This is a genomic window from Caloramator sp. CAR-1 (assembly GCF_030546345.1).
In the GTDB taxonomy this organism is placed as follows: Bacteria; Bacillota; Clostridia; order Clostridiales; family Caloramatoraceae; genus Caloramator; species Caloramator australicus.
The window spans coordinates 1-57,671 of the sequence record NZ_JAUONW010000010.1 but is presented as its reverse complement, the minus strand read 5'-3'; the positions used below and the strand labels follow the sequence as shown (position 1 = coordinate 57,671).

59 protein-coding genes (1 of these 59 running past the window's edge) are annotated in these 57,671 nt (G+C 31.6%); 57 read left to right on the top strand and 2 right to left on the bottom strand.

Annotation, left to right across the window (positions count from 1 at the left end):
- From Q3V94_RS03410 to coaD, 6 genes are all read left to right on the top strand, one after another.
- On the top strand, positions 1-1,581 hold the 3' portion of the coding sequence (locus Q3V94_RS03410; RefSeq protein WP_303525175.1) for a DAK2 domain-containing protein. The gene continues 12 nt to the left of window position 1, outside the view; 1,581 of the gene's 1,593 nt are visible here — the last part of the coding sequence; its start codon lies beyond the left edge, outside the window; the stop codon is at positions 1,579-1,581.
- 56 nt (positions 1,582-1,637) lie between these two features.
- Positions 1,638-3,674: an ATP-dependent DNA helicase RecG gene (gene recG, locus Q3V94_RS03405; RefSeq protein WP_303525143.1), complete on the top strand. Its 2,037-nt coding sequence runs from the start codon at positions 1,638-1,640 to the stop codon at positions 3,672-3,674.
- 80 nt (positions 3,675-3,754) lie between these two features.
- Positions 3,755-3,970, top strand: a complete 216-nt coding sequence (locus Q3V94_RS03400; RefSeq protein ID WP_008909793.1) for an alpha/beta-type small acid-soluble spore protein — start codon at positions 3,755-3,757, stop codon at positions 3,968-3,970.
- 160 nt (positions 3,971-4,130) lie between these two features.
- Entirely contained in the window at positions 4,131-4,352 is a 222-nt protein-coding gene (locus tag Q3V94_RS03395) for an alpha/beta-type small acid-soluble spore protein (protein WP_008909794.1), read from the top strand.
- Between the two features lie 67 nt (positions 4,353-4,419).
- Complete coding sequence (gene rsmD, locus Q3V94_RS03390; RefSeq protein WP_303525141.1) at positions 4,420-4,983, top strand: 16S rRNA (guanine(966)-N(2))-methyltransferase RsmD; 564 nt, start codon at positions 4,420-4,422, stop codon at positions 4,981-4,983.
- Entirely contained in the window at positions 4,976-5,458 is a 483-nt protein-coding gene (coaD, locus tag Q3V94_RS03385; RefSeq protein ID WP_303525139.1) for a pantetheine-phosphate adenylyltransferase, read from the top strand. The genes rsmD and coaD overlap by 8 nt, the downstream gene beginning before the upstream one ends.
- On the opposite strand, the gene Q3V94_RS03380 is transcribed toward coaD, so the two are convergent.
- A complete protein-coding gene (locus Q3V94_RS03380) occupies positions 5,459-6,631 on the bottom strand; it encodes a hypothetical protein (RefSeq protein ID WP_303525137.1) in 1,173 nt (390 codons plus the stop codon). It lies immediately after the preceding gene.
- A 61-nt stretch (positions 6,632-6,692) separates the two neighbouring features.
- The gene (locus Q3V94_RS03375; RefSeq protein WP_303525135.1) at positions 6,693-7,892 is read right to left on the bottom strand and encodes a nucleotidyltransferase; all 1,200 of its coding nucleotides are present in this window, start codon (positions 7,890-7,892) and stop codon (positions 6,693-6,695) included.
- 129 nt (positions 7,893-8,021) lie between these two features.
- On the opposite strand from Q3V94_RS03375, the gene pta reads away from it, so the two are divergent.
- The 51 genes from pta to Q3V94_RS03120 all read left to right on the top strand — a co-directional run bounded on the left by pta (position 8,022) and on the right by Q3V94_RS03120 (position 57,362).
- Complete coding sequence (gene pta, locus Q3V94_RS03370; protein WP_303525133.1) at positions 8,022-9,014, top strand: phosphate acetyltransferase; 993 nt, start codon at positions 8,022-8,024, stop codon at positions 9,012-9,014.
- A 23-nt stretch (positions 9,015-9,037) separates the two neighbouring features.
- Positions 9,038-10,240: an acetate/propionate family kinase gene (locus tag Q3V94_RS03365; protein ID WP_303525131.1), complete on the top strand. Its 1,203-nt coding sequence runs from the start codon at positions 9,038-9,040 to the stop codon at positions 10,238-10,240.
- 71 nt (positions 10,241-10,311) lie between these two features.
- A complete protein-coding gene (locus tag Q3V94_RS03360) occupies positions 10,312-10,803 on the top strand; it encodes a DUF177 domain-containing protein (protein WP_008908185.1) in 492 nt (163 codons plus the stop codon).
- A 12-nt stretch (positions 10,804-10,815) separates the two neighbouring features.
- Positions 10,816-10,992, top strand: coding sequence for a 50S ribosomal protein L32 (gene rpmF, locus Q3V94_RS03355; protein WP_008908186.1), 177 nt, complete (start codon positions 10,816-10,818; stop codon positions 10,990-10,992).
- A gap of 62 nt (positions 10,993-11,054) precedes the next feature.
- The gene (gene plsX, locus Q3V94_RS03350) at positions 11,055-12,062 is read left to right on the top strand and encodes a phosphate acyltransferase PlsX (RefSeq protein WP_303525130.1); all 1,008 of its coding nucleotides are present in this window, start codon (positions 11,055-11,057) and stop codon (positions 12,060-12,062) included.
- A gap of 123 nt (positions 12,063-12,185) precedes the next feature.
- A complete protein-coding gene (acpP, locus tag Q3V94_RS03345; protein WP_008908188.1) occupies positions 12,186-12,419 on the top strand; it encodes an acyl carrier protein in 234 nt (77 codons plus the stop codon).
- Positions 12,420-12,461: 42 nt separating this feature from the next.
- Positions 12,462-13,178: a ribonuclease III gene (gene rnc / locus Q3V94_RS03340; protein ID WP_274767741.1), complete on the top strand. Its 717-nt coding sequence runs from the start codon at positions 12,462-12,464 to the stop codon at positions 13,176-13,178.
- Positions 13,171-14,253, top strand: coding sequence for an elongator complex protein 3 (locus tag Q3V94_RS03335; protein ID WP_008908190.1), 1,083 nt, complete (start codon positions 13,171-13,173; stop codon positions 14,251-14,253). Before rnc ends, Q3V94_RS03335 begins: the two co-directional genes overlap by 8 nt.
- Positions 14,254-14,304: 51 nt before the next feature.
- Positions 14,305-14,565, top strand: coding sequence for a stage V sporulation protein S (locus Q3V94_RS03330; protein ID WP_008908191.1), 261 nt, complete (start codon positions 14,305-14,307; stop codon positions 14,563-14,565).
- Between the two features lie 174 nt (positions 14,566-14,739).
- Positions 14,740-18,282 carry a chromosome segregation protein SMC gene (gene smc / locus Q3V94_RS03325; RefSeq protein ID WP_303525124.1) on the top strand — a complete coding sequence of 1,181 codons (3,543 nt, stop codon included), beginning with the start codon at positions 14,740-14,742 and terminating at the stop codon, positions 18,280-18,282.
- On the top strand, positions 18,279-19,205 hold the full coding sequence (ftsY, locus tag Q3V94_RS03320) for a signal recognition particle-docking protein FtsY (protein WP_303525173.1): 927 nt from the start codon (positions 18,279-18,281) through the stop codon (positions 19,203-19,205). The genes smc and ftsY overlap by 4 nt, the downstream gene beginning before the upstream one ends.
- Positions 19,206-19,257: 52 nt before the next feature.
- Positions 19,258-19,587: a putative DNA-binding protein gene (locus Q3V94_RS03315; RefSeq protein WP_008908194.1), complete on the top strand. Its 330-nt coding sequence runs from the start codon at positions 19,258-19,260 to the stop codon at positions 19,585-19,587.
- Between the two features lie 15 nt (positions 19,588-19,602).
- A complete protein-coding gene (gene ffh / locus Q3V94_RS03310; RefSeq protein ID WP_303525122.1) occupies positions 19,603-20,949 on the top strand; it encodes a signal recognition particle protein in 1,347 nt (448 codons plus the stop codon).
- A 29-nt stretch (positions 20,950-20,978) separates the two neighbouring features.
- Entirely contained in the window at positions 20,979-21,221 is a 243-nt protein-coding gene (gene rpsP, locus Q3V94_RS03305) for a 30S ribosomal protein S16 (protein WP_008907558.1), read from the top strand.
- Between the two features lie 16 nt (positions 21,222-21,237).
- A complete protein-coding gene (locus tag Q3V94_RS03300; protein WP_008907559.1) occupies positions 21,238-21,465 on the top strand; it encodes a KH domain-containing protein in 228 nt (75 codons plus the stop codon).
- Positions 21,466-21,516: 51 nt separating this feature from the next.
- Entirely contained in the window at positions 21,517-22,026 is a 510-nt protein-coding gene (gene rimM, locus Q3V94_RS03295; protein WP_274767735.1) for a ribosome maturation factor RimM, read from the top strand.
- A complete protein-coding gene (trmD, locus tag Q3V94_RS03290) occupies positions 22,023-22,769 on the top strand; it encodes a tRNA (guanosine(37)-N1)-methyltransferase TrmD (protein WP_303525119.1) in 747 nt (248 codons plus the stop codon). Before rimM ends, trmD begins: the two co-directional genes overlap by 4 nt.
- Positions 22,770-22,876: 107 nt before the next feature.
- Positions 22,877-23,224, top strand: coding sequence for a 50S ribosomal protein L19 (gene rplS / locus Q3V94_RS03285; RefSeq protein ID WP_008909018.1), 348 nt, complete (start codon positions 22,877-22,879; stop codon positions 23,222-23,224).
- Between the two features lie 85 nt (positions 23,225-23,309).
- Positions 23,310-24,182: a ribosome biogenesis GTPase YlqF gene (gene ylqF, locus Q3V94_RS03280; protein ID WP_303525118.1), complete on the top strand. Its 873-nt coding sequence runs from the start codon at positions 23,310-23,312 to the stop codon at positions 24,180-24,182.
- On the top strand, positions 24,175-24,939 hold the full coding sequence (locus tag Q3V94_RS03275; RefSeq protein WP_303525117.1) for a ribonuclease HII: 765 nt from the start codon (positions 24,175-24,177) through the stop codon (positions 24,937-24,939). Before ylqF ends, Q3V94_RS03275 begins: the two co-directional genes overlap by 8 nt.
- A gap of 4 nt (positions 24,940-24,943) precedes the next feature.
- Positions 24,944-25,306, top strand: a complete 363-nt coding sequence (locus Q3V94_RS03270; RefSeq protein ID WP_303525115.1) for a YraN family protein — start codon at positions 24,944-24,946, stop codon at positions 25,304-25,306.
- A 64-nt stretch (positions 25,307-25,370) separates the two neighbouring features.
- Entirely contained in the window at positions 25,371-26,927 is a 1,557-nt protein-coding gene (locus Q3V94_RS03265; protein WP_303525113.1) for a YifB family Mg chelatase-like AAA ATPase, read from the top strand.
- Between the two features lie 10 nt (positions 26,928-26,937).
- Positions 26,938-28,005, top strand: a complete 1,068-nt coding sequence (gene dprA / locus Q3V94_RS03260; RefSeq protein WP_303525111.1) for a DNA-processing protein DprA — start codon at positions 26,938-26,940, stop codon at positions 28,003-28,005.
- A 68-nt stretch (positions 28,006-28,073) separates the two neighbouring features.
- Positions 28,074-30,140: a type I DNA topoisomerase gene (gene topA / locus Q3V94_RS03255; protein WP_303525109.1), complete on the top strand. Its 2,067-nt coding sequence runs from the start codon at positions 28,074-28,076 to the stop codon at positions 30,138-30,140.
- A 150-nt stretch (positions 30,141-30,290) separates the two neighbouring features.
- Positions 30,291-30,821 (top strand): ATP-dependent protease subunit HslV, encoded by a 531-nt coding sequence (gene hslV, locus Q3V94_RS03250; RefSeq protein WP_303525108.1) that lies wholly within the window; start codon positions 30,291-30,293, stop codon positions 30,819-30,821.
- A gap of 24 nt (positions 30,822-30,845) precedes the next feature.
- Positions 30,846-32,237, top strand: coding sequence for an ATP-dependent protease ATPase subunit HslU (hslU, locus tag Q3V94_RS03245; protein ID WP_303525107.1), 1,392 nt, complete (start codon positions 30,846-30,848; stop codon positions 32,235-32,237).
- Positions 32,238-32,258: 21 nt separating this feature from the next.
- Positions 32,259-33,041 (top strand): GTP-sensing pleiotropic transcriptional regulator CodY, encoded by a 783-nt coding sequence (gene codY, locus Q3V94_RS03240; RefSeq protein ID WP_303525105.1) that lies wholly within the window; start codon positions 32,259-32,261, stop codon positions 33,039-33,041.
- A 202-nt stretch (positions 33,042-33,243) separates the two neighbouring features.
- Positions 33,244-33,942, top strand: coding sequence for a 30S ribosomal protein S2 (gene rpsB, locus Q3V94_RS03235; protein ID WP_274767728.1), 699 nt, complete (start codon positions 33,244-33,246; stop codon positions 33,940-33,942).
- A 68-nt stretch (positions 33,943-34,010) separates the two neighbouring features.
- A complete protein-coding gene (gene tsf / locus Q3V94_RS03230) occupies positions 34,011-34,928 on the top strand; it encodes a translation elongation factor Ts (protein ID WP_303525104.1) in 918 nt (305 codons plus the stop codon).
- Positions 34,929-35,010: 82 nt separating this feature from the next.
- Entirely contained in the window at positions 35,011-35,724 is a 714-nt protein-coding gene (pyrH, locus tag Q3V94_RS03225; protein ID WP_008908762.1) for a UMP kinase, read from the top strand.
- Between the two features lie 13 nt (positions 35,725-35,737).
- Positions 35,738-36,292: a ribosome recycling factor gene (gene frr / locus Q3V94_RS03220; protein WP_008908761.1), complete on the top strand. Its 555-nt coding sequence runs from the start codon at positions 35,738-35,740 to the stop codon at positions 36,290-36,292.
- Positions 36,292-36,474, top strand: a complete 183-nt coding sequence (locus Q3V94_RS03215; RefSeq protein WP_274767727.1) for a hypothetical protein — start codon at positions 36,292-36,294, stop codon at positions 36,472-36,474. Before frr ends, Q3V94_RS03215 begins: the two co-directional genes overlap by 1 nt.
- A 41-nt stretch (positions 36,475-36,515) precedes the next feature.
- Positions 36,516-37,277, top strand: coding sequence for an isoprenyl transferase (locus tag Q3V94_RS03210; RefSeq protein WP_303525100.1), 762 nt, complete (start codon positions 36,516-36,518; stop codon positions 37,275-37,277).
- Positions 37,278-37,291: 14 nt separating this feature from the next.
- On the top strand, positions 37,292-38,083 hold the full coding sequence (locus Q3V94_RS03205) for a phosphatidate cytidylyltransferase (RefSeq protein WP_303525098.1): 792 nt from the start codon (positions 37,292-37,294) through the stop codon (positions 38,081-38,083).
- Positions 38,084-38,089: 6 nt separating this feature from the next.
- Positions 38,090-39,082: an AI-2E family transporter gene (locus tag Q3V94_RS03200; RefSeq protein ID WP_303525096.1), complete on the top strand. Its 993-nt coding sequence runs from the start codon at positions 38,090-38,092 to the stop codon at positions 39,080-39,082.
- The gene (locus Q3V94_RS03195) at positions 39,079-40,227 is read left to right on the top strand and encodes a 1-deoxy-D-xylulose-5-phosphate reductoisomerase (RefSeq protein ID WP_303525094.1); all 1,149 of its coding nucleotides are present in this window, start codon (positions 39,079-39,081) and stop codon (positions 40,225-40,227) included. Before Q3V94_RS03200 ends, Q3V94_RS03195 begins: the two co-directional genes overlap by 4 nt.
- A gap of 13 nt (positions 40,228-40,240) precedes the next feature.
- Positions 40,241-41,248: an RIP metalloprotease RseP gene (gene rseP / locus Q3V94_RS03190; protein ID WP_274767726.1), complete on the top strand. Its 1,008-nt coding sequence runs from the start codon at positions 40,241-40,243 to the stop codon at positions 41,246-41,248.
- A 12-nt stretch (positions 41,249-41,260) separates the two neighbouring features.
- Positions 41,261-42,307: a flavodoxin-dependent (E)-4-hydroxy-3-methylbut-2-enyl-diphosphate synthase gene (gene ispG / locus Q3V94_RS03185; protein ID WP_303525091.1), complete on the top strand. Its 1,047-nt coding sequence runs from the start codon at positions 41,261-41,263 to the stop codon at positions 42,305-42,307.
- Between the two features lie 27 nt (positions 42,308-42,334).
- On the top strand, positions 42,335-42,961 hold the full coding sequence (locus tag Q3V94_RS03180) for a glycosyltransferase family 2 protein (RefSeq protein WP_303525089.1): 627 nt from the start codon (positions 42,335-42,337) through the stop codon (positions 42,959-42,961).
- Positions 42,962-42,965: 4 nt separating this feature from the next.
- Positions 42,966-47,255 (top strand): PolC-type DNA polymerase III, encoded by a 4,290-nt coding sequence (locus Q3V94_RS03175; RefSeq protein WP_303525087.1) that lies wholly within the window; start codon positions 42,966-42,968, stop codon positions 47,253-47,255.
- 144 nt (positions 47,256-47,399) lie between these two features.
- Positions 47,400-47,855: a ribosome maturation factor RimP gene (gene rimP / locus Q3V94_RS03170; RefSeq protein ID WP_303525085.1), complete on the top strand. Its 456-nt coding sequence runs from the start codon at positions 47,400-47,402 to the stop codon at positions 47,853-47,855.
- Positions 47,856-47,867: 12 nt separating this feature from the next.
- Positions 47,868-48,929, top strand: a complete 1,062-nt coding sequence (gene nusA / locus Q3V94_RS03165; protein WP_008908796.1) for a transcription termination factor NusA — start codon at positions 47,868-47,870, stop codon at positions 48,927-48,929.
- Positions 48,930-48,945: 16 nt separating this feature from the next.
- Positions 48,946-49,215 (top strand): RNase P modulator RnpM, encoded by a 270-nt coding sequence (gene rnpM, locus Q3V94_RS03160; RefSeq protein WP_303525083.1) that lies wholly within the window; start codon positions 48,946-48,948, stop codon positions 49,213-49,215.
- Positions 49,205-49,540 carry a ribosomal L7Ae/L30e/S12e/Gadd45 family protein gene (locus Q3V94_RS03155; RefSeq protein ID WP_303525082.1) on the top strand — a complete coding sequence of 112 codons (336 nt, stop codon included), beginning with the start codon at positions 49,205-49,207 and terminating at the stop codon, positions 49,538-49,540. Before rnpM ends, Q3V94_RS03155 begins: the two co-directional genes overlap by 11 nt.
- Positions 49,527-51,653, top strand: a complete 2,127-nt coding sequence (gene infB / locus Q3V94_RS03150) for a translation initiation factor IF-2 (RefSeq protein ID WP_303525081.1) — start codon at positions 49,527-49,529, stop codon at positions 51,651-51,653. Before Q3V94_RS03155 ends, infB begins: the two co-directional genes overlap by 14 nt.
- A gap of 12 nt (positions 51,654-51,665) precedes the next feature.
- Entirely contained in the window at positions 51,666-52,022 is a 357-nt protein-coding gene (gene rbfA, locus Q3V94_RS03145; protein ID WP_008908800.1) for a 30S ribosome-binding factor RbfA, read from the top strand.
- Positions 52,009-52,965 carry a bifunctional oligoribonuclease/PAP phosphatase NrnA gene (locus Q3V94_RS03140; protein ID WP_303525080.1) on the top strand — a complete coding sequence of 319 codons (957 nt, stop codon included), beginning with the start codon at positions 52,009-52,011 and terminating at the stop codon, positions 52,963-52,965. The genes rbfA and Q3V94_RS03140 overlap by 14 nt, the downstream gene beginning before the upstream one ends.
- Positions 52,966-52,969: 4 nt before the next feature.
- The gene (gene truB, locus Q3V94_RS03135; RefSeq protein WP_274767720.1) at positions 52,970-53,827 is read left to right on the top strand and encodes a tRNA pseudouridine(55) synthase TruB; all 858 of its coding nucleotides are present in this window, start codon (positions 52,970-52,972) and stop codon (positions 53,825-53,827) included.
- An 11-nt stretch (positions 53,828-53,838) separates the two neighbouring features.
- Positions 53,839-54,759, top strand: coding sequence for a bifunctional riboflavin kinase/FAD synthetase (locus Q3V94_RS03130; protein WP_303525077.1), 921 nt, complete (start codon positions 53,839-53,841; stop codon positions 54,757-54,759).
- Positions 54,760-54,874: 115 nt separating this feature from the next.
- Positions 54,875-55,138, top strand: coding sequence for a 30S ribosomal protein S15 (gene rpsO, locus Q3V94_RS03125; protein WP_008908804.1), 264 nt, complete (start codon positions 54,875-54,877; stop codon positions 55,136-55,138).
- A gap of 112 nt (positions 55,139-55,250) precedes the next feature.
- A complete protein-coding gene (locus tag Q3V94_RS03120) occupies positions 55,251-57,362 on the top strand; it encodes a polyribonucleotide nucleotidyltransferase (protein ID WP_008908805.1) in 2,112 nt (703 codons plus the stop codon).
- The last annotated feature ends 309 nt before the right edge of the window (positions 57,363-57,671 follow it).

Below are 57,671 nucleotides of genomic sequence, written 5' to 3'. Positions count from 1 at the left end.
GGTGCATATGAGCTTGAAAACAACAAAGAAGATGTTAATGCATTAAATGTTTTCCCAGTTCCAGATGGAGATACAGGAACAAATATGGCAGCTACAATAATGGCTGCTGTAAGTGAATTGGAGAAAATCAAGGATGTTAATGTTACAAATGTTTGTGATGCAATTTCAATGGGATCTTTAATGGGTGCCAGAGGCAATTCTGGAGTTATATTATCTCAGCTTATAAGAGGTTTTGCAAAATTTTTAAAAACAAAAGAAACTATAAATACAAAGGACTTTGCTCAAGCTTTAAAGGAAGGAGTAAATACTGCTTATAAGGCAGTCATGAAACCAACGGAAGGAACTATTTTAACTGTAGCAAGAGAGACTGCAGATAAGGCGATAGAAATAGCAAAAAAAGAAAGTAATTTTGAAGTTTTTTTAAAGCTTATGTATGAATATTCAAACGTATCTTTAAATAAAACGCCAGAAATACTTCCTGTTTTAAAGCAAGCAGGAGTTGTTGACGCAGGAGGTAAAGGATTAACGCTTATATATTTAGGCTTTTTGAAGGTTCTGCTAGGGGAGATAAACGAAGCAAAAGTAAAACAGCAAGAAAAGAAGGAAGAAGTAAAATATAGTAACATAGATACATCAGATATAAAATTTTCTTACTGCACAGAGTTTTTTATTAAGACTAAAAATGCAAAACCTGAAGAATTTAAAGAAAAAATCACAAAATATGGTGATTCGATAGTTGTTGTTGGAACAGAAGAGTTAATCAAGGTTCATATTCATACTAATAATCCAGGAATAGTATTAGAAGAGGCGTTAAAATTAGGAGAGTTGATAAAGATTAAAATTGACAACATGAAGGAACAACACAGAAGTTTAACAGATGATACATATTCCGATGAGAAGACTGAATATACAAGTCAAGATGAAAAGGAATATGGATTTATTACAATTTCTTTTGGCGAAGGATTTAAACAGATATTTGAAGAGTTAGGGGTTGACAAAATTATAGAAGGCGGCCAGACGATGAATCCAAGCACACAAGATATTTTAGATGCAATAAATAATATAAATGCTAAAAACATATTTATATTGCCTAATAATAAGAATATTATTCTTGCAGCTGAACAGGCAAGGGATCTTTCAAATAAGAATGTTGTAGTTATTCCAACAAGAAGCATACCTCAAGGTATAACTGCAATGTTAAATTTTAATCCGGATAGTAATGCTAATGAAAATAAAGAAATAATGATGGAAGCTATATCGAAGGTTAAGACAGGGCAAGTTACATTTGCAGTAAGAAACACCAATCTTGACGGTATAGATGTAAACGAAGGCGATGTAATAGGAATATTAAATGGGAAACTTGTAAATGCTGGAGCTAATTTGAATGAAGTAGTTACTAAATTAATTGATAATATGATTGATGAAGACAGCGAATTCATTTCAATATTTTACGGAAATGAAGTCAGTGAAGAAGATGCTGCTAAAGTTCAAGAATATATCAAAGAAAAGTATTCAAACCTTGATGTAAACGTTTATTTTGGAGGGCAACCTATTTATTATTATATAATTTCTGTGGAATGATTATGGCATGCCAAAGTGCATGCCTTTATAAATTTAACCACATAAGAGGTGGATATATGGAGATTCAATATTTGAAGGGAGTTGGACCTAAAATTGCAAAGTATTTATCAAGTTTAGGAATTAATACAGTTAAGGATGCACTATTTTATTTTCCAAGGGACTATGAGGATAGAACTAACATAAAACCTATAAGCAAACTAGAAAATGATGAAATGGCAAGTGTAATAGTTGAAGTTGCACAAATTTTTCCGAGTAAGAAAACTAAAACAGGTAAAACATTAAATAAAATATTATTTAAAAATGAAACTGGTTTTATATCGGGGATATGGTTTAATCAGCCGTATATAAAAAATAACTTTAAAATTGGCGAAAAAGTGTTGCTCTACGGTAAAGTATCAAAACAATTTGGAGAAATTACTTTAGTTGATCCCCAGTATGAAAAGGATTATGAAGAAACACAAGGAATTAATCCGATTTATTCCATTAATAAAAATCTTACTCAAAAAATTATGAGAAAAATTATAAAACAGGCCCTTAATTTTATAGATCAAGAGGTTGAAGAATTATTACCAGAAAGTTTAAGAAAGATATATGATCTATTGGACATAAAAAATGCAATTATAAATATTCACTTCCCCAAAGATAAAAATATGCTTAAACTGGCTAAAAGGCGATTAAAATTTGAGGAATTGCTAATAATACAACTAGGCTTATTTGAACTAAAGAAAAAATACTCTTCAAGCACAACAAGCTATTCGATGGCTGTTAGTAAGGAGCTAAAGGCTTTAAAGGAAAAATTACCCTTTGAACTTACAGAGGCCCAAAGGAAGGTTATAAGAGAAATTTTGATTGATATGAAAAAAAACACACCTATGAATAGATTGCTTCAAGGTGATGTAGGTTCCGGAAAAACAATCATTTCAGTTATTGCTCTATTTAATTGTGCAATGAACGGATATCAAGGAGTATTAATGGCTCCTACTGAAATTTTAGCAGAACAACATTATAATACTATTTTAGAATTATTAAAGGATTGGAATATAAATATTGCATTATTGGTTGGAAGCACTTCTAAAAAGCAAAAGGAAGAGATAATAAGAAAGATATCTCAAGGAGAAATAAGTATTGTTATTGGAACTCATGCACTATTACAGGAAAATGTGGAATTTAAAAATTTAGCCCTTGTAATTACTGATGAACAGCATAGATTTGGAGTAAGACAAAGAGCAACTCTAATTAATAAGGGCTATAATCCTCATGTATTAGTTATGACTGCAACACCGATTCCAAGAACTCTTGCTTTATTTATGTATGGCGATATGGATATTTCAGTTATAGATCAGTTACCACCTGGGCGACAAAAAGTGGAAACCTATTTTGTAAGGCCTAATATGCGGGAGAAGGTTTATGATTTTGTAAAAAAGGAGGTAGAGAAGGGAAGACAGGCATATGTAATATGTCCGCTAGTGGAGGAATCGGAAAAGTTAGAAGCAGAATCGGTATTAGAAATGGCTGAAAATTTAAAAAATAATTTTCTAAAATATAACAAAATTGGAATATTACATGGAAAAATGTCTGCAAGCGAAAAGGATGAAATTATGAAAAAATTTAAAAATAATGAGATTCAGGTGCTGGTTTCTACAACAGTAGTTGAAGTAGGGGTAAATGTGCCTAATGCTACTATAATAGTAATTGAGAATGCTGATAGGTTTGGTTTGGCACAGTTACATCAATTAAGAGGTAGAGTTGGAAGAGGAAATTATAAATCCTATTGTATATTAGTTGCCGATGCAAAAACTGATGATGCTATTGAAAGAATGAAAATTATGACTAAAACTAACAGTGGATTTGAGATAGCTGAAAAGGATTTAGAATTAAGAGGAACGGGCGAGTTTTTTGGCACAAGACAACATGGACTTCCGGAGCTTAAAGTTGCGAATTTATTTAAAGATATAGATATTCTTATGCAAACAAAAGAAGTGGCAAGGGAGTTAATTCAGTCAAGACGACTATTAGATAAGGATTATTATAAGTTAAAATTAAGGATAGAAGAATTAATACAAAATATTGGTGATAATATATCTATAAACTAATTGAGAAAAAAACTTCCTGTTATAATTTCAGTTTAAGTGGTTAAATTAATAATAGAAACAGAAACAGGAGGTGAAACAATATGATAAACATTCAACCAAGAAACAGGGCATTAGTTCCAGAAGCTGAGGCAGCACTTGAACAATTCAAATATGAAGTAGCAAATGAAATAGGAGTTCAGGTTCCACCAACAGGATATTGGGGAAACATGACATCAAGGGAATGCGGTTCAGTAGGTGGATATATGGTTAAGAAGATGGTAGAGGCTTATGAAAGAGGCCTTGCAGGAAAAAGATAATTAGGCGGTAGCACAAAGATATAAAAGGGGAATAGAGCTCTCTCTATTCCCCTTTTAAAGTTGATTATATGTTATGTTTTCAATTACCAATATTTACATGAATATATTGTCGAATAATGGAGAAATTAATAATAAGCAACTGAAACAGGAGGTGAAAATAATGAACGAAAACTTAGTAGGAAGAACAAATCAAACTGTTATTCCAGAAGCTAAGAAGGGCCTCGAACAATTCAAATATGAAGTAGCAAATGAAATAGGAGTTCAGGTTCCACCAACAGGATACTGGGGAAACATGACATCAAAGGAATGTGGTTCAGTAGGTGGATATATGGTTAAGAAGATGGTAGAGGCTTATGAAAGAGGCCTTGCAGGAAGACAATAATTGATATAAAATAAAGAAAAGGGAAGGCAATCTTCCCTTTTCTTTATTTTAATAAAGGAGGCTTGGCATGAGAATAATAACTGGTGAAGCAAAGGGAAGAATTATAAAGGCACCTGAAGGTATGAACACAAGACCCACTTTAGATAGGGTAAAGGAGTCTGTGTTTAATATAATATCAAATAAGATTTATGATGCTATTGTATTAGATATGTTTGCAGGTAGTGGTAACTTAGGTCTTGAAGCAATAAGCCGAGGGGCAAAATTTTGTACCTTTATAGAAAATGACAAATCTGCATATAAGGTTTTAAAAGAAAATATAAAAAATTTAAACTTCGAAGATAGAAGTAAAGCTTATTTTGGAGATTCCTTTAAAATTATAAAAAATTTATCAAAGGAGAATTTTAAATATGATTTGATTTTTTTGGATCCCCCTTATGGAAGGGGAATGGTTCAAAGAGCCGTTGAAGCAATAAGCGAAAATAGAATTTATAATGATAATACTTTAATTATTTCGGAACTAGATGAAAAGGATGATATCCCAAAAGTCGTCGGGATTTTTAAAAACTTTAGAACAGAAAAATATGGAAGATGCAAAATTATATTTTGGGTTAAGGAGGACAAATATGAATAATATAGCAATATATCCTGGTAGTTTTGATCCTATAACTAATGGTCATCTTGACATAATAGTTAGGGCGTCAAAAATATTTGATAAGGTAATTGTTGCAGTTTTAGAGAATCCAGAAAAAAAGAATCCCTTATTTACAATTGAAGAACGTGTTGAGTTAATCAAAAGAGTAACAAAGGATATTGATAATGTTGAAGTTGAAAGTTTTAAGGGACTTCTTGTAAATTATGCAAAGGAAAAGTCAGCTAAGGTAATAATTAAAGGACTTAGGGCAGTCTCTGATTTTGAGTATGAACTTCAAATGGCAATGATGAATAATAAATTGAATAACCAATTAGAAACTCTTTTTATGATGACGAATAATAAATATTCCTTTTTAAGCTCTAGTTTGGTAAAACAGGTTGCAATGTATGGAGGCTGCATCAAGGATTTAGTTCCTGAGGAAATAATAGACGATATAAGGAATAAATTTAAATAATTAATATTTTTCTCCCAAAATATTAATTTTTATAAAGTAGATAACATTTAAAATTAGTATTGTTATTAATAAAATCTCTAATAGAGGAAATAAACTTATAAAATAAGGGATATTAGGTTCAACCATAAAGGTTTCGCTATCAATAGAAATAAAATTTAACATAAGTAATGCAACTAACACAGAAAATATAGAATGCGATATTTTGGATATTACATAGGCTTTTATAGATATTTTTTCTTCATAAGTTATTGAAAAAACTTGCATTATAATAGAAATCCCGCTAAAGGATATAATAAAGGTTGAAATCAGGATTTTTAAAAAAAATGGAATATTTGATTTACTTATTAAATTACATCCATTAGTAATTTCTATTGCTCCTTGAAGTGCTAATATTATAGATTTAGATAATGATTTATTTAAAAATAAATCAAGGAGCCATTCAATTTTATTGAAAATATTTAGCTTATAAATCAGTTCTATAAGGACAGAAAAGAAAATAATATATCCTCCAATTATTCCAGTAGTTGTAAGGGAATTGAGGATGGACTTCGTTAAAAAATTCCTATTTGTATTTTTATCTTTATATAACCAACATGACTCAGCAACATTTGATTTTGGATATAAGATGTTATTTAAAACCAAACCATTAATAATTGCACCTAATATATGAGAAATAAACAAAATATATCCAACTTTTATGTTATTAAACATTCCAATACCAACTGCTCCAATTACAAACAAGGGACCTGAAGTGCTTGCAAAATTTAATATTTTTTGACCTTCATAACTTGATATTTTTTTTTCGCTAATAAGCTGAGCAACTATTTTTGCCCCAGTTGGGTATCCTGTGAATATACTCATAATAAAGACATACGCACCATATCCAGATGTATTAAGAAGTTTTTTAAAATAATTTTTGAATAATTTCGATATACTATCTGGAATTTCTAAGGAAATTACTATGTCATTTAATATAAAAAAAGGGAATAAGGAAGGCGTTACTACATATATCCATAGGTTAAAACCGTTTTTTGCTGCTTCAATGGAGTTTTTGGGGAATAGAAACATGGTAATCAGCATTGATATTACGAAAATTTTTGCTGCCCTTTTATTTTGACCCATTAAAAATAAAATAATTGAAAATAATATCATCAATTGAATAAATATAACCATAATATAAAACACCGTCAAATTTCTTTAATTAATATTTATGCAATAGGATTTAATACTATGTTTAAAGTAATATTGGTTTATTTTTTAGGTCTTGGACTGCTATTTTATACTTAGGATTATTATATCCTAAAACATATATATCAGTTGCCTTAATATCTAATGACAAGAGCTCTTTATCATATTTAGATGGATTTATTATAATAGGAATATCAACTAATTCTTTATCTTTTACATACTTAAGAAGTTTTCTGCCCTTTGAATTAGCAGCTAATATTCTAATATAGTTTATTTCTTTTATAGTCTGCAAATAAACTTCTTTTGTAATATCTAATAATATGTATAAAAGAATTCTCTGAAGCCTTGTTTTTGTATATCTTTTGCTCAAAGCTAAATTCAATAGTTCTTCAATCGTAGAAGATTCTTCAGCAGCATATTTTATTTTGTTTTCAAGGCCCTCTGATATATCGTGGATTTTACTTAGTTCATTTGCTGTTAAACTTCGTATTTTATAGAAAATTAAGTCTGCTAAATTATTAAGATTTACAGGCCCCTTTCCTAGTTGTTTTTCCCTTTGAATAATTTCAAAGGAAAATTCAGGCATGGTAGTTTTTATAAGATCATAATTATCGAAATTATGGCGTATAGAAGTTGCGCTAGCGATGTTTGAGGTGATGTTTATATCATTATAATTATTTTTTATTCTCTTTATTGTATAAGGTTTAATATTGCTATTAAGTTTTATTAAAGCCTTAAGATATTCAACACCTAAAATGTTATTTGAAGTTTGAAGAAGATTATTCGTATCTTTAAAATAATTATTTAAAGCAAATTCACGTGCTTTTGGATATGGAAGCCCCTGCTTTAAAAATTTTTTTAATAAGTTTTTATATTCCTTTGGTTCTTCAGCTAAAATTTGTGCAATTTTAAAAAGAGGTTCTATATCACCAGATTCACTGCCAAAACATATGGAATCTATAATGTTAAGCTTATTTAAAATTGATATAGCTCCATAAGCAAAATTTTCTGCGCTGCTAATGCTATAAATTACAGGCAGCTCAATAACAAGATCAACACCAGCATTTAAAGCTGCTTCAGCTCGAGCCCATTTGTTTACTATTGCTGGTTCACCTCTTTGGACAAAGTTACCACTCATAACGGCAACAACATAGTCACAATTTGTAACTTGTTTAGTTTGTTGTAGGTGATATAAATGGCCATTATGTAAAGGATTATATTCGACAATAATTCCTGTTACTTTCATTTTGCATCTCCTTTTTATACAAAATTATATTTTTTTACATATTATTGTTTGTTTATTGACATAAATATTATATAATATAAAATGTAGAATGCAACATAATACATACTAACAAAAGAAAGGGGTTTTATCATGGCTTTAATGGAGGAAATTAAAGCAAAGGCAAGGGCTAATAAAAAGACCATAGTTTTGCCTGAAGGAGAAGAAATAAGAACGATTAAAGCTGCAGAAATTATAGTTAAAGAAGGTTTAGCTAATTTAATTATGCTTGGTGATGAAGAAAAAATAATGAGCATTGCTAAAGAAAATGGGGTTTCACTTGAAGGGGTAAAGATAATTAATCCTAAAAAGAGCGAAAAATTAGAATTTTATGCTAATCAGTTGTATGAAATTAGAAAGAATAAAGGAATGACTCTAGAAAAGGCTCTTGAAACAGTTAAAGATGAAATGTATTTTGGGACTATGATGGTTAAAATGAAGGATGCCGACGGAATGGTATCTGGTGCTATACATTCAACAGGAGACCTTTTAAGACCAGCAATGCAAATAATTAAAACAGCACCAGGAGTTTCAATTGCATCAAGCATTTTTATAATGGAAGTTCCAAACCCAAATTTTGGGGATAATGGTTTGTTTATATTTGCAGATTGTGCTGTTAATCCTAATCCAACTGCAGAGGAACTTGCTTCAATAGCCGTTGCAAGTGCGATGAATGCCAAGAATTTATGTGGTATGGAACCGAGAGTTGCAATGCTTTCTTTCTCAACAAAGGGAAGTGCAAAACATGAGCTTGTTGATAAGGTAATAGAAGCTACAAAAATTGCAAAGGAAATGGCTCCAGATTTAATGATAGATGGTGAATTACAGCTTGATGCTGCAATAGTTCCAAAGGTTGCAGAACTTAAGTCACCAGGAAGTCAAGTGGCAGGAAAGGCTAATGTTTTAATTTTCCCAGATTTGCAATCAGGAAATATAGGATACAAGTTGGTTCAAAGATTAGCTAATGCTGAAGCCATAGGACCAATTTGTCAAGGATTTGCTGCTCCTGTAAACGATTTGTCAAGGGGTTGCAGCGTTGAAGACATAGTTAATGTTGTTGCTATAACAGCTGTTCAAGCGCAATAAATTAAAGGAAAGGGGTAATACACATGAATATTTTGGTAATTAATTGCGGGAGCTCATCATTAAAGTATCAATTAATCAACATGGAGAATGAAACAGTTTTAGCTAAGGGATTAGCTGAAAGAATAGGACTTGAAGGTTCAGTATTAGGGCACAGACCAGAGGGTAAAGATAAAGTTGTAATTGAACATCCAATGCCTGATCACAAAACAGCAATTAAATTGGTTTTAGAAGCACTAACACACCCAGAATATGGCGTAATTAAAGACATGAATGAAATATCAGCAGTAGGCCATAGAGTAGTTCATGGTGGAGAAAAGTATGCAAGCTCTGTTTTAATAGACGAGGAAGTTTTAAAAACATTAGAAGAGGTTTCACATTTAGCTCCACTACATAATCCTCCGAATTTAACAGGTATTTATGCTTGCAAAGAGCTTATGCCACATACACCAATGGTGGCTGTATTTGATACAGCATTCCATCAAACCATGCCAAAGCATGCTTATATGTATGCTCTTCCATATGAACTATATGAAAAGCACGGCATCAGAAGATATGGCTTCCATGGAACATCCCATAGATATGTAAGTAAAATAGCTGCAGATCTTTTAGGAAAGGATATAAAGGATTGCAAGATCATTACTTGCCATTTAGGAAATGGAGCATCTGTTGCAGCTATAAATGGTGGTAAATCTGTTGATACTTCTATGGGCTTTACTCCACTTGAAGGACTTATAATGGGAACAAGATGTGGAGATATCGATCCTGCTATAGTTACTTTCTTAGAAGAAACTGAAAATATGACCTCAAAGGATGTTAATAACCTTATGAACAAAAAATCGGGTGTTTTAGGAGTTTCAGGAGTAAGCAGCGATTTTAGAGATATAGAGGATGCTGCTGCAAAAGGAAACGAAAGAGCACAATTAGCCCTTGATATGTTCTACTACAGAGTGAAGAAATACATAGGAGCTTATGCAGCTGCAATGGGTGGTGTAGATGCTATAGTATTTACTGCAGGTCTTGGAGAAAATTCACCAGAGTGTAGATATTTTGTATGCCAAGGTTTAGAATTCTTAGGAGTTAAGATAGATGAAGAGAAGAATAAAGTAAAAGGCAAATTAACTGAGGTTTCTACACCAGATTCAAAGGTTAAGGTGTTCTTAATCCCAACAAATGAAGAGCTTATGATAGCAAGGGATACAAAGGAAATAGTAGTAAAGCTAAAATAATTAAACTTCATGCCTTGACATATTTTATATAAGCCTATATAATGAATTGTAGCGCTGTTTGAGGTGAGCGTATGATTTTAAATGTTACGGATTTAATTAAAAAAAAGACAAATGAAATGAGCTTTGACTTAGAGCTTGATATTAGCAAGTTACAACGTGATGATTTTGTTGTAGAATTGGCAGACAAATTAAAAATTAAAGGGACAGCCATTTTAGATGGGGAAGATATTTTATTAAAGGGAACTATTAAAACAAAAATAAAATCTTTTTGTTCAAGATGCTTAGCACCTGTTGACTACCCTCTGACGATAGATTTTGAAGAAAAGTATTCAAAAAAGCAGGGGGAAGATATATATATGATTACAGAGGACAGAATAAATCTAGAAGATATGATAATTGATAATATTATTCTGTCCTATCCAGCAAAGATTTTATGTAGTGATGATTGTAAAGGCCTTTGCCCGGTTTGTGGTAAAAATTTAAATGAAGGCCAGTGTGAATGTTTAAAGGATGTTATCGATCCTAGACTTGAGGCATTAAAACAGTTCTTTAAAGGTGATTGAGGAGGTGCAAATATGGGTAATCCAGCCAGAAGACATTCAAAATCAAGAAGAGACAAAAGAAGAGCACAAACTTGGAAATTAGCTATGCCAGGTATGGTAGAATGCCCACAATGCCATGAAATGAAATTGGCTCATAGGGTTTGTCCAAGCTGTGGTTATTACAAGGATAAAGTTGTAGTAGAAAAGTAATTGAGTTTTAGCACACCGTAAGGTGTGCTTTTGTCTTTTAAAATAAAATAGGAGGTTTGTTTATGAGGGTTGTTATAGATTGTATGGGTGGAGATAATGCACCTTCAGAGATTGTCAAGGGTGCTTTAATGGCAGCGAAGGAATATGATGTAGAGATAATTTTAGTAGGGGATGAAGAAGGAATAAAAAAAGAGATTAGTGAGGAATTTAAAAATATAATGAATCGATTGCAAATAATTCATACCACAGAAATCATAACTAACGATGAATCTCCAACATTAGCTATAAGAAGAAAAAAGGATTCTTCTATGGTTGTAGGATTAAAATATTTAAAGGAGGGTAAGGCTGATGCTTTTATATCAGCCGGCAGCACAGGAGCTCTTCTTGCTGGAGGTTTGTTTATAGTAGGAAGGATAGATGGCATAGATAGACCCTGTTTAGCTCCAGTAATCCCTGGGGAGAAGGGACATTTTATGCTCTTGGATTCAGGTGCAAATGCTGAATGTAAACCTAAAAACATATTGCAGTTTGGTATTATGGGAAGTATTTATTCAAAGAAGGTTTTAGGAAAGGAAAATCCAAAGGTTGGTCTTGTAAATATAGGAGCAGAAGAGGAAAAGGGAACAGAATTTATTAAGCAAAGTTTTAATCTGCTAAAGACTAGCAATTTAAACTTTATTGGCAATATTGAACCAAGGGAAATTCCAAAAGGCGAATGTGATGTTGTTTTATCAGATGGTTTTGTGGGCAATGTTATATTGAAACTTTACGAAGGAGTAGCCCAGACAATTTTTGATATTTTAAAAAGGGAAATATATTCTTCGTTAATCTATAAAATTGGTGGAGCAATTTTAAAACCTGTATTTAAAAAGTTTAAAAAAGATTTTGATTATACTGAATATGGAGGAGCAATTTTTCTTGGGGTAAATAAAGTTGTAATAAAGGCTCATGGTAGTTCAAATGCAAAGGCAATAAAAAATGCTGTAAGGCAATCTATAAATTGTGTAAAGGGTAATGTCATTGAACTTATTAGAGAAGAAATTGAAAAAAATAAAGAAGTTGATAGCTAATGTGAATATTTTTTTGAAATTGGTAATAAATAAATAAGTAAGAAAAAAATTAATAAATTTATTGACGCTTTTATGCTTTATATAATATTATATAGATGAATCCTTTGAAGGGAGGTGAATATAATGATATTCGAAAAAATAAAAGAAAGAATTTCAGACATATTAGGAGTAGATCCAGACGATATAACTATGGATTCACATTTTATTGATGATTTAGGTGCTGATTCATTAGACATAGTAGAGCTTATTATGGCTCTTGAGGAAGATTTTGATTTAGAAATTCCAGATGAGGATGCTGAAAAGTTGCAAACAGTAGGTGATGTTGTAGATTACATAAAGGAACATACCGACATATAATAGTCCCGATTATTCGGGGCTTTAAATTTTATGGAGGTTCTTATGGATAGTATAAGACGAAAACATCTTGAGGAATTTGAAAAAATAATTGAAGTAAATTTTCATGACAAAGATTTATTGAATAAGGCACTTACTCATAGTTCCTATGCTAATGAAAATGGATTAAAATATAACGACCATAATGAACGATTAGAATTTTTAGGAGACTCTGTATTGAGCTTAATAGTTAGCGAGTATATATTTAAAAAGTATAAAGATAGGCAAGAGGGTAAGTTAAGCAGAATAAGGGCAAGCGTAGTTTGTGAGTCCTCACTAGCGGAACTAGCAAGGGCAATAAAGCTTGAAAAGTATTTACGAATAGGTAAAGGTGAAGAATTAACTGGTGGTCGAAATAAAGACTCTTTGTTGGCGGATGCCACTGAAGCAGTTATTGCGGCTATATATCTAGATCAAGGATATAATAAAGCTAAAGATTTTGTTTTAAATAAATTAAAGCATAAAATACAAAACGTTGCGAGAGGAAGGGAATATATAGATTTTAAGTCTAGGCTTCAGGAATATGTGCAAAGAAATTTATTATCCACTATAAAATATGAAGTTGCAAATCAATGGGGTCCTGATCACGATAAGACGTTTGAAATAGAAGTCTACTTAGATAATATAAAATACGGTTTAGGGGTTGGCAAAAGCAAGAAGGAGGCTGAACAGATGGCAGCTAAAAATGCCCTCATTAAGTTGGGAGTAGATGTTAATGAGTAATAAGCATTATATTGTCCCAATTTTTGTTCCCCATATTGGATGTCCACATGATTGTGTGTTTTGTAATCAAAAAAAAATAACGGGAAGAGACGATCATGTCGATTATGATTATGTGATTAATAGGGCAGAGGAAGTTTTGAGCACCATCGATAAGAAAAATTCCTTTGTTGAAATATCTTTTTTCGGTGGAAGTTTTACTGGTATTCCCTTTGATTATCAGAAGGAGTTATTAAGTGCAGCCAAAAAACTTGTCGATGATGGGAAAATAGATTCAATAAGATTATCAACAAGGCCCGACTATATAAACGATACTATATTAAATAATTTAAAAGCATTTGGAGTTAAAACAATTGAATTAGGAATTCAATCTATGGATGATGAGGTTCTTAGGGCGGCAGAGAGAGGACATACTGTAGAAGATGTTTATAGAGCAGTTGAATTAATAAAGGAATTTGACTTTGAACTTGGTTTACAGATGATGATAGGACTTCCTAAGGACAATGAAGAAAAAGATATTAAAACGGCTAATGAAATAGTAAATTTAAAACCAAATTTTGTTAGAATTTATCCGGCGTTGGTAATCAAGGATACTGAGATGGAAAAGATGTTTAAAGAAGGATTATATATTCCTCTTTCATTGCAGGATGCCGTGAATATTACAAAAAAAGTGTATCTTATATTTATTAAGAACGACATAAACATTATTCGGGTTGGACTGCAGGCAAGCGAAGGAATAGCGTTAGGAAGAGATGTGGTAGCAGGGCCCTTTCATCCCGCATTTAGAGAATTGGTTGAAGGCTCTATTATATGCGATATGATACGATATATTTTTAATGAATACTTTAAGGAGTATAAGGAAATTAGAATATTTATAAATAACAAAACTATTTCTAAATTATATACAAATAGAAAATATTATTTTAATCTTTTGGTAAATGAATATAAGGACAAATCAATAAGGGTGTTTATTGATGATAATTTAAGCAGTCTTGAGGTTGTTATTGAGGCTGATACTTTAAGTAGAAAAATGTCAATAAAAGATTTTGCAAAATTTGCTAATTTAAGAAGGATTTGATGTATTTTTATAGAATATATAACAATAATTAAGAAAAAAGGGGGAATCATCATGGAAATTTTAAAAGTATCAGCTCAATCACAACCTAAAGCTGTTGCTGGAGCACTTGCTGCTGTATTGAGGGAAAGATCTACAGCAGAAATTCAAGCTGTAGGTGCCGGAGCTGTTAATCAAGCTGTAAAGGCTATAGCCATTACAAGGGGATATGTAGCACCAAATGGAATAGATCTCGTTGTAATTCCAGCCTTTTCAGAAATAGAGATTGAAGGAGAAGAAAGAACAGCAATAAAATTTATCGTTCAACCAAGATAAGACCTGCGTTGCAGGTCTATTTATTTTCCTTTATTAAAAGATTGATTTGTTTTATGAAGAATGTTATACTATACTAATGTGAGCTAATGCTGATATTTAAAATTAGCTATATGGCATTTATGGGATTTATCCTTTCGGATAAATCCCTTTAAAATATACATGAGGTGATGGGCTTTGTATTTAAAGAGCGTAGAAATAAAGGGTTTTAAATCCTTTGCAGATAAAGTTGAAGTTGAATTTACAAAAGGCATAACAGCCATCGTTGGCCCCAACGGAAGCGGAAAGAGCAATATTTGTGATGCGATAAGATGGGTGTTAGGTGAACAAAGTGCCAAGACCCTAAGAGGATCAAAGATGGAAGATGTAATTTTTGCAGGAACTGAAAATAGGAAACCCTTAAGCTTTGCGGAGGTATCTTTAATTCTTGATAACTCAGATAATATATTACCCATTGAATACAATGAAGTTAAGATAACAAGAAGGTTATATAGATCTGGTGAAAGCGAATATCTTTTAAATAACACAGTATGTAGGCTTAAAGATATTTATGAACTTCTTATGGATACTGGGATAGGGGTTGATGGCTATTCTATTATTGGACAAGGAAAAGTAGAAGAGATTTTAAGCTCAAAACCAGACGAGAGAAGATTGGTTTTTGAGGAAGCAACTGGTATAACTAAATTCAAAACAAGGAAGGCAGAAGCTGAAAGAAAATTAGAAAATACAAGGCAAAATCTTGTAAGAATTAATGATATTTTAACAGAATTAGAATCACAAATTGGTCCTTTAGAGATTCAAGCTCAAAAAGCGGAAAGGTTTTTAAGGCTAAAGGATGAATTAAAAATGATCGAAATAAATTCTATTTTGCATAATTATAATCTTATAAAACAAAAGCTTGATATTACTTTAAAGGATATAGAAGAAAATATCAACAAACTAAATTTATTAGAAAATAAAAAAGAAGAACTTGAAACAATAATTGCTGAAAAAAAACACCAATTAACAATAATCCAGGATGATTATGATAAGTCTAGTAATATTAGTTATGAATTAGAAATGTCAGTTCAAAGGACAAAATCAGAGATAGAAATTTTAAAAGAAAGAAAAGAAAATCAAAATAATGAAAAGCAAAGATTGTTAATTGAAAAAGAAAATAATAATCGGATTTTATCTGAGAAATATGATAAATTACAGAAATTAATTGCAGAAAAACAAAGGATGGATGAAAAATTAAAACTTCAAAAGAAATTAATCGAAGATATTGAAAATCAGTTAAATGAACATATTAAAGAAAATAAAGCAAATGAAAGGGTAATTGAAAACAAAAGAAATGAACTTATAGAAGTTTTAAATAGAATTTCTGAGCTCAATAATAAAATGAATTCTCTAAGTTTTATAAAGGATAATTTTAATAAGCAATATGCCAATTTAATTCAAGCAAAAAGCGGAAAAGAAGAAAAGATAAATGAATTAGAGGAAGAACTTAAGATTAAGCAAAACGAATATGAAGACATTAAGCTAAAGATAGAAGAAAACCATAAGGAACTAAATGATTTAGAATCACATCTAATTAAAATTGAAAGTGAAATTAAGCAAATAAATATGCAGATTAATTCGGCTCATCAGAACATTAAATCATGTGAAACTAAATTGAATATGCTGATAGAAATGGAAAAGGATCTTGAAGGGTATAATAAAGCTGTAAAGTCCCTCGTATATAAATATAAAAACAACGAAGGATTTTATGGAACGGTTTCAGATATAATAGAGGTTCCTAATGGCTTTGAAATATCACTGGAAGCAGCATTAGGTTCTTCCTTTCAGAATATTGTAGTTAAAGATGAAACACTGGCAAAAGAAATGATAGAATACCTTAAGAGGGAAAGATTAGGAAGGGCGACATTTTTGCCAATTACTACGGTAAAAGGTAGAGATGAGGCTGACGAGGGTAATTTTAAAGGGACAAAAGGATTTATTGGAATAGCATCTAAAATTATTAAATTTGATGCTATTTATAAAAATATCATAACAAGTCTATTAGGAAGGACATTGATTTGTGATAATATAGATAACGCCATCATCCTTGCCAAGAAAACTGATTTTAATTATAAGATAGTAACATTAGATGGCGAAATAATAAATCCTGGTGGTTCTTTAACCGGTGGAACAACTAATAAAAACCTTGGAATTTTTAAGAGAAAGAATGAAATTCATGATTTAAAGAATAAAATTGAAGACCTTAATCAAGAATTAAACAATTTAATGAAGCTGATAAAAGCAAAAGAAAGTAGTAGAGATAACTTAAATAAAAATATAGAAAATAAATCTTCAAACTTAAATATTTTAAAAATTAACGCGTCAACACAAGAAATCGATATTAAAAATTTAAAGGAGAAAATATTAGAGTTAAATAAAGACATTGAAGATATAAATGTTGAGTTAGAACAAATCAATAATCAACTAGCTAAAATAAAGCAGAACGAAAATGAATATTCGGAGGGAATAAATAAAAACAATGAAATAAAAATAAGTTTGGAAAAGGAATTGGAAGAATTAAATAAAAATTTTGTTGAGTTTGAGAAATCAAAAGAAGCTATTAATACTAAATTAACATCTGAAAAGGTAATATTTGCAGAGCTCAAAAAAGAGATGGATTCGTTAACAACAAAAATTGAAGAACTTAATATGGATTTAAAGGAATTTAAAGATAATGAGGAAAAAATAGATAGAAAAATTATAGAAATTGAAGACAAGATAAATAATTTAAATAGTCAAATATTAAATCAAAGCCAAAAGCTAAATAAGCTAAATAATGATTTAGAAGAAAACAAAAAGAAAGAAGATGAGCTTTTTAATTGCAAAAATTTAATGGCTCAAGAAATAAATAGCTTAGAGGAAGAATTTACAAAAAATAATAGGGAAATTGCAGAGCTTACAAGCATAGTTCATAAGCTTGAAATGACCCAATCAAAGCAGGAATCAGAAATAGAGTTATTAAATCAAAGGATATGGGATGAATATGAATTGACGATTCCACAGGCACAAAAGTATAAAAATGAAAACTTTAATAATTCAGATGCAAATAAAAAGATAAACTCGTTAAAGGCTCAAATAAAGGAATTAGGTGAAGTCAATATTGGTGCAATTGAGGAATTAAATAAAATAAAAGAAAGATATAATTTCTTATCAGAACAAAAAAAGGATTTAATAGAAGCAGAGGAGTCGCTGTTAGAAGTAATTAAAGACATGACTGAAAAAATGCAAAGGCAGTTTCAAACTAATTTTTCTATAATAAGGAAATATTTTAATGAAACCTTCAAGGAATTATTTGGTGGTGGATATGCTGATTTGAGAATAGATAATGGTGATGTATTAGAATCAGGAATTGAAATAATAGTTCAACCTCCTGGAAAAAAATTACAAAATATAACTTTACTCTCAGGAGGAGAAAAGGGATTATCTGCTATAGCATTAATTTTTTCGTTATTAAAATTCAAGCCTACACCATTTTGCATATTGGATGAAATTGAAGCTGCCCTTGATGATGCAAATGTATTAAGATTTGCTAACTATCTAAAAAAGTATGCAAATAACACCCAGTTTATACTGATAACTCATAGAAAGGGATCTATGAGTGCAGCTGATGCATTATATGGAGTTACTATGGAGGAAAAGGGAGTATCAAAGTTGCTTTCATTAAAATTAAAGGAGGCATAGCTATGGGCTGGTTTGAAAAACTTAAAGAAGGTTTAGTAAAGACAAGGGATAATTTAGTTCAAAAGGTAGATGCTATATTTTCATTAAATTCTAATTTAGATGAAGAATTTTATGAGGAACTTGAAGAGGCTTTAATCATGTCTGATGTTGGAGTAAAAACTACACAAGATATTATAGAGATGCTAAGAAAAAATATAAAGGATAAACGAATTTCTGATCCAGAGGATGCAAAGGAAGAACTTAAAAATATATTGATGGATATAATGCAAAGGGATAAAAATTTAAAAATTATTCCTCCCCAATTCCCTGCTGTCTTTATGGTCGTTGGTGTTAATGGTGTTGGGAAAACTACAAGTATAGGCAAATTAGCTCATTTTTTCAAAAGCAAAGGCTATAAAGTTTTATTGGCTGCAGCTGATACCTTTAGGGCAGCTGCCATTGATCAGCTAGAAGTTTGGGGACAAAGGGTTGGAGTTGATGCAATCAAGCATCAAGAAGGTTCGGATCCAGCAGCAGTAGTTTTTGATGCTCTTCAAGCAGCAAAGGCAAGGAAAGCTGATATTTTAATATGTGATACTGCTGGAAGACTTCATAATAAAAAGAATTTGATGGAGGAACTGAGAAAGATAAATAAAGTTATAGAAAGGGAAGGTGAAAACTTCTATAAAGAAACTTTTCTTGTTCTTGATGCTACCACAGGACAAAATGCTCTTTTGCAGGCAAAGGAATTTATGGATGTAAGCAATGTGAATGGTATAATATTGACAAAACTTGATGGAACAGCTAAAGGAGGAATAGTTATTGGAATAAGCAATGAATTAAATGTCCCAGTTAAAATGATAGGGGTTGGAGAAGGAATAGAAGACTTACAAGAATTTAATCCTGAAATGTTTGTAAAGGCACTATTTGATAGTGTTAAGTAAAAATACTTGACACCTTTAAAAGTTTCTGTTAGTATAATAGAGGATGATATTTATGGATAAATTAAGCTATATAACTATGCTTATGGATTTTTATGGAAATTTATTAACAGAAAAGCAAAGAATGATAATGTCCTATCATTACGAAGAGGATATGTCATTAAGTGAGATATCAGAAGTAATGAATATTTCAAGACAAGCAGTCCACGACATAATAAAAAGAAGCGAAAAGACTCTTTTGGACTATGAAAAAGAATTAGGATTAGTAGATAAATTTTTAAGACAAAAGCAAAGGCTTGTAGTTATCAAAAATTTATTATTAGAAAAGAAGGATAAAGATTTACAACCTATAATTGAACTAATAGAAGAGTTGATTGATTCCTAATTAGGAGGGCTTTTTATGGCATTTGAGGGTTTAACCCATAAATTACAGGAAACATTTAAAAAATTAAGAGGTAAGGGTAAACTTAGTGAAAAAGATGTTAAGGATGCAATGCGTGAGGTTAAGCTAGCCCTTCTTGAAGCTGATGTGAATTATAAAGTTGTTAAGGATTTTATAAATGTTGTAACAGAAAGAGCAATTGGCCAAGAGGTAATGGAAAGCCTAACCCCTGCCCAGCAGGTTATAAAGATTGTTCATGAAGAAATGATTAAACTGATGGGAGGCACTGAAAGTAAAATCAATATATCACCTAAGCCTCCTACAGTAATAATGCTTGTTGGTCTACAGGGGGCTGGAAAAACTACTATGGCAGCTAAGCTTGCTCTTCATCTTAGAAAGAACAACAAACATCCCCTATTGGTTGCTGCTGATATATACAGACCAGCTGCTATTAAGCAGCTTCAAATTCTCGGCGGACAGATTGACATTCCTGTGTTTACTTTAGGCGATAAGGTTAACCCCGTTGATATAGCAAAGGCATCTTTAGAATATGCAAAAAAGAATGCGAAGGATATAGTTATAATAGATACAGCAGGTAGACTTCATATTGATGAAGAGTTAATGCTTGAACTTGAAGGCATTAAAAAAGAGGTTAATCCAGATGAGATTCTCTTGGTTGTTGATGCTATGACAGGTCAAGATGCAGTTAATGTGGCTCAAAGTTTTAATGATAAATTAGATATAACAGGAGTTATATTAACTAAGCTAGATGGAGATACCAGAGGGGGAGCAGCGTTATCAGTTAAAGCTGTGACAGGTAAGCCCATCAAGTATGCTGGTGTTGGTGAAAAGCTGTCGGATTTAGAAATTTTTTATCCTGATAGAATGGCATCAAGAATATTAGGAATGGGCGATATATTAAGTCTAATAGAAAAAGCACAGCAGGCTATCGATGAGAAGAAAGCGCTAGAAATGCAGCAAAAATTAGAAAGACAAGAATTTACTTTGGAAGATTTTTTAGATCAGATGCAGCAAATGAAGAAATTAGGACCTTTAAAGGATTTAATTAAAATGATTCCTGGATTGGATACTAGTAAACTTGATGATATTGATTTTGAAGAAAATGAAAAGGAAATGGCAAAAATTGAGGCGATAATAAAATCTATGACTAAGGAAGAAAGAAGAAATCCTTCAATAATAAACTCTAGTCGCAAAAAAAGAATAGCAAAAGGTTCTGGAACTACTATTCAGGATGTAAATAAGTTGTTAAATAATTTTGAACAGGCGAGAAAGATGATGAAGCAGTTTTCTGATATGCAAAAACACGTGAAAAAAGGAAAATTTAAATTTCCTTTCTTTAAATAAATAATGCAACATTTTAAGGAGGTGAAATTATGGCAGTTAAGATGAGACTTAGAAGGATGGGTGCAAAGAAAGCTCCATTCTACAGAATTGTAGTAGCAGATTCAAGATCACCAAGAGATGGTAGATTTATAGAAGAAATAGGATATTATAATCCTACAACAGAACCTGCAGATATTAAAATCGATGCAGAAAAGGCTAAAAAGTGGCTTTCAAATGGTGCACAGCCAACAGATACAGTAAGAAGCCTTTTAAAGAAGGCAGGCATCATATAATAAAGGGGTGCTTGACATGAAGGAGCTTGTTGAAGTTATAGCTAAAGCTCTTGTAGACAATCCTGATGCCGTTGTTGTAAATGAAATCTCAGGTGAGCAATCAGTAATAATTGAGCTTAAGGTTGCACCTGAAGACATGGGAAAAGTTATAGGAAAACAAGGCAGAATAGCAAGGGCTATTAGAACTGTTGTAAAAGCTGCAGCAACAAAGGTAAATAAAAGAGTAGTTGTGGAAATAATATAAAGAGTTAGGGTTATCCTAACTCTTTTTAACTATTAATAAAAGGGTGATGTTATGATTAAATATTTAAAGATTGGAAAGATTATAAATACCCACGGAATTAAAGGCGAAGTTAAAATTTATCCCTTGACGGATGATGTTAAAAGGTTTGATAAACTTAAATTTGTTTTTTTCAAAAGAGGGGATTTATATGAAAAAGTTAATGTTCAAGGGTTAAAATATTTTAAAAATCTTGTTATTTTAAAACTGGAAGGCATAGACGATATGAATGCGGCTGAAAAAATCAAAAATGATTATATTTACATCGATAGAGAAAATGCTGTAGAATTACCTGAGGATACATATTTTATTGCAGACTTAATTGGTATGGATGTTGTGAACATAGAAACTGATGAAAAAATAGGCAGGATTATATCAGTGTTTTCTACAGGAAGCAACGATGTATATGAGATTAAAATGGATAATGGTAAAATTATTTTAATCCCTGCTATTAAAGATGTAGTAAAGCATGTAGATGTCGAAAATTCTTTAATGAAAATAAAACTTATTGAGGGATTAATATGATATTTGATGTGTTAACTTTATTTCCTGAAATGTTTGATGCTCTAAACTATAGCATAATAGGTAGAGCACAAGAGAAAAAACTTATAACAATTAATCTTTACAATATTCGAAATTATACCACTAACAAACATAAAAAAGTAGATGATTACCCTTATGGTGGCGGTGCAGGGATGGTAATGCAGGCAGAGCCGATATATAATTGTGTAGACGATATTAAAGAGACTTATGGCTATAAACCATACACGGTTTTCCTTACTCCCCGTGGTAAGCGGTATAATCAAGAGCTTGCTAAGGAGCTTTCTAACAGAAAACATATTATGTTAATTTGCGGGCATTATGAAGGAATAGATGAGAGAATAATGCCCCTTGTAGATCTTGAGATATCAATAGGTGATTTTGTTTTAACGGGTGGAGAACTGGCAAGTATGATTATTATTGATTCTGTCTCAAGGCTGGTTCCGGGAGTTCTATCGACTAATGTTAGTTTTGAAAATGAATCCTTCTATAATGGTCTTTTAGAATATCCCCAATATACAAGACCAAGGGAGTTTAGAGGCATGAAAGTTCCAGAGGTTCTATTGTCTGGAAATCATAAGGATATTGATGAATGGAGAAGATACCAATCTTTAAAGCTAACGTATATAAAAAGACCGGATTTGCTGAAAAATGCAGAATTGACAAAGGAAGATTTAAGAATGCTTAATATGATTAAAAAAGAAATAGAAATGGAAAAAGAAATGTAAAATATTATTGCCAAAACAAGCAATGTATGTTATAATAAACCCTGTGTGAAAACGGGCGTTCCTCTAGGTATGTCTATGAACGTCTAGGAAGGAAGGAGGGAAATGCTGTGGATATAATTAGAGCAATTGAGCAAGAACAAATAAGAAAGGACCTTCCAAAATTCAATGTTGGTGATACGGTAAGGGTTCACGTAAAGGTAAAAGAAGGTAACAGAGAAAGAATCCAAGTTTTTGAAGGAATCGTTTTAAAGAGACAAAATGGAAGCATAAGAGAAACATTTACTGTAAGAAGAATTTCTTACGGTGTAGGTGTTGAAAGAACTTTCCCAGTTCATTCACCAATTATTGACAAGATAGAAGTTATAAGAAGAGGTAAAGTTAGAAGAGCTAAGCTTTATTACCTCAGAAAGAAAGTTGGTAAAGCAGCAACTAAAGTTAAAGAAATTATCGAATAAAGAGACTGTTCAGCAGTCTCTTTTTTAATTATATATTTTATTTAAGGGAATAATTATTAATAAATAAGCCTAAGGAGGCATAAAAATGAATATACAATGGTATCCTGGACATATGGTAAAAACTAAAAGGCTAATCGCAGATTCATTGAAGCTTATCGATGTTGTTTTAGAACTTTTAGATGCGAGGATTCCTATAAGTAGCAAAAATCCCGATGTTGATTCGATAATAAAAAATAAACCTAGGATTATATTACTAAATAAGTCAGAGCTTGCAGATCCTTTGATTACGAAGGAATGGATTACATACTACAAGAATAACGGAATTTCGGCACTTGACATAGATTGTATTTCAGGTAAAAATATTAATAAAATATATCCATTAATGAAAGAAATATTAAAGGATAAAATAGAAAGAACACAGCAAAAGGGAATAATCGGTAGGCCAATAAGGGCCCTAGTTCTTGGCATACCTAATGTTGGAAAATCTACATTTATAAATAAAATTGCAAAGAAATCCTCAGCTCAAACTGGTGATAGACCGGGTGTAACAAAAAATAAACAATGGATTAAAGTTAATAAAGAATTTGAACTTTTGGATACTCCAGGAATATTATGGCCTAAATTTGATGATGAAAAAGTTGCCTTACATTTAGCATATGTGAAATCCATTAAAGAAGAGATACTTGATGTCGTTGAATTGAGTATTAAATTTTTAAATGAAATAAAACAAATTTCCCCAAAGGTATTAGAGGAAAGATATAAGGTGAATGTCATAGATGATGTCTATGCCCTGCTAACTGAAATAGGTAAAAAAAGAGGATGCGTTGTTTCGGGGGGCGAGGTTGACCTTTATAGGACTGCTAATATAATTTTAGAAGATTTTAGAGCTGCGAAACTAGGAAGAATTTCTCTTGAATTACCAATGGATATGATGGATGGAGTTGAAGCGAATGAATAATATAAAGGACATAGAGGACATGCTTAAAGAATGCAAAAATTTGGATGAGTTTTACCGCATAAAAAATAAAATTATGGAAAATGAAAGGAAAAAGAGTATATACAAAATTTTAGACAAATATGAAAGGGATTTAAATAATAAGGTATTATTAGAAAAAGAGTATCAAAAGCGTTGTAAGTATGAAAATGAATTAATTAAAAATTATAAATTTATAGCAGGTATTGATGAGGTAGGAAGGGGACCACTAGCAGGGCCCGTTTATGCTGCTGCAGTTATTTTAGACTTTGAAAATCCAATACTAGGAATAAAGGATTCAAAGAAATTAACTGAAAAACAAAGATTAGAGCTCTATGAAAAAATAAAAACAGAAGCACTTGCCTATTCCTTAGGATATGCAACAGTTGAAGAAATAGATGAACTTAATATACTTGAAGCGACAAAATTAGCCATGTTAAGAGCTATAGAAGGGCTCAAAATAAAACCAGATATTATTATGATAGATGCATTAAAACTCGATATAGATGTTCCACAAATATCGATTATAAAGGGAGATGATTTATCAGTTTCAATTGGGGCAGCATCGATTATAGCTAAAGTAGAAAGGGATTTTTATATGCAAAAAGCCTCAATTCAGTATCCCTTATATAATTTTGCTCAAAATAAAGGATATGGCACAAAAGAACATATTGAAGCAATAAAAAAATATGGTCCTTGTGAGATACATAGAAGGACTTTTATAAGAAATATTATCGGGTGATCTTATGTTTAATAAAAAAAAGCTTGGAAATTTAGGTGAGGAAATTGCTTCAAGGTATTTAATTAATAAAGGGTATCTAATTATACAAAAAAATTTTAGAACAAAGTTTGGTGAAATAGATATAATTGCAAGGGATGGAAGGTATCTTGTATTTATTGAAGTAAAATTGCGTAAAAGCTTAAACCTTGGATATCCTAGGGAAGCAGTAGATTATTATAAACAACAAAGAATTAGAAATTTAGCAAATCTATATTTAGCTAAAAAAAGAATAAAGGATGCCTTCATTAGATTTGATGTAGTTGAAATAATGCTGGATGAAAATGAAAATGTAAAATCTATATATTTAATTCAAAACGCCTTTGAATGAAAATGATCCTAATTTTTACTAGGATCATTTTTTTTATGTTTAAAAATAATAATATAGGAAATAATTGTTTTTAGAAAAAAATGTAGCTAGAGGTGAAAAAATGATTAGCAAGGTGTTTTCTTTGTCATTAATGGGAATAGATGGATTTGTTGTTGAGGTTGAGGTGGATTTGAATGGAGGATTACCTTCAATTAATATGGTGGGGCTACCTGATACGGTGGTTAAAGAATCAAAAGAAAGGGTAAAGTCTGCTATAAAAAATTCAGGCTTTAAAATGGAACCTGCAAGGATAACAATTAATTTTGCACCTGCAGATTTAAAGAAGGAAGGAACACATCTTGATCTTGCAATAGCTGTTGGGATTTTGAGCTGTATGAATGAAATAAATTATAAAAATACTTTAGGATGTGCTTTTATTGGAGAATTGTCATTAAACGGTGAAATAAGAGGGGTAAGGGGAGTCTTGCCTATGGTATTAGAGGCAAGAAAAACCTTCAAAAAAATTTTTATACCACAAGAAAATTTGGGGGAAGTTGATTTTATCGAGGACATCAAAATATATCCTGTTAGCAATTTAAATGAGGTTGTAGATATATTAAACAATAATATAGATTACAACTACATGCCAATGAAAAATAATTATTGTGAAGTAAAATATGACTTGGATTTTAGCGAGGTTAGAGGACAAAAATATGTTAAAAGGGCTGTAGAAATTGCAGCCAGCGGAGGACATAATGTCCTCATGATTGGTCCTCCAGGAAGTGGTAAAACTATGATAGCTCAAAGAATTCCAACTATTCTGCCTGAACTTACTATAGATGAAGCAATAGAAGTTACAAAAATTTATAGTATTGCAGGACTTTTGAAGGAAAAGGGAAAGCTAATATTAACACCACCTTTTAGAAGTCCACATCATACAGTCTCCTTTGCGTCCTTTATAGGTGGAGGAGGTAATCCAACACCAGGTGAAGTTTCGCTAGCCCATAATGGGGTATTGTTTTTAGATGAGTTTCCCGAATTTAGAAGGGATGTAATAGAGTCATTAAGACAGCCCCTAGAGGACGGTTCGGTTTTGATTTCAAGAGTTAAAGGAAAGATAAATTATCCAGCAAGAATAATGCTTGTGGCAAGCATGAATCCCTGTCCATGTGGTTACTATGGATATCCGTATAGACAGTGCCATTGTTCAGAAAACCAAATTAGAAATTATTTTAATCGCATATCTGGTCCTATTCTTGATAGAATAGATATACAAATTTCTGTAGAACAGATAAATTATGAGGATTTAAGTGGCAAAAAAGCTGAAGAATCATCATTAGAAATAAGAAAAAGAGTTATCAAAGCAAGAAAAATTCAGATAGAAAGATTTAAAGAAGATGGAATTTATACAAATGCACAAATGAAGAATAAACATATAAATAAATATTGTGCTTTTAGCAAAGCAGCAAGTAAAGTTCTTGAGAAGGCTTATAAAAACTTAAAACTAAGTTCAAGGGGTTATACAAAAATAATAAAGATTTCAAGAACTATTGCAGATATGGATGGAAGTGAAATAATAAATGAAGATCATGTATCAGAAGCAGTTCAGTATCGAATTTTAGATAATAAGATATACAAATAAGGTGAGAAGAATGGATAAAGAAAAGTTTCTAAAATTATGGTTTATGAATTTACCTATAAAGGATGAACTGAAGATAAAATTGCTGACCATAGGAATAGGTTTAGATGAAATATATGAAATGAATAGAAAGGATTGGATGGATTTAGGTTTAAATATTTATGAAGCTGATGAAGCTTTAAATGTAAAAAAGAGAGAAAAAGAAATATATGATCAAGTTAAATTTTTATTAGACAATAAATTAACTTTAGCTCTATTTAATGATGATGGATACCCAATGAAACTTAAAAACATATATGACCCTCCAGCAGGATTATTTATTAAAGGTAACATAATAGACTATGCTAATACTTTGGCGATAGTGGGTTCAAGGAAGGCTACTAATTATGGTTTAACAGTAGCCTATAAATTTTCTAGGGATATCAGTAGATACGGAATAAAAATTATCAGCGGATTAGCGAAAGGAATAGATACGGCGGCTCACTTAGGATGCTTAGATGCTGATGGAGTAACTATAGGAGTTTTAGGCAATGGGTTTAAATTTATTTATCCTATTTCAAATAAAGAAGTTATTAACAGAATTGCTATTAAAGGTGCAGTATTGACTGAATTTTTACCAGATGAAAAACCTTTTCCTCAAAACTTCCCAAGGAGAAACAGAATAATAAGTGGTCTTGCAGATTTTGTATTAGTAGTTGAAGCAACAGATAGAAGTGGATCTCTTATAACAGCTAGGTTGGCATTAGAGCAGGGTAAAGATGTGTTTGCAGTTCCAGGGAATATATTTAGCATAAATAGTGTTGGAACTAACAATTTGATAAAAGATGGGGCAAAATTAGTATCTAATATTGAAGACATACTTTCAGAATATGGAATAAGCTTGAAAAATAACTTATATTTTGGGTATAATGAATTGGAATTAACAATAATAAATATATTAAAAATAGGAGCAATTACTATAGAAGAGCTATTGGAAAGAATCGATATGGAGGCAAATGAGGTTCTGAAAACCATAGGTAAACTCGAATGCAATGGAATAATTAGAAGAACATTTGGAAATTATATTACTTTAAATGATTAATTAAGTATAGAATTTTTTAGAAGATTTTGTTATAATACTAATACTTATGTAAAGCTGGAGGGGATAAAATGTCGCAGTCTTTGGTTATTGTTGAATCACCAGCTAAAGCAAAGACGATTAGTAAATTTTTGGGTAAAAATTTTAAAGTAAAAGCATCGATGGGACATATTAGAGATTTACCTAAAAGCCAACTTGGTGTTGATATAGAAAATAATTATGAACCTAAGTATATAACTATAAGGGGTAAAGGAGATCTAATTGATGAATTAAAGAAAGAAGCAAAAAAAGCCTCGAAGGTATACATAGCTACGGACCCGGATAGAGAAGGGGAAGCTATTTCATGGCATCTTGCATATATATTAGGTTTAGATATTTCTGAAAAATGTAGAGTTGAATTTCATGAAATAACAAAAAAGGCAGTGGTGAATGCGATAAAAAATCCAAGGGATATAAATATGAATTTAGTAAATGCACAACAAGCAAGAAGAATTTTGGATAGGCTTGTTGGTTATGAAATTAGTCCGGTATTATGGAAAAAAATTAAATGGGGACTTAGTGCAGGTAGAGTTCAATCTGTTGCTGTTAGATTAATTTGTGATAGAGAAAAGGAAATAAGGGAATTTGTTCAAGAAGAATATTGGACAATAACTGCTACTTTAAAAAATGGAGATAGGGTTTTAGATGCTAAATTGATATCCTTTGGAGATGAAAAACTAAAAATCACTAATAAAGAGCAGGCAGACGAGATAATAAAAAGGTTGACTGGCAAGATTTTTTATGTAAATGAGGTTAAAAAACAAGAGAGAAGAAAAAACCCATTTCCACCCTTTACAACGTCGACATTGCAACAGGAGGCATACAAAAAGTTAAATTTTTCAACTAAAAAAACGATGCAAATTGTCCAACAACTTTATGAAGGAATCGAGATAAAGGGGGAAGGATCGGTTGGTCTTATTACTTATATGAGAACTGACTCAGTAAGAATCTCAGATGAAGCAAAAAAGATAACCCGAGATTTTATAAAGGATAATTATGGAACTGAATTTGTGCCTTCTACTGAGAGGACATATAAATCAAAAGGTGGAGCCCAAGATGCTCATGAGGCGATAAGACCTACATCTGTTGAAAGAACTCCAGATAGAATAAAAAATTCCTTAACGAATGATCAATATAAATTATACAAATTAATATGGGAGAGATTTGTAGCAAGCCAAATGGCAGATGCTATTTATGATACTATGAGCATTGAGTTTGAATCTGAAAATTATATATTTAAGTCGAGTGGTAGTATATTAAAATTTTCAGGCTTTTTAAGTGTATATAGAACTGATGAAGAGGAAGAAGATAAATTATTACCTGATGTGAAAGAAAAAGAGGAGTTTCAACCTGTAGCAATTGAACCTAAACAACATTTTACTCAACCACCGTCAAGATATACCGAAGCTACATTAGTAAAGGCATTAGAGGAAAATGGCATTGGAAGGCCAAGCACCTATGCACCTATTATAACAACGATACTAGAAAGAAAATATGTTGAAAGGGATAAAAAGTTCTTAAAGCCTACCGAATTAGGGGAAATCGTAACAGAGCTTCTTAAAGAATATTTTTCAGATATAGTTGATATAGATTTTACAGCTGAAATGGAGAACAAATTAGATGAAGTAGAACAGGGTAAGGAAAATTGGATTGACATAGTCGATGGGTTTTATAAACCGTTAAAGGAAAAAATTAAAATTGCAGAGGAGAAAATCGGAAAAATAAAAATAGAAGAGAAGGTCGAGGAAACTGATATAAAATGTGAAAAATGTGGAAGAAATATGGTTATAAAATCAGGAAAGTTTGGAAGGTTTTTGGCGTGTCCTGGTTATCCCGAATGTAAGAATGCCAAACCATTGGTTGAAGAAATCGATGTTTTATGTCCTTTATGTGGTAACAAAATTATCGTAAAAAAATCTAAATCGGGAAAGATGTTTTACGGTTGTAGCAATTATCCAGAATGTAAGTTTGCAAGTTGGTATAAGCCTGTTAATATGAGATGTCCTAAATGCGGAAAAGTATTATATGAAAGAAAGCAAAAGGATAAGACTATTTATTTTTGTGATGATAAAGAATGTGGTTATGTAGAAGAAAAGTGATTTTTTATTGATATTTTAAAAATTTTGTGATATATTATACTTAATTGTTGAAACAATTTAGACAATTCATAAAATTACAAAAAATGATTTTTTAAAAATTTATATTTTTTTAACAAAAAATTAATGAAATGACTAGGGGAAGGTGCTAAAATGTTTAAGGCGACTACAATAGTTGCAGTTAAGGATCAAGATAGGGTTGCCATAGCTGGGGATGGACAGGTAACTTTTGGGGAAAATACGATAATTAAGAGCACTGCTAAAAAAATAAGGAAGATTTATAAAGATTCAGTTTTAATTGGTTTTGCTGGTTCAGTAGCTGATGCTTTTACGCTTTCTGAAAAATTTGAAGAAAAGTTGGAACAAACAAATGGCAATCTAAAAAAGGCTGCAGTTGAATTAGCCAGTTTGTGGAGAAGTGATAAAATCTTAAGAAGGCTAGAGGCACTGATGATAGCTGCCAATAAAGATACTATTCTAATTATTTCTGGAAATGGTGAAGTTATAGAGCCAGATGATGGTATAGCCGCTGTAGGATCTGGGGCAATGTATGCCTTAGCTGCAGCAAGGGCTCTAAAGAGAAATACAAAACTTTCGCCTGAGGAAATAGTAAGAGAATCGTTAATCATTGCCTCTGAGATTTGTGTTTATACAAATAATAATATCGTTGTCGAATCTATATAACTTCCCTAAAAAGGGGGGACAAAGATGAACAATATGACTCCAAAGGAAATAGTAAAGGAGCTTGACAAATATATTATTGGACAAGATGAAGCTAAGAAAAAGGTGGCAATTGCCTTAAGAAATAGATACCGAAGAAGGATGCTAACTTCGGATATTAAAGATGATATTATGCCTAAAAATATATTAATGATAGGTCCTACAGGTGTAGGAAAGACTGAGATTGCAAGGAGGCTTGCAAAATTAGTTAAAGCTCCTTTTATTAAAGTAGAAGCAACAAAGTTTACTGAAGTTGGCTATGTTGGCCGTGATGTTGATTCAATGATAAGAGACTTGATGGAGGAATCAATTAGAATAGTTAAAGAAGAAAAAATGAATGAAGTAAATGAAAAGGCGTTAGCCTTAGCAAAAGAAAGAGTGTTAAATATACTAGCTCCTCTTCCAAATAAAAAGTCAAATGTAAAAAATCCCTTTGAGTTTATTTTTGGTTTTCAACAGGAGACTAAACCAGTTGAGATAGAAGAAATAGATGAAAATGATTTACAATTAAAAAGAGATCAGATTTTAAAGCAATTGGAAGCTGGTTTGTTAGATGATGTGATAATAGAAATTGAAATCGAAGATAACAATTTAATGCCGGTTGAGATTATTGCAGGATCAAATTTAGAAGGCATGAATATCAATTTCAATGAAATTTTTGGAGACCTTTTTCCTAAAAAGAAAAAAAAGAAAAAAGTCAAAATAAGGGAAGCTATAAGGATATTTTCACAAGAAGAGGCTTCTAAATTAATCGATATGGATTTAGTTATTGAAGAGGCTAAAAGAAGAGCAGAAGAAGATGGGATAGTTTTTATAGATGAGATTGATAAAATAGCAAGTAGGAGTAAAGGCAGCGGACCTGATGTTTCTAGGGAAGGGGTTCAAAGGGACATTTTACCAATAGTTGAGGGAAGCACTGTTAATACAAAGTATGGCCCAATAAAAACTGACTATATATTATTTATAGCAGCTGGAGCCTTCCATGTCTCTAAAGTAACTGATTTGATACCAGAACTTCAGGGAAGATTTCCTGTTAGAGTTGAATTGAAAGACCTAACTAAACAAGATTTCAAAGAAATACTTGTTAAACCTAAAAACGCTATAATAAAGCAATATATTGAATTGTTAAAGGTAGATGGTGTAGAGTTAGAATTTGTGGATGATGGTATTGATGAGATTGCACAGGCAGCCTTTATAATGAATCAGCAACAGGAAAATATAGGTGCTCGAAGGCTTCATACTGTTATTGAAGAAATTTTAGAGGATATATCATTTGAGGCTCCGGATCTTCCAAAAAAAATAATTATAGATAGAGATTATGTAAAAAATAAACTTAAGGATCTATACAAACAACATGATACATCAAAATTTATTATATAAAGAAAGGATGGTAATGAAGATATGGCAACTTTATTAGAGAAGACTAGGGTTTTGAATAAAATATTGCAAAAATCTGCAACAGAACCAGTTGTATTTTCAGACATATGTAAAATTTTAAGCGACGTTATGAATTGCAATGTTTACATTGTAAGTAGAAAGGGCAAAGTTCTTGGATATAGCTTAGTAGATTCCTTTGAATGTGAAATTTTAAAGGAAATTGTAATCAATGAACAAAAATTTCCTGAAGATTACAACAATCAGATTTTAACCATCAATGAAACAAGACCAAATTTAAGAAACGAGGGGATCTGTGTTTTTGATAGATCAAAGGAATGCATCCATGTAAATAAATACACAACTATTGTTCCAATTATAGGTAACAGAGAAAGATTGGGAACTTTATTAATAGCTAGATATGGCTCTGAATTTACCGATGAAGATCTTGTGTTAGCTGAATATAGTGCAGCAATCGTTGGAATGGAAATCATAAGATCAAAACAAGAGGAAATAGAAGAGGAAGCAAGGAAAAAGGCTGTAGTTCAATTGGCTATTGGCACCTTGTCATACTCAGAATTGGAGGCAGTAGAACATATCTTTAATGAATTAGAAGGAAATGAAGGATTATTAGTTGCAAGTAAAATAGCAGATAAGGTAGGTATTACACGTTCTGTTATAGTTAATGCACTAAGAAAATTTGAAAGTGCAGGTGTAATAGAATCACGTTCTTTAGGAATGAAGGGAACGCATATTAAGATATTAAATGACAAGTTATTAGATGAACTTAAAAAATTGAAGAATAGCTAAAAACATATCCCTTGGTGATCAAGGGATATGTTTTTGAGAAAAAATATGTAAAATTAAATATATTTGTGTTGTCAATTTTTTAATTATATGTTATACTACTTAAGGTAATAAATACTCACGCTACTCGATTTTTAAAAGGGTGCCTTAGGGCCTTTTAAAAAAATGAGAGTAGCGGCGGAAAAACCAAATGGAGGTGTATTAAATGTCAGTTATTTCAATGAAACAACTTTTAGAAGCAGGAGTTCACTTTGGTCATCAAACAAGAAGATGGAATCCAAAGATGGCTCAGTATATTTTTACTGAAAGAAATGGAATCTATATTATCGATTTACAAAAAACAGTAAAGAAAATGGAAGAGGCTTATGAGTTTGTAAAGCAGGCTGCTGCTGAAGGTAAGGAAATCCTTTTTGTTGGAACTAAAAAACAAGCTCAGGATTCAATAAAGGAAGAAGCAATAAGATGTGGAATGCACTATGTTAACGAAAGATGGCTTGGCGGTATGCTTACAAACTTCAAGACAATTAAGACAAGAATTGAAAGACTTGAAGAATTAGAAAGAATGGAACAGGACGGAACCTTCGATCTTTTACCAAAGAAGGAAGTAATGAAGCTAAGACATGAAAAGGAAAAATTAGAAAAGAACCTTGGCGGAATTAAGAACATGAAAAGAATTCCTGATGTTCTTTTTGTTGTTGACCCAAGAAAGGAAAAGAACGCAGTTGCAGAAGCAAGAATTTTAGGTATACCAGTTGTAGGAATTGTAGATACTAATTGTGATCCAGATGATGTAGATTATGTAATTCCAGGTAACGATGATGCAATAAGAGCAGTTAAACTTATTGCATCAAAGATTGCAGATGCAGTTATTGAAGGAAGACAAGGAGAACAAATGGCTGAATAATTAAGGTAAGGGATTATTCCCTTACCTTTGACATAATATTAGAATTATTTACATAAGGAGGAATAAATATGCAAATAACCGCTAAAATGGTTAGTGAGCTAAGGGAAAGAACAGGCGCTGGTATGATGGACTGTAAAAAGGCTCTAAATGAAGCAAATGGGGACATGGATAAGGCTATAGAAATATTAAGAGAAAAAGGATTGGCTGCTGCTGCAAAAAAGGCAGGAAGAGTTGCAGCTGAAGGACTAGTTGAAACTTATATTTCTGAGGATGGTAAGAGGGGAGCTATAATAGAATTAAATTGCGAAACTGACTTCGTTGCTAAAAATGTTGACTTTGCTGAGTTAGCTAAGAACATAGCAAAACATGCTGCATATTCTAATGCTAATTCAGTTGAGGAATTACTTGAAGAAAAATTTATTGTTGACAACAATGTAAGCGTTAAAGATGCAATAACTGCACTTATAGCAAAGCTAGGAGAAAATATGACATTTAGAAGATTTGAAAGATTTATTGCTGAGGAAGGAGTTATTTCTGACTATATCCATGGTGGCGGTAGAATAGCTGTTATGGTTCAATTAAAGGGAGGAAACGAAGCAGTTCTTAAGGAAGTAGCGAAGGAACTTGCACTTCAAATAGCTGCAGCAAACCCATTATATCTAAACAAAGAAGATGTTCCAGCAGATGTTATTGAAAAGGAAAAGGAAATTTATAGACAACAGGCATTAAACGAAGGAAAACCAGAAAAAGTTGTTGAAAAGATGGTGGAAGGAAGATTACAAAAATACTATAAAGAAGTTTGCCTTATTGAGCAACTTTGGATAAGGGATCAAGATTTAACAATAAGAAAATATCTTGAAAATAAATCAAAAGAAGCTGGAAATGAAATTACTGTAGTTAAGTTTGCTAGATTTGAAAAGGGCGAAGGTATAGAAAAGAAGGAAGAAAATTTTGCTGAAGAGGTAATGAAGCAAGTTAAAATGTAAAGAGAACACAGCTGTGTTCTCTTTTTTTGAAAAAAGAAGGATTTTTCTAACTTTTGGAGAATTATTATTTTGGAGGTTTGTTATGACAACACCAAAGTATAAAAGGGTAATGTTAAAGTTAAGCGGAGAAGCCTTAGCAGGTAAAAATGGTTATGGATTTGATTTTGAAGTAGTTCAAAGAATTGCACAGGAGATTAAGGAACTTGTTGAAATGGGGGTTCAGGTCGGTGCAGTTGTAGGTGGAGGAAACATTTGGAGGGGTAGATATGGTGCAGGAATGGATAGAACAACTGCAGACTACATGGGAATGCTGGCAACATGTATAAATGCAATGGCCCTTCAAAACATTTTAGAAAACATGGGAGTAGTAACTAGGGTTCAAACAGCAATTGAAATGAGGGAAATAGCAGAGCCCTTTATTAGAAGAAAAGCTGTAAGACATTTAGAGAAGGGAAGAGTGGTAATATTTGCAGCTGGAACAGGTAATCCATATTTTTCAACTGACACTGCAGCAGCATTAAGAGCAGCAGAAATTTGTGCTGAAGTTATATTGTTAGCTAAAAATGTTGATGGAGTATATGATTCTGATCCCAACCTTAATCCAAATGCTCAAAAATTTGACAAATTAACCTTTCAGGAAGTCCTTGAAAGGGATCTAAAAGTAATGGATTCAACAGCAACATCTTTGTGTAAAGATAATAATATACCAATAATTGTTTTTGGCCTTAATACTCCTGGAAATATTAAAAGGGCAGTTTGTGGAGATATGGTAGGAACTTTAGTTTCAAATTCGTAGGGAGGGAAAAGTTATGATTAAGGAAGTTATCAAATCTCATGAAGAAAAAATGAAAAAATCTCTTGAACTTTTAAAACATGAATTGCAAAGCTTAAAGGCAGGAAGAGCAAATCCAGCAATGCTTGATAAAATTACTGTAGATTATTACGGAACACCGACTCACATTTCATCTTTAGCAACTATTACTGTTCCTGAGCCAAGAGTTTTGCTTATACAACCCTGGGATAAGAGTGTTGTAAAAAGTATTGAAAAGGCTATACAAAAATCAGATTTAGGAATAAATCCAGTTGCAGACGGAAATGTTGTAAGATTAGTGATTCCTGAACTTACTGAGGAAACAAGAAAAAATCTTGTTAAAGTTGTTAAAAAACATGGAGAAGATGCTAAAGTAGCAATTAGATCAATTCGTAGAGATGCTAATGAAAAAATAAAAGCCCTCAAAAAAGAAGGAGTTTCAGAGGATGAAATTAAAAGAGCAGAAGATGAAATTCAAAAAATGACAGATAATTTTATAAAAGAAATAGATAAGCTTGTAGAAGCTAAAGAGAAGGAGATTATGACTGTATAATGGAAATGCAAAGATTTTTAGGATATTCATTAAAATATCTTGAAGAACTTTTAAACAGTCAAAATGTCCCTTTTACGGTTAAATACGTATTAGCACCAAACGGAAAGAAATTAGGAGATGAAGTAAGGATTATTAAAATAGATGAAGCTGATACCATTACTATTTATGTATCTTATTTTTAACCCCTCGCTTGAGGGGCATTTTTGCATTAGGAGGTTAAATTATGGAATGGTTGTTTAAAAGAAAAAAAGAAGACAGCTTAATAGATGAAGAAATAGATATGTCAAACCTTCCACAGCATATAGCAATTATAATGGATGGTAATGGTCGTTGGGCAAAGAAAAGGAATCTACCTAGAACGATGGGGCATAAAGCGGGAGTTGAAACGATACGTGAAATCGTTAAAACATGTTCAAAAATAGGAATAAAATATTTAACTTTATATGCCTTTTCAACAGAAAATTGGAAAAGGCCTCAGGATGAGGTAAATACTTTGATGAATTTGCTTGTTGAATATTTAAGAAAAGAAGTGGAAGAGTTAGATAAGAATAATGTTATTATTAATTGGATAGGTGATATATCAAAATTACCACTAATATGTCAGGAGGAATTAAAAAGGGCTAAAGAAAAAACAAAGGACAATGATGGGTTGACTTTAACTTTAGCTTTAAACTATGGAGGAAGGGATGAAATAAAAAGAGCAATTATAAATATAGCAAAGGATGTTAATGCTGGGAAACTTGATGTAGATAGTATCGATGAGAATACAATTTCAGGTTATTTGGATACTGCAAACATTCCTGATCCGGACTTATTAATAAGACCTAGCGGTGAACTTAGGATAAGCAATTTTCTTCTATGGCAAATAGCTTATTCGGAATTATGGTTTTCAGATATATACTGGCCTGACTTTAGTAGCAAACATCTTCTTGAGGCAATAAAAGATTATCAAAAAAGAGAAAGACGTTTTGGATCAATAAAATAAAGAGGGTGAACGAATTGAATACAAGGGTTATTAGTGCAATAGTGGCAATTCCAATATTGATCTTGTTTACAATTGCAGGAGGATATATATTTAAAGCTGGAGTTATGGCTTTGACTGCAATTGCCCTTTACGAATACATATCAGCATATAAAAATACAAATAGCAAGGTCATTACACCAGTTATAATTTTAATTTATTTTCTAAATTTCATATTAGTCTTTTTAAATTATGATTTTGAGCTAAACCTTTTATTGATTATTTTTACAACGCTTTTGAGTATGTCAGTTCCAATTTTCAACAAAAAGTATAACGTTATATCATCATCACTTACTGTTATAGGTGTTTTGTATATTATAGTATTTTTTAATACACTTATACAAATTAGAATTAATAACTATGGTAATCGGCTTATATGGCTAACTTATATTGTCCCATGGGCATGTGATACTTTTGCTTATTATACAGGAAAATTTTTTGGTAAAAGAAAACTTTGCCCAGATGTAAGTCCCAAAAAAACAGTAGAGGGTTCCATAGGGGGCATTTTAGGAAGCATAGTTGGAAGCATGATCTGGTTAAGCTTCAACAGAGAAATTAACATAAGCGTAGCATCAATTATGCTCCTTGCCATCATGGGAGGAATTATATCACAAATAGGGGATCTTTCAGCATCGTTGATTAAAAGACATGTTGGAATAAAGGATTATGGCAACATAATGCCTGGACATGGTGGCGTTTTAGATAGATTTGATAGCATACTATTTGTTGCTCCTTTAGTATATTATTATATAGAAATAATGAAATTTTAGGTTGATATGAAGGTAAATAAAAATATTTATTTTAAATGGATATTCTTGATTGTTATAATTGCTACCATTAAAATTATAGCAACTTATTTTAATCAGCTTTTTATTGCTTTTTTAATAGCTATTATATTACAACCTATGGTATGCAATTCTAAAAAAATCTTAAAAAGTAGAATAGCAGCTGTTATAATTTCATATTTATTTATTATTTTTGTTGCTTTATCGACCACAAAAATAATGTTAAATTTTTCTTATAATGTCATTCTGAATACGTTAAATAATTTACCATCTTATTTTGAAAATATCGATAAAACGATTAGACAATATAACAATAGCTATACGGGCATAAATTTACAAAAAGTGTTAGATTATTTTGATGCATTTATTAATTCATTTAAGCACCAATCAATAAATCTTGTTTACAACACAATAAATGGCTTGACAAGCATTTTATTAATTGTGTTTTTGTCTGCAGTTATTAGTTATGATTTTGATTTGATTTTGAAGTTTTTAAAAAAGTATCTCCCTTTGGAAATTCGATTGGCTGCAAAAAACGTATATAACTTTGTTCAAATGATTATAATTGTTCAACTACAACTTGTTGCTATTTCCTTCATTTTTATGACATTTAGTTTTCTACTGTTAGGTTACAAAAATGCTTTAATTTTGGGGATAGTATGCAGTATTTTGGATATATTACCTATAGTGGGACCAGCTCTATTATTTATTCCAATGATTATAGTAGAATTTTTAGAGCATCACACCATTTCAGCGATAGGATTAATAATAACATATATTCTTAACATTTTTATAAGACAGATTATGGAGGTAAAATTATTAAAAACAAAGTTAAAATTAAGTCCTATAGTGATAATTTTTAATCTTTATCTTGGCTATGTTCTATTTGGATGGTTTGGGGTTATTATAGCTCCAGTGATATATTTATTTGCTTTAGAGTTGTTAACAAATGATAATAAATTTGTGAAAGGAGCAGTAGGATGAGGAGATTATGCATTCTTGGCTCTACAGGTTCGATAGGAACACAGGCACTAGAAATTGTTAGGACAAAAAAAGAAGAATTTAAAATAATTGCTTTGACAGCAAACAGCAATGTAGAATTATTAATCGAACAGGCAAAAGAATTTAAGCCTAGTTATGTTGTTATCGTGGATGAATCGAAAAAGAATTACTTAAAGGATAAACTTGCAAATTTAGAAATAGAGGTTTTAACTGGAATAGAAGGGTTAGAGTATGTTTGTACTTTAAAGGAAGTTGACATAGTCCTTACTGCTGTTGTCGGTATGATTGGTTTAAGGCCAACAGTTCAAGCAATTAGATCCAAAAAAAGAATTGCATTAGCAAATAAAGAAACGATGGTTGTAGCAGGTGAAATAATAAAAAAAGAATTAAAAGAATATAAGGCAGAGATTATTCCAGTAGATAGCGAACATAATGCCATTTTTCAAGCATTACAAGGTAATAAAAAGGATGAAGTTGTAAGGATAATTTTAACGGCATCAGGTGGACCATTCAGAGGTTATAAAAAAGAAGAGTTGAAAGACGTAACACCAGAGTTGGCCATTAAACATCCAAGGTGGAATATGGGCAAAAAAATATCGGTAGATTCAGCAACGCTAATGAATAAAGCCCTTGAAGTAATCGAGGCCCATTGGTTATTTGATATGGATTATGATAAAATAGATGTTATAATTCATCCACAAAGCATTGTTCATTCAATGGTAGAATACATTGATGGCTCAATAATTGCTCAATTAGGAGTTACAGATATGAAATTACCAATAAAATATGCTCTTGAGTATCCTAAAAGGACAAATAGTGTGTCAGGTTATCTTGATCTTAAAGCTGTGGCAAAACTTACCTTTGAAGAGGTAGATACAGAGACATTTGAATGTTTGAAGCTTGGTTATTTAGCTGGTAAAATTGGCGGATCAATGCCAACTGTATTAAATGCTGCAAACGAAGAAGCGGTAAAATTGTTTTTGGAAAGGAAGATTTCCTTCCTTGAAATACCTAAACTACTACAAGCTGCAATGGAAAATCATAAGGTGGAACATAATTTAACGATAGAAAAGATAATAACAATTGAAGAATCAACCAAAAAGTATATTAATGAATTGATTAAATAGGAAGGTGATTAATTTGACAACTTTATTGGCTTCTATATTTGTTTTTGGACTATTAATAACTGCTCATGAATTGGGTCATTTTATTTTGGCTAAGATTAATGGTGTTAAAGTATTAGAATTTTCTATAGGTATGGGACCAAGGCTTTTTAAAATTAAAGGTAAGGAAACTGAATATAGCCTACGTTTACTACCTGTTGGAGGTTATGTTAAGATGCTTGGAGAAGAAGAAGAATGCGATGATCCTCGAGCATTTAGAAAACAAAGTCCATGGAAAAGACTATCTATTTTAATTGCTGGAGCTTTTATGAATTTTATTTTAGCCATTATTCTTTTTATAGTTATATTTTATAATGTTGGTGTCACAACCCTTACTATAGATAGCGTTGTAAGGGACTATCCAGCTTTTAGATCTGGAATAAGGCCTGGAGATAAGATAGTTGCAGTAAATGGCAACAGAATAAATTCATGGAATGAATTTCTGATTTTTATGAATAACAACCAAAATAAAGAATTTGTTCTCACAGTCAAAAGAGATAATATCATAATTGACAAAAAGCTTGAGCCTATTAAAAACCAAGAAGAAAATAGATACATAATAGGAATAACTCCTAAGGTGGAAAAGGGCAAGCTTTTAGTGGCGATATCTTCATCTATAAATGAAACTATAGTATCAATAAAACAAATGTTAATCGTTTTAGGGGGTCTTATAACAAGAAAGGTATCAACTGACAACTTAGGAGGACCAGTGGCTATTATTAAGATGTCGGGTGAAGCAGCAAAAATTGGTATATGGAGTCTTCTATATTTTGCAGGCTTCTTAAGTATAAATTTAGGAATAATGAATTTGATTCCGTTTCCTGCATTAGATGGTGGCTGGGTAGTTATTACATTTATTGAAGGCATAACAGGTAGAAAAATAGATGAAAATAAAATTGGATTAATTAATCTTATAGGTTTTACATTATTAATGTTACTTGCTATAATAATTACTTATAGGGATATATTGAGAATATTTGCTTAGGGTGATGATAATATGAAAAGGAAGAAGACTAAAAAAGTTAAGGTAGGAAATGTTTACATTGGCGGTGACTCACCAGTTACTATTCAATCTATGACAAACACTAAAACTGCAAATATAAAGGATACGATAGAACAAATTAAGTTACTTGAAAAAGCAGGATGCGAAATAATTAGAGTGGCTGTTCCAGATGAGGAATCCGCCCAGGCTATTAAAAAAATTAAAAAGGAAATCAACATCCCATTAGTTGCAGATATCCATTTTGATTATAAATTAGCTATAAAATCTATTGAACACGGAGCAGATAAAATACGAATTAATCCGGGCAATGTCGGTGGAATTGATAAAATTAAAGAAATCATTAAGGCTGCAAAGCATTATAATATTCCTATAAGAGTAGGCGTAAATTCTGGATCCTTAGAAAGGGATATCCTTGAAAAATATAAAAAGCCCTGTGCAGAGGCTTTAGCTGAAAGCGCAATAAGAAACGTAAAATTGTTGGAGGACTTAGATTTTTTTAACATTGTAGTATCAGTAAAATCATCTAATGTATTAGAAACCATAGAGTCTTATAAAATACTTTCAAGAAGTATTGATTATCCATTACATTTAGGAGTAACAGAATCAGGAACATTAATATCAGGAACAGTAAAGTCATCGATTGGAATTGGTCTATTACTTTATGAAGGAATTGGGGATACAATTAGGGTATCATTAACTGATGATCCAGTTAATGAAATTAAAGTGGCAAGAGAAATTTTAAAATCTCTGGGGTTAAGAAAGGGAATTGAAATAGTATCATGCCCAACATGTGGGAGAACCAATATTAATTTGATAGAATTAGCACAGAAAATAACAAGGGAATTAGAAAATTATACAAAACCAATTAAGGTTGCCATTATGGGATGTGCAGTGAACGGACCGGGTGAAGCTAAAGAAGCTGATATTGGAATTGCAGCAGGTAAAGGTGACGCGCTAATATTTAAAAAAGGTGAAATAATAAAAAAGGTTAAGGAATCAGAAATTTTGGAGGAGCTATTAAAAGAAATTGAAAAACTTTAGAAGATATTAATTAATAGGGGGATATTTATGAAAGTATCTTGTATTATTCCGGCCTATAATGAAGAAAAAACGATTGCCTCTATTATTGATACGGTAAAAAGGGTTAATGAAGTTAATGAAATAATAGTTGTTAGCGATGGATCAACTGATGCAACTGCCATTGTAGCGAAGCAAGCTGGAGCTAAGGTTATAGAATTGCAAGAGAATATGGGAAAAGGAGCCGCCGTAAAAATAGGAATTGAAAATGCAAAAAATGATATTGTAATGCTTCTTGATGCTGACCTTATAGGTTTAAATGAACAGCATGTTCTTGATTTATTACTACCTGTATTAAACGATGAAGCTGATATGACTGTAGGGATATTTGTTAATGGACGATTAACAACCGATTTAGCTCAAAAAATCGCCCCTTTTTTATCCGGGCAGAGGGTATTAAAAAAGCATATTTTCAATAATATAGACAACATTGAATTTACAAAATATGGAATAGAAGTAGCCCTTACAAGATATCTGCGAAAAAATAATTTTAGAGTTAAAAATGTAGAACTTCCTGATCTTACCCACATTATGAAGGAAGAAAAATTAGGTTTTAAAGAAGGATTTAAAGCAAGGATGAAAATGTATAGGGATATTATTAAGACATTGAAGATGTAGCAGGATGGTGAAACAGATGCTGAAATCATTAAAAGAAGTAATAAACGATCCACAAATTGAATCTAGTGAATATAATGATATTTACATAAAAAAGATTATGGTAAATAAAAAAGAAGGTAGAATTGATGTTCATTTAAAGACTGCGAAGATGTATGATGATATATTACTTAATAAATTGAAAGTGTTTTTTAAGCAAAAATTAAATATAGACAGCGATATTTTTTTTCACTTGGATACAAATATAATTAATCCTCAAAGCTTTGATAAAGAAACATTTAACAAAATAATTTCTGAGGCCTTTGACGATAATCCTTCAATAGCTTCATTGCTCTTAAATAATGAATTTGAATTTGATGATAAAAATTTAAATATAATAATTGAGAATCAGTTTACTCATAAATTGTTATTAAATAAAAGGGTGGATCATTATTTAAGTAATTATATTAAAAGGTTTTATAATTTAGCTATAAGCATAAATTTTAAACTTAAAGAAATTAATTTAGAAGAATATAACAATAAAAAAGCTGAGGAAGAAAAAGAACTAATCGTTACGTTCTTAAATGAAAAAAGTATTGAAAAAGAAGAAGCGAGTGAAAATGATTCAAAAAATATAAATAATAATTTAGACAAGGAAAATAGTAACATAATTATGGGTAAACAAATAAACCAAGATGTAGTAAAAATAATTTCTATAAATGAAACATCAGAACTTGTTGCTATTAGTGGAGAGATATTTAATATTGACTCTAAAGAAACTAAAACAGGTAAAATAATTCTCACAATTTATGTTACAGACTATACATCTTCAATTGCAGTTAAATTATTTGCAAACAATAAAAAAGCTGATGAAATAAAAAACAAAATAAGCAATGGCATGTTTATAAAAGTATTTGGCGAAGTTTCTAATGATCCTTTTTTAAAGGAATTGGTTATTATAGCAAAATCAATAGAAAAATTAGACGTGCCTAAACGTATGGATAATGCTCTTGAAAAGAGGGTTGAGCTACATCTTCATACTCAAATGAGTGCAATGGATGGAGTAGCATCTGCAAAATCTTTAATTAAAAGAGCTAAGGAGTGGGGACATAAAGCCATTGCTATAACTGACCATGGGGTTGTTCAGGCTTTCCCAGAAGCAATGGATGCAGCTTCTGATACAGGAGTTAAGGTAATATACGGGGTTGAAGGATATTTGGTTAATGATGGTGAACCGCTAATATTAAGACCAGGTAAACAAGAACTAAATACTACTTTCGTAGTTTTTGATATAGAAACAACAGGATTTAATCCAATAAGGGATGAAATAATAGAAATAGGTGCAGTAAAAGTAAAGGATTTTAAAATTATTGATAGGTTTTCAGCTCTTATAAACCCTCAAAAAATAATTTCTAATGAGATTATTAAATTAACGGGTATTACAAATGAAATGCTCATAGACAAACCTAAAATCGATGTAGTTTTACCTAAGTTTCTTGAATTCATTGGTGATGCTCCGGTTGTAGCCCATAACGCAAAGTTTGATACAGGTTTTATCCGAGAAAAATCAAAAAACTTAAACCTTAATTTTGAAAATACGATCATTGATACATTGACCTTATCAAGATGGTTGTTACCCGATTTAAAAAAACATAAATTAAATGTTGTTGCAGAACATTTAGGGGTTACCTTAGAAAATCATCATAGAGCCGTCGATGATGCAGAAGCCACTGCAAATATATTTATAAAATTTTTAAATATGTTAAAAGAAAAAGGCGCAAATACAATAGAAGATATAAATAAATTATATATTTCAAGTTTTGACTATAAAAAGGCGGATTCTTATCATATAACAATACTTGCTAAAAATTATATAGGTTTAAAAAATTTATATAAAATTATATCTTATTCTCATTTGGAGTTTTTTCACAAAAGGCCAAGAATTCCAAAAAGCCTTTTAGAAAGCATGAGGGATGGACTTATCATAGGAAGTGCCTGTGAGTCAGGAGAGGTTTTTCAAGCACTTTTAAATGGTGCAAATGAACAGGAATTAGAAAAAATTGTAAAATTTTATGACTATCTCGAGATTCAACCAAGACAAAACAATTATTTTTTAATTGAAAATGGCAAAATTGAAACTGAGGAGGATTTATTGGAATTAAATAAAAAGATTGTTAAACTTGGTGAAGAATACGGCAAACTGGTAGTGGCAACTGGAGATGTTCATTTTCTTGATCCTCAGGATGAATACTTTAGAAGGATACTGATGTATGGGCAAGGTTATAACGATGCTGATAATCAGGCACCTTTATATTTTAAAACTACTGAAGAGATGCTGGAAGAATTCAGTTATTTAGGAGAAGAAAAAGCTTATGAAGTTGTAGTAAAAAATACGAATAAAATCGCAGATGAAGTGGAGGTTATAAAACCTATACCAGAAGAAACATTCCCACCTAAAATAGACGGGGCAGAGGAAGAAATTAGAAGAATGACATTGAATAAAGCCCACTTAATATATGGTGAAAATCTTCCAGATGTTGTTCAAAAGCGATTAGATAAGGAATTAAATTCAATAATAAATAATGGCTATGCTGTAATGTATTTGATCGCACATAAATTGGTTAAAAAGTCCCTTGATGATGGATACCTTGTTGGTTCAAGAGGTTCTGTTGGCTCATCCTTTGTTGCCACTATGTGCGATATAACAGAAGTTAATCCTTTACCTCCACATTATGTATGTCCTAATTGCAAGCATTCTGAGTTTTTCCTTGATGGAAGCATTGGTTCTGGTGCTGACCTGCCTGATAAAAAATGTCCAAAATGTGGTTATGATTATAATAAAGACGGGCATGATATACCATTTGAGGTTTTTTTGGGTTTTGAAGGAGATAAGGAACCAGATATAGATTTAAACTTTTCAGGGGAATATCAGCCTGTTGCCCATAAATATACTGAAGAGCTTTTTGGTAAAGGTCATGTTTTTAGAGCAGGAACGATTGGAACTATTGCTGAAAAAACGGCATATGGTTTTGTAAAAAATTATCTTGAGGAACATAATTTAAGGGTATCCCAAGCAGAAATAGAAAGGCTTGTTAAAGGCTGCACAGGGGTTAAAAGAACCACAGGACAACATCCGGGAGGGGTTATGGTTGTTCCAAGGGATAAGGAGATTTTTGAATTTACACCAATTCAAAAACCTGCAGATGACGTAGATTCTGATGTAATAACTACACATTTTGATTATCATTCTATTAGTGGTAGATTGTTAAAACTTGATATACTTGGACATGATGATCCAACGGTTTTAAGAATGCTTCAGGATTTAACGGGGATAGATCCAAGGAAAATACCCCTTGGTGACCCAAACGTATTAAAACTTTTTACATCAACTGAACCTTTGGGCATTAAACCTGAAGATTTAAACTGTGATGTTGGAACTTTAGGTTTACCTGAATTTGGAACGAAGTTTGTTAGGCAAATGCTTATCGATACGCAGCCTAAAACGTTCGCAGAACTTGTAAGAATTTCAGGATTATCACATGGAACAGACGTTTGGCTAAATAATGCTCAGGATATAATAAGAAATGGATATGCAACATTAAAGGAAGTTATATCAACAAGAGACGATATAATGCTTTATTTAATCTATAAGGGACTTAATCCAAAACTAGCATTTAATATTATGGAAAGAGTAAGAAAGGGTAAGGGTCTAAAAGAAGAAGATATAGAAGAAATGAAAAAACACGATGTTCCACAGTGGTATATTGATTCCTGTAATAAAATAAAATATATGTTTCCTAAGGGACACGCTGTAGCATATGTTATGATGGCTGTTAGAATTGCATATTTTAAAGTATATTATCCTGAAGCCTTTTACGCAACATATTTTACTGTTAGGGCTGATGATTTTGATGCTGAATTAATAGTGAAGGGAGAAAAGGCGATAAGAAATAAGATTAAAGAAATAGAAAATTTAGGAAACAATGCAACTCAAAAGGATAAAGGACTTTTAACAGTCTTAGAGATAGCCCTTGAAATGTATTTAAGAGGATTTAAATTTATTCCAGTTGATCTTTACAAATCAGATTCTGTAAAGTTTTTAATTACAAAAGAAGGGATATTGCCGCCATTTAAAGCACTACAAGGTGTGGGTGAAGCTGCAGCAAGATCTATTGTAGAAGCAAGACAGGAAGGACCTTTTCTGTCAAAGGAAGATTTGAGATTAAGAAGCAAAGTATCTAAAACAGTAATTGAGATACTTGAAAAGCATGGATGCCTAAAAGATTTGCCTGAAACTAACCAATTATCTATGTTTTAACTTGCAAAGTATTTATTGTAATGTTATAATTGAATTTAGATGTTAATGAATTTGTAGGCAAAGAGTGGGAAATTCCCACTCTTTGTGTTTATGTATATCTTGAACTGCTTTAACAAAAACTACTAAAAAAGAAAGGTGGTTTTTATGAATGTTAAAAAGATAATCGAAATAGTTACAAATATTGCTAGGCCGATAGTAGAAAAATTTAATTTAGAATTAGTTGATGTAGATTTTGTTAAAGAAAATAATGAATGGTTTTTGAGGGTTTTTATAGACAAGGAAGGTGGAATAACAATTGATGATTGCACAAATGTAAGCAGAATTTTAAGTGACAAATTAGATGAAGTTGATCCAATTAGTGTTAGCTATTATTTAGAAGTATCCTCACCAGGTATAAATAGACCTTTGAAAAAGGAAGAAGATTTTATAAGATTTAAGGGTAGAAAAATCAAATTGAAATTATTTAAGGAGATTGATGACAAAAAAATAATAAAAGGTATATTGCTAGGGATTAAAGAAAACAAAGTAATAGTCAATTTGAAAGATAAAGAAATAGAAATTGATTTTAACAATATATCAAGTGCTAATCTAGATGAATAAGGAGGGGTAAACTTGAATACGGTGGAACTTATTGAAGCGTTAAATGAAATTGCAAAGGAAAAAGGAATTGACAAGGATTATATTTTTACAGCTCTAGAATCTGCTTTGGTTTCTGCCTATAAGAAAAACTATGGAACTGCCCAAAACGTTAAGGTGGTTATAAATAGAGAAAATGGAGACATTCACGTTTATGCTCAAAAAAAGGTTGTTGATGATGTAAAAAACAGCCTTCTTGAAATCAGTTTAGAAGATGCAAAAAACATTAACCCTATATATAAATTAGATGACATTGTTGATATAGAAGTAACTCCAAAGGATTTTGGAAGAGTCGCAGCTCAAACAGCTAAACAAAGCGTTATACAAAAAATTAAGGAAGCAGAAAGGGAGATACTTTATAAAGAATTTGTTGAAAAGGAAAACGATTTAATCACAGGAATGGTCCAAAGAAAGGAAAAAACAAAGGAAGGAAATAAATATAATGTTATAGTTGAGATAGGAAGATGGGAAACAGTTTTGCCACCTTCTGAACAGATGCCAAATGATGCTTACAATCAGGGTGACAGATTGAAATTTTACATAACTGAAGTAAGAAAAACAGGTAAAGGGCCGGATGTTGTTATTTCAAGAACTCACCCAGGGCTTGTAAAAAGGTTATTTGAATTGGAAGTTCCAGAGATATTCAATGGAGTTGTAGAAATTAAAAGTATAGCTAGGGAGGCAGGTTCAAGAACAAAAATTGCAGTTCATTCAAGGGATGAAAACGTGGATCCTACAGGGGCTTGCGTTGGTCCTAAAGGAATTAGAGTTCAAAATGTTGTAAATGAATTAAATGGAGAAAAAATCGATATAGTAAAATGGAGTAAGGATCCAGCAGAGTTTATTGCCAATGCCTTAAGTCCTGCTAAGGTAATAAGTGTTGAAGTCAACGAAGATGATAGAAGTGCAAAGGTAATTGTTCCAGACTATCAATTATCTTTAGCGATAGGTAAAGAAGGACAAAATGCAAGATTAGCTGCTAAGCTTACTGGATGGAAGATCGATATTAAGAGTGAATCCCAGGCTAAAATTGATTAGATAGGGGAGTGATTAAATGAAGGTTAAAAAAATCCCTATGAGAATGTGCCTAGGATGTCAAGAAATGAAACCTAAGAAGGAATTAATAAGAGTTGTTAGAAGTCCTGAAGGAGATATAAGCATAGATATGACGGGTAAGAAGGCAGGAAGAGGGGCATATATTTGTAAAGATATTAACTGCTTAGAAAAGGCTATCAAAGCAAAACGGTTTGAGAAGGCGTTAGAGGTTAAAATCTCCGAAGAAATATATCAAAAGCTGCGGGAGGAACTAAAAAATGAAGGATAATCTTTATTCCTTTATTGGCCTTATGCAGAAGGCTGGAAAACTTTCTTCGGGAGATGATGCAGTAGAAATAGAAATAAAAAAGAAAAAGGCTATGTTAGTTATAATCGCTGAGGATGCAAGTGAAAATACCAAAAAGAAATTTATAAATATGTGTGAATATAGAAATATTCCGTATGTCATTTTTGGAGAAAAAGATGGTTTAGGTTATGCAATAGGTAAATCATCACGATCAGTAATCGCTATAAAGGATAAAAATTTTGCACAAGGATTTTTAAAGAAGATTGATAACCAGAATAATGGGGGTGAAGCTTTTGTCAATAATTAGAGTTTATGAATTAGCAAAACAGCTTAATATGACTAGCAAAGAGGTTATAGAGTTACTGAAAAAAGAGTTTGATATAGAAGTTAAAAATCATTTAAGTTCTATAGAGGGTGAAGAAGCTAAAATAATAATGGAATATGTTGAGGAAATAAAAAATAAGGGTAGCAAGAATGAAGACACAAATCAGAATAAAGAAAAAAATGAAGAAAAAAATATTGCGAAACATGAAGATGACAAATTTGATGATCTAGATGTTGACGATGATTTTAAGAAAAACGAAAAGATAAGAAAGAAAGTTAGAAATGAGAAAATTAAAAGGCATTTAGGAAAAGAAAACAAAAAGCAAGAAGAACAAATAGAAGATATTGGAATAGTGACAATTCCAGAAAGTGTAAGGGTAAGTGAGTTTGCTGAGAGGATTAAAAAACCAGCAACAGAAATACTTAAAAAATTAATTTTAATGGGTGTATTCGTAACTATAAATCAAGAAATCAGTTTTGAGGTAGCTGAAAAAATTGCAGAACAATACAATATTTTATTAGAAAAGGAAGTTAAACAGGAAAGGGAAGAAGTTTTAATTAACGATTTTGAAGATAAAGAAGAGGATTTGATGCCAAGACCTCCAGTAGTTACAGTTATGGGACATGTTGACCATGGAAAGACATCTCTTCTTGATGCTATAAGACACTCAAAGGTAGTAGAAACAGAAGCAGGTGGAATTACTCAACATATTGGTGCTTATACCGTAGATATAAATGATAAGAAGATAGTATTTTTGGATACTCCAGGTCACGAAGCTTTTACTGCAATGAGGGCAAGAGGTGCTCAAGTCACAGATATTGCAATATTAGTTGTTGCTGCTGATGATGGTGTAATGCCCCAAACTATTGAAGCTATTAATCATGCTAAGGCAGCTAATGTTCCAATTATCGTAGCAATTAATAAGATTGATAAAAGTTCAGCAAATCCAGATAGAGTAAAACAGGAATTAACAGAATATGGATTGATAGCTGAAGAATGGGGTGGAGATACGATTTGTGTTCCTGTATCTGCAAAGACTAAACAAGGAATTGATACATTATTGGAAATGATACTTTTAGTTGCTGAAATGCAGGAATTAAAGGCTAATCCAAACAGACCTGCTAAAGGAACAATAATAGAAGCAAAATTAGATAAAGGAAGAGGACCTGTTGCTACGGTAATTGTTCAAAAGGGAACATTAAAGGTTGGAGATAGTATCATTGCAGGAACAACATATGGAAAGGTTAGGGCTCTTATAGATGATAAAGGAAGAAAGGTAAAATCTGCAGGTCCATCTATCCCAGTTGAAATTTTAGGCCTTGCAGAAGTTCCAAATGCAGGAGATATACTTTATGCTGTTTCTGATGAAAAAACTGCAAGACAAATTTCTGAAATGAGAAAGGAAAAAGAAAGACAACAATATTTTGCCTCCAGCAGCAAAATTACATTGCAAGATCTCTTTAGTCAGATTCAGGAAGGAAAGGTTAAAGAATTAAATATAATTGTTAAGGCTGATGTTCAAGGTTCTGTTGAAGCTCTAAAACAAGCATTAGAGAAATTAACTAATGATGAGGTTAAGGTGAGGGTAATACATGGTGGTGTTGGAGCAATCACAGAGTCTGACATTACATTAGCATCAGCTTCAAATGCGATAATAATTGGATTTAATGTAAGGCCTAATAATATGGCGATGCAACTTGCTGAAAGGGAAAAGGTTGAAGTTAAAACTTATAGAATTATTTATGAAGCTATTGATGATATACAGGCTGCAATGAAGGGTATGCTTGAACCTGAATACAAAGAAGTAATAACAGCTAGACTTTCCGTAAGACAAACATTTAAGGCATCAAATATTGGAACAATCGCTGGATGCTATGTAGAGGATGGAAAGGTGAATAGAAATAATAGCATAAGAGTAATAAGAAATGGTGTTGTAATATATGAAGGCAAGATAGCCTCACTAAAGAGATTTAAAGATGATGTTAGAGAAGTTGCTGCTGGATATGAATGTGGTTTAACGATTGAAAGATTCAACGACATTAAAGAAGGCGATATTTTAGAAACATACACAATAGAAGAAGTAAAAAGAGCTTAAGAGGTGTTGCAAATGGCAGTTGAAAGAACTTCACGATTATCAGAGGAGATAAAACGAATAGTAGGAGATATCATTCAAAATGAATTGAAGGATCCCAGGATCCCAATGTTAACTTCGATTACCGACGTTGAAGTAACAAAGGATTTAAGATATGCAAAGGTCTATGTAAGTGTTTTTGGTTCTGAGGACGAGAAATTAAAATGTCTTGAAGGTTTAAAAAATGCAGCAGGTTTTATAAGGAAAGAAGTTGGAAGAAAAATTAAAGCAAGATATACGCCTGAGATATTATTTGAGTTGGATCGTTCAATAGAATATGGTATGCATATAACTAAGATGCTTCAGGAGATGAAAAATAATGATTCTGAATAAAATAGGAGATATAATAAAACGAAATAAAAGTTTTGCAGTTGTATCTCATATTATTCCCGATGGTGATGCAATAGGATCGACTTTGGGGTTATATAATTTTCTTTCTGAGATTGGAAAGGATGTTGATGTCTTTAATCCAGACAAATTGCCTTCAAAGTTCAATTTTTTACCAGGTTTTTTTGATGTTAAAGATACATTAGTTAAAAGACACTATGACTGTATTTTTGTTCTCGATTGCAGTGATAAAGATAGGTTAGGACCCCTAGTAGAATTATTAAATATGGCAGATGTAGTCATTAATATAGATCATCATATATCAAACGATTTATTTGCTGATATTAATTATGTTGATACTAATGCAGGAGCCGTTGGTGAAATTATATACAATTTAATTCGAATTAATGGTTTTGAGATTTCGCACAATACTGCAATGTGCCTTTATACTTCAATAGTAACTGATACAGGAGGCTTTAAATATAGCAATACTACTTCAATGACATTAAACATTGCAGGTGATCTCATTAATACAGGAATAGATTTTCCAGAAATCAATAGAATACTTTTTGACTCCTTAACAGCTCAACAGGTAAAATTATTATCTAGGGTAACCTCAACCCTTGAACTTTATAATAACAATTCAATTGCGATGCTGCATGTGACAAAAGATATGATGGAGGAATGTGGTGCTAATGAGAACGATGCCTCAGAAATGGTAAATTATGCAAGGGATATAGATACCGTTGAGGTGGGAGTTTTTATTAAGGAAGTTGAAAAAGGAAAATTTAGAGTAAGTTTGAGATCAAAAAACAAGATTGATGTCAGGATTATTGCTGAAAAATTCAATGGTGGAGGTCATATAAGGGCAGCCGGGTGCACAGTATACGGAGATTTGGATGAAGTTAAGAATAAGGTATTAAATGAAATTATAAACCATTGGATGTGATACGGTGGATGGAGTAATTAATATACTAAAGCCTCCTGGTATGACTTCCCACGACGTTGTTGATTATTTAAGAAGAATTATTAAAATTAAAAGAATTGGTCATACAGGGACGTTAGATCCAGGAGCTGCAGGGGTATTACCTGTTTGTATTGGAAAAGCAACTAAAATAGTTGAGTTTTTAACAAGGGATACAAAGGAATATATATGTGAGTTGACTTTAGGAAATGCTACTGACACCTATGATAAATACGGCAATTTTCTTTACGAAGATATTGATTGTAGTTTTATAAACTTTAATGATCTAAACAAAGCTATCAAGAAATTTATTGGAGAAATTGAACAAAAACCACCAAAGTTTTCAGCTATAAAAATTAACGGCAAAAGGGCATATGATCTTGCGAGGGAAGGACTAGACTTTGATATTCCATCAAGGAAAGTTACAATATACAATATTGAGGTATTAAGCTTTAATTCTCCTAAGGCACTTTTAAAAGTTGAATGTTCAAAGGGAACCTATATAAGATCCTTATGTAACGATATAGGAGAAGAGCTTAAGGTTAAAGGGTATATGAGCTTTCTTTTAAGAACTAGAACGGGTAAATTTAATATAAAAAATGCAGTCCCTTTAGATATAATAAACAAGGATAATTATCATAAATATGTAAATAAAATGGAGGATGCATTAGAATTACCAAGATATGATGTAGGTTTAGATTATAAAAAAATGATTTTAAACGGTAACAAAATTAAAATAAAAGATGACTTGGCAAGTCAATTAGTTAAAATATACTGTCAAAGTGAGTTTTTAGGAATCGGTAAGATTGAAGACAAAACTTTAAAAATAGAAAAACTATTAATTTAAGGTGTTGACATATGATTATCTTTGAGGGTAAATATAATGAGATATTTATTAATAGAAAAACAGTTATTGCTTTGGGAACTTTTGATGGTATACATTTTGGACACAGAAAAATAATTGAAGGTGCCGTAAAAGAAGCTAAGACAAATAATTTAAATAGTGCTGTTTTAACTTTTAAAAAACCTGTTTTTTCTTATTTTAATAAAAATGCAACTAATTATCTGATTAATCCAATAGATATAAAAACTGAAATCATAAGTAGCTTAGGTGTTGATTACCTAATATATGTTGATTTGGAGGATGGATTTATTAATTTACCTCCGGAACAGTTTTTGGAATATCTTAAACATAATTTAAACGCAGAAATTATAGTTTGTGGTTATAATTATACCTTTGGGAAAAATGCCCAGGGTGATATAGAATACTTAAAGGAAAATTCTGAAAAATATAATATTAATGTTATAGTTTTTGAAGAAATTTTAATGGAGAACCTAAGGGTTTCAAGTAGCTTAATTAGAGAATGTTTATTGTCGGGAGATGTTGAACTTGCAAATAAATTATTAGGATATAATTACTATTTAAAGGGAAGAGTTATTAGGGGTAAGAGCCTTGCATCAAGACTTGGATTTGCAACGGCAAATATTATTGTCGATAGGAATCTTTGTTTAAAAAATGGTGTTTACATAACACTTACCCATTATGAAGGCAATAGTTATCCTTCTATAACCAATATAGGATATAATCCAACCTTTGGACAAAAACAAAGGGTATGTGAGACACATATATTGAAGTTTGAAAAAAACATATACGATAAAATTATAAAAATAGAATTCATGAAATATTTGAGGGAAGAAAGAAAATTTAATAGTATTTTTGATTTGCAGTCAAGGATAAAAAAAGATATTAAGCTAGCGGAAAATTATTTCAAGATATAATATTTACAACTCTTATGATATCTGCTAAAATATAGTTTGTAACCTGTGCTGGGATTAACGTAGCTCCGGCGTATTCTCAGCATGAGGCGATTATAAATTTATGGAGGTGTAATAAATGGATAAGGCAAGAAAGCAAGAGCTTATAGCTAAGTTTCAAAGACATGAAGGAGATACAGGATCTCCAGAAGTTCAAATTGCGTTATTAACAGAAAGAATTAATCATCTAACAGAGCATTTAAAGGTTCACAAGAAGGATCATCATTCAAGAAGAGGCCTTTTAAAGATGGTAGGTCAAAGAAGAGGACTTTTAAACTACCTTATGGAAAATGATATCGAAAGATACAGAAAAATTATTGAAGAATTAGGAATAAGAAAATAATAGAGCGGATTTACCGCTCTATTATTTTAAATACTTTTTTTACTAAATTATAGTTTAAAAATGAAATAAATAGTAAAAATAAAATTAGAGAGAAATGAAGGGAGGTAAAATAATGCATCATGTTTTTGAAAAAGAAGTTGCGGGAAGGACATTTAAAGCGGATATAGGAAAGTATGCCCTACTTTCTAATGGAGCTGTTTTGCTAAGCTATGGGGATACAGTTATATTAGCAACTGCAAATGCTTCCCCAGAACCTAAAGAAGGAATTGATTTTTTCCCGCTAAGTGTAGATTATGAAGAAAGACTTTATGCTATAGGTAAAATTCCAGGAGGTTTTATAAAAAGGGAAGGTAAGCCTACTGAAAAGGCTATATTATCTGCAAGAGCAATTGACAGACCAATAAGGCCTTTATTCCCCAAGGGATATAGAAATGATGTTCAAATTATTTGCACAGTTTTGTCGGTAGACCCTGATAATCCACCAGAAATAGTTGCTATGAATGCTGCATCTTTAGCTCTGTGCATATCTGATATACCCTTTGAAGGCCCGGTATCTTCGGTTTTAATTGGAAGGGTTGATGGAAAACTTATTGTAAATCCAACGGCTGAAGAAAGGGAGAAAAGCGATTTACACTTAATCGTTTCAGCAACTAAAGAAAGGGTTATGATGATCGAAGCTGGAGCAAAGGAAGTAACTGAAGAGGATATGTTTGAAGCAATAATGTTTGGATTTAAGGCTTGCCAAGAAATAAATGATTTCCAAGCAGAAATAGCTGAAAAAATAGGCAAAGAAAAAGTTATTCCTGAACTTTATAAAGTTCCAGATGAAATTGAAAATGCTGTAAGGGAATATGCAACAGATAAATTGTGGGAAGCGATGCAACATACCGATAGAGTAGAAAGACAAGACCATGTTGACAAAGTTAAAGAAGAGGTGTTTGAACATTTTGCAGAAATTTTCCCAGAATGTGAAAAGGATATTGACGATGTAATGTATAGAATAATGAAGGAACATGTTCGTAAGATGATATTGGAGGAAAAAAGAAGACCTGACGGAAGAAGCTTTGAAGAAATAAGACCTCTATATTGTGATGTAGGCATTTTACCAAGAACGCATGGTTCAGGATTATTCCAAAGAGGGCAAACACAAGTTTTAACTGTTGCAACATTAGGTGCATTAGGAGATGTGCAAATACTTGATGGCCTTGGCGATGAGGAGTTTAAAAGATACATGCATCATTATAATTTCCCACCATATTCAACAGGCGAAGTGAAATTCTTAAGGGGGCCTGGACGAAGGGAAATAGGACATGGTGCCTTAGCAGAAAGAGCTCTTGAACCAGTTATCCCAAGCGAAGAAGAATTTCCATATACAATTAGATTGGTGTCAGAAGTTTTAAGTTCAAATGGGTCAACTTCTCAAGCTAGCGTATGCGGAAGCACTTTAGCCTTAATGGATGCTGGAGTTCCTATTAAAAGACCAGTTGCTGGAATTGCAATGGGCCTTGTAACAAGTGAGGATTTATCTCAGGCGGAGATTTTGACAGATATTCAAGGGATAGAAGATTTCTTTGGAGATATGGATTTTAAGGTTGCAGGAACAGAGAAGGGGATAACAGCTATACAAGTTGATACAAAGATTAAGGGATTACCTGAAGAAATAATTAAAAAAGCTATTTATCAAGCAAGAAAAGCAAGACTAGAGATTTTAAAAGTGATGCTTGAAAGGATTCCACAGCCAAGAAAAGAATTATCCAAATATGCTCCAAGAATAATTAGCATGGTTATTGATCCTGAGAAAATAAGGGATGTGATAGGACCTGGTGGAAAAACTATAAACAAAATTATAGCAGAAACAGGAGTTAAAATCGATATAGAAGAGGATGGTCGTTTATACATAAGTTGCCCAGATCCAGAAAAGGGCAAACTTGCTCAAAAGATGATCGAAGGAATAACAAGAGATGTAGAAGTTGGTGAAGTTTATCTTGGTAGAGTTAACAGAATAACTCCATTTGGTGCCTTTGTAGAAATATTACCAGGAAAAGAAGGACTTTGTCATATTTCTAAGTTAGCACATGAAAGAGTAAATAAAGTTGAAGATGTAGTAAATGTAGGAGATGAAATTTTAGTAAAGGTAACTGAAATAGATAATTTAGGTAGGATAAACCTATCAAGAAAGGATGCTATTCCCAAACCAGAAGAACAAAATAATTCTAATCAATAAAAAGGGCTTTTAAAAAGCCTTTTTTTAATTCATAAACCCATAGTGTAAAATTATTGTAGGACGAAAAAGGACAAAAAATTTAAAAGAGACAACCCCTGTGGTAAAATAAAAAGTGGAAAAAACACAAATCAATAAGGGGGTGTCTCTTTTGAATAATATTATACAACATGATATTATACAACAACATTTAATAAATTTCACTACTAAATTAATAAAAAATGTAGAAGAAATGCTGTCAAAAGAATGGGATTTTACAAAACTTGTTGAGGTAGTTAAAGAATCGACTGATGAACTTGGAAGGAATATAAT

Coding starts and splice junctions, on each gene's coding strand:
- Q3V94_RS03375 (WP_303525135.1), bottom strand. CDS start 7,892: ATGAAAGTAACAGGAATTATTGTCGAATATAATCCTTTACATAATGGC.
- Q3V94_RS03200 (WP_303525096.1), top strand. CDS start 38,090: ATGAAGGTAAATAAAAATATTTATTTTAAATGGATATTCTTGATTGTT.
- trmD (WP_303525119.1), top strand. CDS start 22,023: ATGATATTTGATGTGTTAACTTTATTTCCTGAAATGTTTGATGCTCTA.
- Q3V94_RS03130 (WP_303525077.1), top strand. CDS start 53,839: ATGATTATCTTTGAGGGTAAATATAATGAGATATTTATTAATAGAAAA.
- hslV (WP_303525108.1), top strand. CDS start 30,291: ATGTTTAAGGCGACTACAATAGTTGCAGTTAAGGATCAAGATAGGGTT.
- acpP (WP_008908188.1), top strand. CDS start 12,186: ATGATATTCGAAAAAATAAAAGAAAGAATTTCAGACATATTAGGAGTA.
- Q3V94_RS03395 (WP_008909794.1), top strand. CDS start 4,131: ATGAACGAAAACTTAGTAGGAAGAACAAATCAAACTGTTATTCCAGAA.
- Q3V94_RS03330 (WP_008908191.1), top strand. CDS start 14,305: ATGGAAATTTTAAAAGTATCAGCTCAATCACAACCTAAAGCTGTTGCT.
- recG (WP_303525143.1), top strand. CDS start 1,638: ATGGAGATTCAATATTTGAAGGGAGTTGGACCTAAAATTGCAAAGTAT.
- pyrH (WP_008908762.1), top strand. CDS start 35,011: ATGACAACACCAAAGTATAAAAGGGTAATGTTAAAGTTAAGCGGAGAA.
- Q3V94_RS03300 (WP_008907559.1), top strand. CDS start 21,238: ATGAAGGAGCTTGTTGAAGTTATAGCTAAAGCTCTTGTAGACAATCCT.
- Q3V94_RS03335 (WP_008908190.1), top strand. CDS start 13,171: ATGAGTAATAAGCATTATATTGTCCCAATTTTTGTTCCCCATATTGGA.
- Q3V94_RS03360 (WP_008908185.1), top strand. CDS start 10,312: ATGATTTTAAATGTTACGGATTTAATTAAAAAAAAGACAAATGAAATG.
- rbfA (WP_008908800.1), top strand. CDS start 51,666: ATGGCAGTTGAAAGAACTTCACGATTATCAGAGGAGATAAAACGAATA.
- Q3V94_RS03180 (WP_303525089.1), top strand. CDS start 42,335: ATGAAAGTATCTTGTATTATTCCGGCCTATAATGAAGAAAAAACGATT.
- ffh (WP_303525122.1), top strand. CDS start 19,603: ATGGCATTTGAGGGTTTAACCCATAAATTACAGGAAACATTTAAAAAA.
- coaD (WP_303525139.1), top strand. CDS start 4,976: ATGAATAATATAGCAATATATCCTGGTAGTTTTGATCCTATAACTAAT.
- Q3V94_RS03175 (WP_303525087.1), top strand. CDS start 42,966: ATGGTGAAACAGATGCTGAAATCATTAAAAGAAGTAATAAACGATCCA.
- rpmF (WP_008908186.1), top strand. CDS start 10,816: ATGGGTAATCCAGCCAGAAGACATTCAAAATCAAGAAGAGACAAAAGA.
- rimM (WP_274767735.1), top strand. CDS start 21,517: ATGATTAAATATTTAAAGATTGGAAAGATTATAAATACCCACGGAATT.
- codY (WP_303525105.1), top strand. CDS start 32,259: ATGGCAACTTTATTAGAGAAGACTAGGGTTTTGAATAAAATATTGCAA.
- Q3V94_RS03140 (WP_303525080.1), top strand. CDS start 52,009: ATGATTCTGAATAAAATAGGAGATATAATAAAACGAAATAAAAGTTTT.
- rsmD (WP_303525141.1), top strand. CDS start 4,420: ATGAGAATAATAACTGGTGAAGCAAAGGGAAGAATTATAAAGGCACCT.
- rimP (WP_303525085.1), top strand. CDS start 47,400: ATGAATGTTAAAAAGATAATCGAAATAGTTACAAATATTGCTAGGCCG.
- rnc (WP_274767741.1), top strand. CDS start 12,462: ATGGATAGTATAAGACGAAAACATCTTGAGGAATTTGAAAAAATAATT.
- frr (WP_008908761.1), top strand. CDS start 35,738: ATGATTAAGGAAGTTATCAAATCTCATGAAGAAAAAATGAAAAAATCT.
- Q3V94_RS03365 (WP_303525131.1), top strand. CDS start 9,038: ATGAATATTTTGGTAATTAATTGCGGGAGCTCATCATTAAAGTATCAA.
- Q3V94_RS03380 (WP_303525137.1), bottom strand. CDS start 6,631: ATGGTTATATTTATTCAATTGATGATATTATTTTCAATTATTTTATTT.
- ispG (WP_303525091.1), top strand. CDS start 41,261: ATGAAAAGGAAGAAGACTAAAAAAGTTAAGGTAGGAAATGTTTACATT.
- Q3V94_RS03275 (WP_303525117.1), top strand. CDS start 24,175: ATGAATAATATAAAGGACATAGAGGACATGCTTAAAGAATGCAAAAAT.
- ylqF (WP_303525118.1), top strand. CDS start 23,310: ATGAATATACAATGGTATCCTGGACATATGGTAAAAACTAAAAGGCTA.
- rpsB (WP_274767728.1), top strand. CDS start 33,244: ATGTCAGTTATTTCAATGAAACAACTTTTAGAAGCAGGAGTTCACTTT.
- tsf (WP_303525104.1), top strand. CDS start 34,011: ATGCAAATAACCGCTAAAATGGTTAGTGAGCTAAGGGAAAGAACAGGC.
- pta (WP_303525133.1), top strand. CDS start 8,022: ATGGCTTTAATGGAGGAAATTAAAGCAAAGGCAAGGGCTAATAAAAAG.
- Q3V94_RS03195 (WP_303525094.1), top strand. CDS start 39,079: ATGAGGAGATTATGCATTCTTGGCTCTACAGGTTCGATAGGAACACAG.
- Q3V94_RS03120 (WP_008908805.1), top strand. CDS start 55,251: ATGCATCATGTTTTTGAAAAAGAAGTTGCGGGAAGGACATTTAAAGCG.
- hslU (WP_303525107.1), top strand. CDS start 30,846: ATGAACAATATGACTCCAAAGGAAATAGTAAAGGAGCTTGACAAATAT.
- Q3V94_RS03155 (WP_303525082.1), top strand. CDS start 49,205: ATGAAGGATAATCTTTATTCCTTTATTGGCCTTATGCAGAAGGCTGGA.
- rpsO (WP_008908804.1), top strand. CDS start 54,875: ATGGATAAGGCAAGAAAGCAAGAGCTTATAGCTAAGTTTCAAAGACAT.
- Q3V94_RS03315 (WP_008908194.1), top strand. CDS start 19,258: ATGGATAAATTAAGCTATATAACTATGCTTATGGATTTTTATGGAAAT.
- dprA (WP_303525111.1), top strand. CDS start 26,938: ATGGATAAAGAAAAGTTTCTAAAATTATGGTTTATGAATTTACCTATA.
- Q3V94_RS03270 (WP_303525115.1), top strand. CDS start 24,944: ATGTTTAATAAAAAAAAGCTTGGAAATTTAGGTGAGGAAATTGCTTCA.
- Q3V94_RS03400 (WP_008909793.1), top strand. CDS start 3,755: ATGATAAACATTCAACCAAGAAACAGGGCATTAGTTCCAGAAGCTGAG.
- rpsP (WP_008907558.1), top strand. CDS start 20,979: ATGGCAGTTAAGATGAGACTTAGAAGGATGGGTGCAAAGAAAGCTCCA.
- topA (WP_303525109.1), top strand. CDS start 28,074: ATGTCGCAGTCTTTGGTTATTGTTGAATCACCAGCTAAAGCAAAGACG.
- Q3V94_RS03215 (WP_274767727.1), top strand. CDS start 36,292: ATGGAAATGCAAAGATTTTTAGGATATTCATTAAAATATCTTGAAGAA.
- rnpM (WP_303525083.1), top strand. CDS start 48,946: ATGAAGGTTAAAAAAATCCCTATGAGAATGTGCCTAGGATGTCAAGAA.
- Q3V94_RS03210 (WP_303525100.1), top strand. CDS start 36,516: ATGGAATGGTTGTTTAAAAGAAAAAAAGAAGACAGCTTAATAGATGAA.
- plsX (WP_303525130.1), top strand. CDS start 11,055: ATGAGGGTTGTTATAGATTGTATGGGTGGAGATAATGCACCTTCAGAG.